Annotated in this window: 35 protein-coding genes and 1 pseudogene; 14 read left to right on the forward strand and 22 right to left on the reverse strand. The window is 68.4% G+C overall.

The window, feature by feature from the left end:
* Positions 1 to 204: 204 nt before the first annotated feature.
* Positions 205 to 345, reverse strand: coding sequence for a hypothetical protein (locus D4B81_RS18580; protein ID WP_202613732.1), 141 nt, complete (start codon positions 343 to 345; stop codon positions 205 to 207).
* 138 nt (positions 346 to 483) lie between these two features.
* Here D4B81_RS18580 and arr point away from each other — a divergent pair, with 138 nt between their 5' ends.
* Positions 484 to 918, forward strand: a complete 435-nt coding sequence (gene arr / locus D4B81_RS16245) for an NAD(+)--rifampin ADP-ribosyltransferase (protein WP_122263734.1) — start codon at positions 484 to 486, stop codon at positions 916 to 918.
* A 52-nt stretch (positions 919 to 970) separates the two neighbouring features.
* Positions 971 to 1501, forward strand: coding sequence for a P-loop nucleotide/nucleoside kinase family protein (locus D4B81_RS16250; protein ID WP_237566063.1), 531 nt, complete (start codon positions 971 to 973; stop codon positions 1499 to 1501).
* Between the two features lie 405 nt (positions 1502 to 1906).
* Here D4B81_RS16250 and D4B81_RS16255 read toward each other — a convergent pair whose 3' ends face one another.
* Complete coding sequence (locus tag D4B81_RS16255; protein WP_122263735.1) at positions 1907 to 2155, reverse strand: DUF6191 domain-containing protein; 249 nt, start codon at positions 2153 to 2155, stop codon at positions 1907 to 1909.
* A 687-nt stretch (positions 2156 to 2842) separates the two neighbouring features.
* Here D4B81_RS16255 and D4B81_RS16265 point away from each other — a divergent pair.
* A complete protein-coding gene (locus D4B81_RS16265; RefSeq protein WP_272914079.1) occupies positions 2843 to 3289 on the forward strand; it encodes a serine hydrolase in 447 nt (148 codons plus the stop codon).
* 125 nt (positions 3290 to 3414) lie between these two features.
* On the forward strand, positions 3415 to 3588 hold the full coding sequence (locus D4B81_RS16270) for a hypothetical protein (protein ID WP_161965226.1): 174 nt from the start codon (positions 3415 to 3417) through the stop codon (positions 3586 to 3588).
* Between the two features lie 183 nt (positions 3589 to 3771).
* Here D4B81_RS16270 and D4B81_RS16275 read toward each other — a convergent pair whose 3' ends face one another.
* Together D4B81_RS16275 and D4B81_RS19205 are read right to left on the reverse strand one after the other, a co-directional pair.
* Positions 3772 to 4716 carry a cold-shock protein gene (locus D4B81_RS16275; RefSeq protein WP_122263739.1) on the reverse strand — a complete coding sequence of 315 codons (945 nt, stop codon included), beginning with the start codon at positions 4714 to 4716 and terminating at the stop codon, positions 3772 to 3774.
* 190 nt (positions 4717 to 4906) lie between these two features.
* Positions 4907 to 6388, reverse strand: coding sequence for a PxKF domain-containing protein (locus D4B81_RS19205; protein WP_161965227.1), 1482 nt, complete (start codon positions 6386 to 6388; stop codon positions 4907 to 4909).
* 605 nt (positions 6389 to 6993) lie between these two features.
* On the opposite strand from D4B81_RS19205, the gene D4B81_RS16300 reads away from it, so the two are divergent.
* The 4 genes and pseudogenes from D4B81_RS16300 to D4B81_RS16310 all read left to right on the forward strand — a co-directional run bounded on the left by D4B81_RS16300 (position 6994) and on the right by D4B81_RS16310 (position 13047).
* The gene (locus tag D4B81_RS16300) at positions 6994 to 7809 is read left to right on the forward strand and encodes a UbiA family prenyltransferase (protein ID WP_122263743.1); all 816 of its coding nucleotides are present in this window, start codon (positions 6994 to 6996) and stop codon (positions 7807 to 7809) included.
* A 633-nt stretch (positions 7810 to 8442) separates the two neighbouring features.
* Positions 8443 to 8802, forward strand: a pseudogene (locus D4B81_RS19350) (IS110 family transposase); the annotation flags it as partial.
* A gap of 227 nt (positions 8803 to 9029) precedes the next feature.
* Positions 9030 to 9554, forward strand: a complete 525-nt coding sequence (locus D4B81_RS19005) for a transposase (protein WP_237566064.1) — start codon at positions 9030 to 9032, stop codon at positions 9552 to 9554.
* A 565-nt stretch (positions 9555 to 10119) separates the two neighbouring features.
* Positions 10120 to 13047 carry an NACHT domain-containing protein gene (locus D4B81_RS16310; protein ID WP_161965228.1) on the forward strand — a complete coding sequence of 976 codons (2928 nt, stop codon included), beginning with the start codon at positions 10120 to 10122 and terminating at the stop codon, positions 13045 to 13047.
* A 185-nt stretch (positions 13048 to 13232) separates the two neighbouring features.
* On the opposite strand, the gene D4B81_RS18275 is transcribed toward D4B81_RS16310, so the two are convergent.
* The 3 genes from D4B81_RS18275 to D4B81_RS16315 form a co-directional block, all read right to left on the reverse strand.
* Positions 13233 to 13676: a hypothetical protein gene (locus D4B81_RS18275; RefSeq protein WP_161965229.1), complete on the reverse strand. Its 444-nt coding sequence runs from the start codon at positions 13674 to 13676 to the stop codon at positions 13233 to 13235.
* Positions 13677 to 13901: 225 nt separating this feature from the next.
* Complete coding sequence (locus tag D4B81_RS18280; RefSeq protein ID WP_161965230.1) at positions 13902 to 14894, reverse strand: hypothetical protein; 993 nt, start codon at positions 14892 to 14894, stop codon at positions 13902 to 13904.
* Positions 14891 to 15385 carry an ImmA/IrrE family metallo-endopeptidase gene (locus tag D4B81_RS16315; RefSeq protein ID WP_122263745.1) on the reverse strand — a complete coding sequence of 165 codons (495 nt, stop codon included), beginning with the start codon at positions 15383 to 15385 and terminating at the stop codon, positions 14891 to 14893. The genes D4B81_RS18280 and D4B81_RS16315 overlap by 4 nt, the downstream gene beginning before the upstream one ends.
* 1151 nt (positions 15386 to 16536) lie before the next feature.
* Between D4B81_RS16315 and D4B81_RS16320 the strand changes: the two genes are divergently transcribed.
* Positions 16537 to 18141, forward strand: coding sequence for a phytoene desaturase family protein (locus D4B81_RS16320; RefSeq protein WP_122263746.1), 1605 nt, complete (start codon positions 16537 to 16539; stop codon positions 18139 to 18141).
* Positions 18142 to 18190: 49 nt separating this feature from the next.
* On the opposite strand, the gene D4B81_RS18585 is transcribed toward D4B81_RS16320, so the two are convergent.
* The 5 genes from D4B81_RS18585 to D4B81_RS16350 form a co-directional block, all read right to left on the reverse strand.
* A complete protein-coding gene (locus tag D4B81_RS18585; RefSeq protein WP_202613733.1) occupies positions 18191 to 19621 on the reverse strand; it encodes an SDR family NAD(P)-dependent oxidoreductase in 1431 nt (476 codons plus the stop codon).
* Between the two features lie 114 nt (positions 19622 to 19735).
* Positions 19736 to 20338: a DUF1990 family protein gene (locus D4B81_RS16335; protein ID WP_122263747.1), complete on the reverse strand. Its 603-nt coding sequence runs from the start codon at positions 20336 to 20338 to the stop codon at positions 19736 to 19738.
* A 164-nt stretch (positions 20339 to 20502) separates the two neighbouring features.
* Positions 20503 to 20868 carry a DUF732 domain-containing protein gene (locus tag D4B81_RS16340; protein WP_161965231.1) on the reverse strand — a complete coding sequence of 122 codons (366 nt, stop codon included), beginning with the start codon at positions 20866 to 20868 and terminating at the stop codon, positions 20503 to 20505.
* A gap of 538 nt (positions 20869 to 21406) precedes the next feature.
* A complete protein-coding gene (locus D4B81_RS16345) occupies positions 21407 to 24058 on the reverse strand; it encodes a helix-turn-helix transcriptional regulator (protein ID WP_161965232.1) in 2652 nt (883 codons plus the stop codon).
* A 10-nt stretch (positions 24059 to 24068) separates the two neighbouring features.
* The gene (locus D4B81_RS16350) at positions 24069 to 26054 is read right to left on the reverse strand and encodes an Hsp70 family protein (RefSeq protein WP_161965233.1); all 1986 of its coding nucleotides are present in this window, start codon (positions 26052 to 26054) and stop codon (positions 24069 to 24071) included.
* A 432-nt stretch (positions 26055 to 26486) separates the two neighbouring features.
* On the opposite strand from D4B81_RS16350, the gene D4B81_RS18285 reads away from it, so the two are divergent.
* The 3 genes from D4B81_RS18285 (at position 26487) to D4B81_RS16360 (ending at position 31376) form a co-directional block, all read left to right on the forward strand.
* Positions 26487 to 27857 carry an IniB N-terminal domain-containing protein gene (locus D4B81_RS18285; protein ID WP_161965234.1) on the forward strand — a complete coding sequence of 457 codons (1371 nt, stop codon included), beginning with the start codon at positions 26487 to 26489 and terminating at the stop codon, positions 27855 to 27857.
* Between the two features lie 130 nt (positions 27858 to 27987).
* On the forward strand, positions 27988 to 29829 hold the full coding sequence (locus D4B81_RS16355; protein WP_122263751.1) for a dynamin family protein: 1842 nt from the start codon (positions 27988 to 27990) through the stop codon (positions 29827 to 29829).
* Positions 29826 to 31376 (forward strand): dynamin family protein, encoded by a 1551-nt coding sequence (locus tag D4B81_RS16360; RefSeq protein ID WP_122263752.1) that lies wholly within the window; start codon positions 29826 to 29828, stop codon positions 31374 to 31376. Before D4B81_RS16355 ends, D4B81_RS16360 begins: the two co-directional genes overlap by 4 nt.
* Here D4B81_RS16360 and D4B81_RS18290 read toward each other — a convergent pair.
* Entirely contained in the window at positions 31294 to 32061 is a 768-nt protein-coding gene (locus tag D4B81_RS18290; protein WP_161965235.1) for a hypothetical protein, read from the reverse strand. The two genes, D4B81_RS16360 and D4B81_RS18290, sit on opposite strands and share 83 nt — an antisense overlap.
* A 749-nt stretch (positions 32062 to 32810) precedes the next feature.
* Positions 32811 to 33044 (reverse strand): TIGR02391 family protein, encoded by a 234-nt coding sequence (locus tag D4B81_RS19355; RefSeq protein ID WP_161965236.1) that lies wholly within the window; start codon positions 33042 to 33044, stop codon positions 32811 to 32813.
* An 841-nt stretch (positions 33045 to 33885) separates the two neighbouring features.
* Here D4B81_RS19355 and D4B81_RS16370 point away from each other — a divergent pair.
* Complete coding sequence (locus tag D4B81_RS16370) at positions 33886 to 34227, forward strand: histone-like nucleoid-structuring protein Lsr2 (protein WP_161965237.1); 342 nt, start codon at positions 33886 to 33888, stop codon at positions 34225 to 34227.
* 534 nt (positions 34228 to 34761) lie between these two features.
* Here the strand turns inward: D4B81_RS16370 and D4B81_RS16380 are convergent.
* The 8 genes from D4B81_RS16380 to D4B81_RS19360 all read right to left on the reverse strand — a co-directional run bounded on the left by D4B81_RS16380 (position 34762) and on the right by D4B81_RS19360 (position 40547).
* Positions 34762 to 35082, reverse strand: coding sequence for a WhiB family transcriptional regulator (locus D4B81_RS16380; protein ID WP_237566065.1), 321 nt, complete (start codon positions 35080 to 35082; stop codon positions 34762 to 34764).
* Positions 35083 to 35718: 636 nt separating this feature from the next.
* A complete protein-coding gene (locus tag D4B81_RS16385) occupies positions 35719 to 36483 on the reverse strand; it encodes a DUF2382 domain-containing protein (RefSeq protein WP_122263756.1) in 765 nt (254 codons plus the stop codon).
* A gap of 131 nt (positions 36484 to 36614) precedes the next feature.
* Complete coding sequence (locus D4B81_RS16390; protein ID WP_122263757.1) at positions 36615 to 36815, reverse strand: hypothetical protein; 201 nt, start codon at positions 36813 to 36815, stop codon at positions 36615 to 36617.
* A gap of 62 nt (positions 36816 to 36877) precedes the next feature.
* On the reverse strand, positions 36878 to 37609 hold the full coding sequence (locus tag D4B81_RS16395) for a hypothetical protein (RefSeq protein ID WP_122263758.1): 732 nt from the start codon (positions 37607 to 37609) through the stop codon (positions 36878 to 36880).
* A 582-nt stretch (positions 37610 to 38191) separates the two neighbouring features.
* A complete protein-coding gene (locus D4B81_RS16400) occupies positions 38192 to 38974 on the reverse strand; it encodes a ZIP family metal transporter (RefSeq protein WP_202613734.1) in 783 nt (260 codons plus the stop codon).
* A 316-nt stretch (positions 38975 to 39290) separates the two neighbouring features.
* Entirely contained in the window at positions 39291 to 39656 is a 366-nt protein-coding gene (locus D4B81_RS19010) for a mycothiol transferase (protein ID WP_237566066.1), read from the reverse strand.
* Positions 39657 to 39679: 23 nt separating this feature from the next.
* Positions 39680 to 39862 carry a hypothetical protein gene (locus tag D4B81_RS19015; protein WP_237566067.1) on the reverse strand — a complete coding sequence of 61 codons (183 nt, stop codon included), beginning with the start codon at positions 39860 to 39862 and terminating at the stop codon, positions 39680 to 39682.
* An 88-nt stretch (positions 39863 to 39950) separates the two neighbouring features.
* Positions 39951 to 40547 (reverse strand): P-loop nucleotide/nucleoside kinase family protein, encoded by a 597-nt coding sequence (locus D4B81_RS19360; RefSeq protein ID WP_202613735.1) that lies wholly within the window; start codon positions 40545 to 40547, stop codon positions 39951 to 39953.
* A 153-nt stretch (positions 40548 to 40700) separates the two neighbouring features.
* Between D4B81_RS19360 and D4B81_RS16415 the strand changes: the two genes are divergently transcribed.
* Positions 40701 to 41096: a VOC family protein gene (locus D4B81_RS16415; protein ID WP_202613736.1), complete on the forward strand. Its 396-nt coding sequence runs from the start codon at positions 40701 to 40703 to the stop codon at positions 41094 to 41096.
* The last annotated feature ends 24 nt before the right edge of the window (positions 41097 to 41120 follow it).

The following is a 41120-nucleotide window of genomic DNA, read 5'->3' on the forward strand; positions in this document are numbered from 1 at the left end:
CTCACCGCCATCTCCAGGGTCGCCTGGGTGCCGGTCTCGTTCTGCAAGGACCGCGCCACGGCCGACAGATCCTGGACGAACAGATCCGAGCTGTTCATCGCCGCATCGTCTCATCGCAGGCGCCGGGGACGGCGACCGGCTCACGCTCGAGCATCAGGAGCGTGCCCTACGGGGCGGAGACACCGGGATCTGGCGATGCACGGCCTACTGAGGGGTTCCGGGAGACCTGCGGTTCCGGGCCTTGGCGACGACGTCCTTGATCTTGCGCTGGTTCTCGGGCTTACGTGCCTCGTCGATCACTTTCTTGGCCAGGCCGACCTTGACCAGTCCGCTGAAGATTCCCATGCCCACTCCTCGTCGTCGATTGACGCAGTCGCCGACGGCGACGTGCTCAGTGGCCACCGTAGCTCCTCCGCCGTGACCCAGCCCCTCGGTGCGGATCACACCCCTGCACCCGACGCGTCGACAGCTACTGTCGTGCGCATGAGCGAGGCGACGGAGCCCGTACCCTTCGAGGTCTACGACACCGGTGTCTACCTGCACGGCACCAAGGCGGATCTTGCGGTCGGGGAGATGCTGGTCCCCGGCCGCGAGTCGAACTTCGAGCACGGCCGGGTGATGAACTACGTCTACTTCACCGAGACCCTCGACGCCGCTACCTGGGGGGCCGAGCTGTCGCAGGGTGAGGGCCGTGGCCGCATCTACGTCGTCGAGCCGACGGGCGAGTTCGAGGACGACCCCAACGTCACGGACAAGAGGTTCCCCGGCAACCCGACCCGGTCCTTCCGCACCCGGGAACCGCTGCGCGTGGTGGGCGAGCTTGTCAACTGGGTCGGTCACCCACCCGAGAGGTTGCGGGCGATGCGGCACGGGCTCGAGACCTTGAACCGGGAGGGCGGGGCGCAGATCGAGGACTGAGCGAGGCTTGACGTCGGCGATCATGAAGCATGGATGGGAGAGAATCAGAGTCGTGCCTACTCTCTTCCTCACCGTCGGGCTTCCGGGGACCGGAAAGACGACTGCGGCGCGGCGGATCGAGCAGGAGGAGCACGCTCTCCGCCTGACGAAGGATGAGTGGGTGAAAGCCCTGTACGGGACCGAGAACCCACCCGCAGCTCAGGCTGTCATCGAAGGACGGCTGATCGAGGTCGGCCTGCGCGGCCTCGAACTCGGGATCAACGTCGTGATCGACTTCGGCCTCTGGGGCCGGGACGAGCGCGCTGCCCTCCGGCAGGCGGCCGCCGACCGTGGAGCAGTGGTGGTGATGCACTACGTCGAGCTCGACCCGGCCGAGCAGCGCAGGCGGCTCGACCAACGCCAGGCAGAGTCGCCGCACACGAGCTGGCCCATGACCGAGGGCGAGCTGGTCGACTGGGCCGCCGCGATCGAGACACCGACACCCGGAGAGCTCGACGGCAGCGACCCGATCGGTGCGCCACCCGTCGGCCACGGCACCTGGGACGACTGGCGACGCCACCGCTGGCCGCCGACGGTCCCCTGAGGACCAGCGACGTGCAGGGATCCGTCCTGGAGCGCCCGACCGTCTGGACGGCCACGGCGTCTGGCAGGGTGTGAGCACCCGGATGTGGGTTCGACCGACCTGGTGGTGCGCCGGTCGGCGTTGGGCGGCCCTGACGCGGTCGTGGGTGTTGACCACACGTTCGCAGCGGAGATGGCGGCGCCATACTCTCGACCTGAGACGGTCCTGGATGCCTACGCCCGCCAGTTCGTCGAGGCCTGGATGAGCGAGGACCTGGTGACGATGACCCGCCTGTCCGACGCCGAGCTGGCCCACGATCGTTGCAGAGCTATCCGGCCGATCCCGCGCGTGCACCCGTCTGGGCCGGCTTCCAGGCGAGGAGCCGCACGGCGTCGTGGACACCAACGTCATGTCGACCCGATCTACTCAGGGGTCTGTGGCGGCGGCTCCCGGCCCGTCGTCACCGATCCTGCCCCCTGACGAGGGCTCGTCCTCCGGTGGCTCTTCAGCCCTGGGCAGGAAGATGATCCCGCGCTCGAGATCGACCGCGGCACCACGAGGGTCGTCCGCAGCCTCCGAACCGGGGAGCTGGGCCTCGATCCGCTTGCGATCCCGTTCTTCGGCCAGGTGCTTATGGCCAGGGTTGAACAACTCGATGAGGTCGTCCCAGCTCATGGCGCCTCCCTCCTGGTCCTGACCCTAGCGTCCGACGGACGAGAGGGGGCCGGCCTCGGCATGCACGCCGCCGCAACGGGTTCCGTCCCTCAGTGTGTCGCCGGACGCATCGGCTGGGGCGCTTGGACCACCACCACTGCTTCCATACCCAGACCGTTCCGCCCAGGGCGAGAGCAACCAGTACGGCCGCTGAGACATACGTCCATCCCACCGCTGCGATGCCGAGGACCGGGTCAGCGCCCGACGAGGAACAGGACGATGGTGACCGACGGGAGCCGGAACCATCCTTCAGCGGCGACGACGAATCGCTGGTGGCTCATGCCCTGGACCGTACCGAGAGGCAAGGGCCGTTGTGCCAGGGGGGGCAGTGGGAGCACCATGGGAGAGAGGACGGTAGCGGCGGACGGGGTCGTGATGAAAGCGTTGCAGAGCGCTGTGGTGGTCCTGGCCCTGCTGGTGACGGGCTGTACGGCCGCCGGCACTGGCGGGGCGGACGGGGGGACAACGACGTCGGCGCCGGCCCCGCAGCCCTCGGCGTGCGATACCCCGTGGGCGGAGCCTCCCGAGGGGGCGCGCACGCCGAGGCCGGATCGTTGCAGGGCCAGCTCGACCTGACCGTGGACCGTCTGGAGGGTGGGGTGGTGATTGCCCAGGGGCCACCGGGGGCGGTGCGCTACTGCGTCGCAGGTGCCGCCGACACCGCGGGCAGGCCGCTGGTCGTCGGCGACGTGTTGCGCATCTTCAGCATCACGAAGACCTTTGCCGCAGGGCAGCAGCGACGCCTACTCCTACCATGCGGTGGAGACGGCCAGCGGTGCCGCCGGCGCCGTGGTGTCCACCGCGCCAAACCTGGTGACGTTCCTCACCGCCCTGGAGGAGGGCCGCCTCCTGTCAGTGCGCAGCTGGGACCAGATGACCGACTTCACGACCTTCGCGGATCGGGAGCGTGTGGGTCTGGGCGTGTTCGAGTTCACCGTCGGCGAGCAGACACTCGTCGGGCACGGCGGTGACTTTCCCGGGTACCAGGCACTGGCTGCCTTTGAGCCGACATCCGGAGAGGTGCTCGTGGTGCTGACCAACGACGACAACACGCCGCTGGGACACCTGGTCGAGATCGTCGCAGCCACCTCCTGACCCAGAAGCCGTCCGACCACCGGCCCTGGTGACCTTCCTCTCCGCCTCGCCGCCGGTCAGCTCATCGCTGCACAGAGCTGGGCGGAGATGAGTTCCGTCCCAAGGGCGACGGTGTCGGGCTCCGGTTGTTCAAGGCCACGATCGCGGAGCGAGATGTGGTCGGTCACGATGGCGAGATCCACGGCTGCAGCTCGATCATCATGGTGGTGCCGGAGTCCGACGAAGTCGTGGTGGTGCTGTCCAACGACCAGGAAGTGCTGGCCGGTGAGGTGGCCGAGGACATCCTGTCCAGACTGTGAGCTCCAGGTGTTGTGGTCTGCCGCTGGCTCCAGCGCGATGGCGTCCCGGCGAAGCGCTCAGATCCCACTACCCACGGTCCCAAGAACCACCGGGAGCCAGTCGCAACTGACCCACCCGAGGCATACGCGTGGCAGGGATCGGGACCTGCTTCAGCACCAGCTCGACCCGGCCGTCCGTCCCGCTCACAGCCGTTCGACGCGGTCGGCCTGTGGTCCTCGATCGCTCTGTCGCACCTGGTACTGGACCCGATCGCCCTGATGCAGCGCGTCGACGCCTCGAAGAACCGACACGTGCACGAACAGGTCCGCGCCGCCCGTGTCTGGGGAGATGAAGCCGAACCCCCGCTCCGCGTCGTAGCGCACGACAACTCCCTCGCCGCCGCGCGCCGGGACGTCGGATGCCTCCCGTCGACCCGACCGAGCCCGGGTCGACGTCGCGGGCGCGCCCCGCTGCGTCAAGCTGCGCACCAGGCGCACGTCGCGAGCCTGCGGGCCCTTCTCGCCCACGGCGACGTCATACGACACCCGGTCCCCCTCCCCCAGCTCAGCAAGCCCGTCCGCCAGCGCCCGCACGTGGACGAAGACATCGGGACCGGCCGACTCGGGGGCGATGAACCCGAACCCCTTGTCCCCGTCGTACCAGGACACGGTGCCGTCCGCCCCGTCAGACGCCACGACCTCCTCCTGGGCGGCCTGGGCTCCCAGGGGGAGCAGATGGTCAGCCTGCGGCCCCTTCTCCCCGTCGACGACGAGGAACGCCACCCGCTGCCCCTCACGGACCACGCCGCCTCCGACGATGGCCGTACTGTGCAGGAAGATCTCGGCACCACCGCCGTCGGGGGTGACGAAGCCGTACCCCTTGGCAGGCTCGTACCAAGAGACGGTGCCGAGCAGGCCCAGCGGTATGCCGGCCGCCTGGTCGGCCGTGACCCGCACGTGGCGAGCCTGAGGGCCCCGGTCGCCCTGACCGATCTCGAACTCGACCACCTGCCCCTCCCGGAGCAGCTTCACCGGGTCGTCGCCGACGACCTCGGACGCATGCACGAACAGGTCCTCTCCCTCCTGCCCGAGGGCGATAAAACCGAACCCTCGGTCGGCATCGAACCAACGCACGGTTCCCTCGGTCACGGCTGACTCCTTCTCGAAGCGACGGTCGGTGTTCCCCCAGTGTCCCCGACGGGACTGCGAGTGATCTGAGCCTGGACGTCTGCGCAACCGCTGGACGCGAGGCCAGGAGCCGGGCCAGCCCTGTCGGGTTGGCCGGCACTTCCGTCAGTCTGTTTCGGTTCTGTCGTCGGTCTGGCCCTGAGACGTCGTCCTAATGGAACTGGAAGGTCGCGGTCCGGGTGACGCCGGCGCCGAGGTCGACGCCAAGAGTCCAGCACTGACCGGCCCAGCTCTTGGAGGTCTTGTAGTTGAACTGGTAGAGACCGCCACCAAGGTTCTGGAGCCCAGATCCGCCAGCAGCCACCTCCCCGATTGGCGCGGTCTGCTCCTCCGCGTCACAGGCGGAGCGGACTGCCACTGTCCTGACGCTGTCCAGGTCGGTGACCGGCTCGTCCTCCAGGCTGACGAAGAACGTGAACGGCACGGCGCGTCCGGCCTTCATCAGGTTGACGTCCTCGTTGGTGACGGGGTCGGCGAAGGGCCAGACAACTGGGCTGGGTGTCGTCAGGACCAGTGTGCCGTAAAGGTCGTCGTCGTCCCCGGTCTCCCCGCCGTCGTCCGAGGCGGCATTGCCGTCGAAGGTCACCGAGGTGCCCACCGCCGCCGCGCCCTCCGCGACGAAGATCGCACCGCCCTTGCCCTGACCGCTCTGGGCACGGAGGTCCAGACCCTTGCTCACCCCACCAGTCCCACCGGTGGCGGAGTTGTCCGCGAGGATGACCGTGTCGAGCGTGAGAGCCCCGGACTGCACGAAGATCGCCCCACCGAGGCCTGCTCCGCCTTCGCCACCACCGTCCGGAGCGATCCCTGTGCTCGGCGGCACATCAGTGCCAGCCCCCCCGAATGCTCCGCCGACGCCTCCGGCAGTGAGCGAGCCGCCTCCCCCGGTTGGGGCGCCGCCGCCCCCGCCGCCGCCGAACCCCCCGGCACCACCCGCGCCGCCGGGGCGGCCGATCCCCAGGGCGCCGCCACCACCACCGCTGGCGAACCCACCTGGCTGGCCCTCGGTTGAGCTTCCGCCGAGCAACGGGCCACCGGCACCCCCCAGCAGCCCTCCGCCGGCCCCGCCCGACCCACCAGTCGAAGTGCCCCCGCCGCCACCGGCGCCACCGATGACGTTGTTGCTCACGAGTTCCACGTCCTTCAGCGTGACTGATCCTGCCGCGAGTAACAGCGCGCCACCTAGCCCGGCGCCACCGCCCCCGCCGCCACCTCCACCGCCGCCGGAGACAGACCCGTCGCTGAGGGTGACACCGGAGAGGTGAAGGGTTCCACCGTCGACCGCGAGGATCCTGACCGCTCTGTTGCCGTTGATCTGAAGCAGGTCACCGCCCGGTCCGCTGATCGTCAGCCCGTCGGCGTCCGTGATCGTCGGCAGCTGGGAGCTCAGGGTGATGGTGCCGTTGAGGTCCAGCTGGATGACGTCCGGCCCGGGCGTCAGGTTGGCCGCGCTGATGGCGTCGCGCAGCGTGCCCGGCCCCGCGTCCGCGAGGCTGGTCACCACCAGCGTCTCCGCACTGGCCGGCGAGGCAAGCCCGAGCAGGGCGGTGACGGTGGCTGCGGAGACGGCCATCGCCGCCATCGGGAGCCCCCGTCGCGCGGGTGGCCGGCACGAGTCCTGGACGATGTTCATGGTGCGCTTCCTCGCACGGGTGAGCGGCGCACGAGCGTGGAGTCTCAGGGGGATGCGCTACTCGTGAAAGTGAGTATGGCGGCCAAGCGCGTGGTGCACATCGGGCAAATGCCCTATACGGGATCGGCTGCCGGGTCGCTGGCGGGCGACGCACCGTCGAGGGGTCCTGCGATTCTGCCGCTGGGGGTCAGCTCCGCAGGCGCTCCAGACCACGCCTCACGACGGAGGACCACTGAGGTCTCGAGTAGGCGCTGCACATCGAGGCGGTCGCGGTCCAGAGGCTGGCGACGGCCTGCATGCTCACGAGGGCCTCCACGATCTGCTGAGATGACCCTACGGCTGCCCGCGGGCCCTCACGACAAACCCCGGACTCCGCGTCGTTCTGCGGAACCAGGGCTGGCGTGCGACAACTCGCACAGCGTGAGACACCAAAGTGGAGGTGGCGGGAAACGCACCGCCACGGCCCTGACCTGCGACGACACCCCTGCCCTGCCGCGTGTGCCAGTTCTGTGACAGTTCCGATGGGCACTCTTGCTCACTTGTGCACGGTCCAGTCCCCCGGGGTCACCGGTGTCGGGTGGGACGCGCGTCCCTAGGCTGCAGGGATGGGCGGAGCCTCAGGTGGGACAGACCTGCTCCGGGCCAGCCATCCTGGGCCCACCGTGGCGGTCACCCTGCTGACCGCACTGCTGGCCGTCGCAGCCGGCACCGGCTGGGAGCGTGGGGTGCTGGTGACGACGGCGGTCCTGGCCGGGCAGCCCACCATCGGCTGGTCCAACGACCTGGTGGACGCCGATCGTGACCGTTCCGCGGGGCGCACGGACAAGCCCGTGGCGATGGGCTCCGTCTCGCGGGCGAGTGTCAACGTTGCCCTCCTGCTCTCCGTCGTCGCCGCGGTGGCGCTGTCAGCCATGACCGGGTGGCCCTCGGCGAGCGTCCACCTGGTGCTGGTCGTCGGGTCCGGGTGGGCCTACAACCTCGGCCTCAAGAGCACCGTCTGGTCGTGGGTGCCGTACGCGATGGCCTTCGGCTCCCTCCCCGCTGTGGTATGGCTCGCGGCGGACCCAGCCTCACTGTCCCTGCCGCCTGCCTGGATGATGCTCGTGGGCGCGGTTCTCGGGGTGGGCGCCCACCTCTTGAACGTCCTGCCCGACCTGGCCGACGACGAGCTCACCGGCGTCCGCGGTCTGCCGCACCGGCTCGGCGAACGCAGGGTACGCCTGCTCGCCCCGCTGCTGCTCCTCGCCGGTGCTGTCGTGGTCGTCCTCGCCCCCCGTGATGACATACCGGTATGGGCATGGGCGGCACTGGCGGTCTCCGCGGTGCTGGCCGCCCTGGCCTGGGCCACCCGCGGCTCCACGCCGTTCATAGCGGCGATGCTGCTGGCTCTGGTCAACGTGGCGGGACTGGTGCTGCGCTGAGGAGCACGGCGCAGCTCGGCGGTGGATGCCGGCGGCCCTCTTCAGCGCTCGACGGGTGTGACGACGTAGGGAGTCACGCTGTCTACGACCCGACTTCCCCAGCGCGCACAAAGTCAGGTCGACGCTACCTCTCTGTCGACGTGGTGCCGCTCCCCCAGAAGCGAGACGACAGCCCTCAGCATGGCTCCCGTCAGGATCGTGAACGCAGTGCGGGAAGAACAGAACGAGGACACAGGTCGCCGTGTGGCTCAGGGCGTGGAAGAGAGCGGCGAGCGCGATCGAGCCGCTTGGGCGGCACACCATGCATTGTCGCTAGGCCTCACGGAGCGCGGCTACTAGTTCTATTGACCTCAGGATCGGTGGCCGGCCAGGCTCGGTCCAGGTGGTCGGGGTGGTCGCTCGTTCGCGGCTGTCCATCCTGGTGGTGTGACTCTTTTTTTGCTTGCGCTGCCCCGGCCACCGACATGGTCGGGAGAGCCTCAAGAAGGGAATGCTCTGCTGGTAGTAGCGGTGCCCTCCTGACCGACCCAACATGTCGAGGTCGTCAGGAAGGAACAGCTCATGGGCGAGCAGGAACCGGGTCCGGTCGTGATCGGAATGGACCCGCACAAGCGCACGGTGACGATCGAGGTGATGACCCCGACCGAGCAGGTCGTCGGCCATGGCCGGTTCACGACGGATGAGGCGGGGTTACCGCGATGCTGGAGTACGCTCGGCGTTGGCCTCAGCGGACGTGGGCGATCGAGGGTTGCGAAGGGATCGGGCGGCACGTCGTGGCCCGGTTGCTGCCGCTGGCCGAGCCAGGTGGTGGACGTGCCGGCGAAGCTGTCCGCGCGGATGCGGATCTTCGCCACCGGGCAGGGCCGCAAGACCGATGACACCGACGCCCACTCCATCGCCCTGGTCGGTGTGCGGATGGCCGGGCTGCGCAGCGTCGTCCACGACGAGCAGCTGGAGGTGCTGCGCCTGCTGGTCGACCGGCGCCGCCGGATCGGTGAGGACCACACCCGGGTGGTGTGCCAGCTGCACGCCCTGCTGCTGGAGATCGTGCCTGGTGGGGCCAAGAAGGACCTGTCCGCGGCGCAGGCACGCAAGATCCTGGCTGGTGTCCGACCGCGTGACGTCGTGGGCAAGACCCGCAAACGCGTCGCGCTGGAGATGGGGGCCGATCTGGAGAAGACCTACCGCCGGAAGAGGCGAACAAGGAGCTCACCGAGCTCGTGGCCGCGACCGGCACCAGCCTGCTCGGACTTCATGGCATCGGTCCCTCAGGCGCTGCCCGGCTGCTGGTCGAGGTTGGTGACATCACCCGGTTCCCGACCAAGGGGCACTTCGCGTCCTGGGCCGGGACCGCGCCGGTGGACGCCTCCTCCGGCGACAACGTGCACCAACGACTCTTCCGCGGCGGGAACCGGCACATCAACCAGGTGCTGCACATCATGGCCACCGTGCAGCTGCGCACCCGGACCACCGAAGGACGGGCCTACTACGACCGGAAGGTCGCCGCCGGCAAGACGCCCAACGCGGCGATGCGCTGCCGGAAACGACGCCTGTCCGTCATCGTCTACCGGACCATGCTCAACCGACATCATCACCGCTGCTGGGACGGGCCAGGGAGGACACCGGGGCGCGTCACTGTCATCCAGCGCGGCCGGCTCACAGCCCCACACCGAGACACTTCGGATCAGTCACTTCCCGGACCCGTCACCCACCAACATAGAACCCCCCTCATGACCCCCGCTTGACACAGAAGGGAGCCATGAGCGTAAGTGGCCCGCTGGGGTCGCTGCGTGGAGGGCTAGGTGCCAGGAACCACGTTGCGCTCAAGGTCCCGAAGTATGACGCGAAGGGCCTTGTCGATACGTGAGCTGCTCTCGAGCGAGACATCTGTACATGCGAATCTGGGACGGCCCCTTGCCTGCCCGTCACCGGCGGTGAGGTTCAAGTGTCGTGTCGCAAAGCGACAGCAAGACTGGAAACAAGTGAATGTGCCGGGGCCAAGTAGGGGTTAGATTGGGCTCGATGCGATCGGCTGTCCCGCATCCCTGGTCCAGCAGGTGCTTCAGGAGGGGCGACGGGAGGGTCATGCGCCGAGAGTCTGTGAACACGCTTGATGCGTCCCAGTTCGAGTGGGTGTGTGCCGGCATAGCTGGAGACATCGCCTTCGACCGTGGGTTGACCCCGACTGGCCCGACCCAGGTCATGGCGCCGACAAGTGACGGTGGTATCGAGGCGAAGGTCCCCACTCGCTCAGGGGAACTGGCTGTTCAGTGCAAGGCCTACTCCGACTTTAGAAAAGAAGGGGCCAGTGTGAGGGACTCCTTCGCGACGTTCCTGGACCGGCCCGAGCAGCAGGCTGTCACCACCTACGTGTGGTGCTCTACCTCCCACCGGACGACCGGCTCCGGGGCGGCTCCCCATCGTCGGACGGGGAACGACACGAAGGCCCTGGAAATACTTGCTGAAATGAAAACAGCTGCCCAGCAGAAGGGTCGCGACATTGAGGTAGTGATCTACTTCGCAGGGGATCTCGATCGCGTTATCCGGGAGCATCGTCCGGAGTATTTCCGGGTCATGACGTCGCTGGCTCCGATTCGCCACAACGATGTCGAGCGCTACTCGCGTGAGCGCGTCTCCGACATCCTGCGTCGCCTGGGCGGAGACGATATCCCACAATTGGAATTCCCGGTCCACGAGACTTCGGCGTTCCTGGATCGGTTAGCCAAATCTTCCAGGCCTCCGTACCTTGTGCAAACTGCGGGTATCCAGGGGCTGCTGGGCGAGGTCGATCGCCGCACGCGAAAGACTTCCTCGGATCCGGTGATTGGCGGGGAGTGGCATGCTAACGCCCCTCGTATCCTGGAGATCGGAGCACGCCTCAGGGGGCGGTCGGAGGTCCCGGCCGGCGAGTTGGCGACGCTCTTGACCGAGTTGCGTGCCGAAGCCGAGGCCGGCTTCGAGGCAGTGACCACGGTCCTGGGCGCGCATCGTGGCCATGCCGTGGACGACTCAGCAATGGGCTTTCAGAACCGTTGGATGAAGGAGCTGATCCTTGGTTACTCGAAGTCGCTTCTGACGCTCATCGAGAGCGTGGATCTGTTGAGTTCCGAGGCCAATGCTGCCCTCACCCGACGGCTTCTTGTGACTGGACGGTGGGGGACCGGCAAGAGTTATCAGCTCGCGCATTACACAGGTCGTGCGTTGGACCTTGGCACTCCGGTGCTACTCCTTCGCGCGCGCGACTTTACCCGTGCGGATGCGGCGATTCTTGCGCAGCCTTGGCGAGAGAGTTTCGACAACGAGAATGCCGAGCCCAAGGTCTTCGCGGCAATGCTCGATGCAATCGGGCATCAGACACGAAAGTCGCCCAACGGCGGTGCGGCGCACCGGCAGCTGGTCCTCATCATCGACGGCTTGAACGAGGCGGCAATCACGGACGTACCCGCGGCGCTCGACCGCCTACAACAAACAATCAGTCCGTTCCCGAACATTCGGTTAGTGGTGTCCACGCGACGGGACCGGGGCCCTGTCGCGGACGACTCGATGCCCGAGCTCATGCACGAAGCGCCGGAGCGTGTGACGATGGCGCGCTCGGTAACGCGCGCCCTGAACGCGGCTCCGGGCACGTCGTGGCACGCTGCGGTGACCAACCCTCTTCTTGCGTCCATCGCCGTCAGGGTGCTCACAGCAAGCCCCGGTACAGCCGACCAATTACTGACCAGGGCAAGCCTCTTTGATGCGTGGAGGGACCTACTGATCGACGAGGCGGCAGCCGGGCTCGGACAACCGTCTGCCACGATCCAACGCGTGATCACGCAGATCACGACGATCACCGAGTCCGGGGGCGCCAGCACCGTGGCCGACATCGCGGCCGCCGCGCACCTATCGTCCGACGTCGTCGACCGCATCGTGCAGCGGCTCGCGGATGAAGGATTCCTCGAAACCAGTTCAACGTCCGACGACCTAGTCCGATTCCGCTGGGAAGCCATCAGCGACATGCAACGGGCCCGCCACGCGATCCGCACCGGTGCGACCAATGCGTTCATCAAGGACGCCCCCGAAGACCGCAAACTCGCACTCCTCGCCCTGATCGCTGAACTTCTGCCCACCGAAATCCCTCCACGAGAGCTTCCTGAGCTTCGACTGCCGTCTGTCACAGGGACGCAGCAGGCTAGGGCCTTCGCGCGGTCACTAAGCACACGAGCCAACGAAACTGTTCGAGCGACGACGCTGAAACTGGCAGCGGCGACACTCCGGGGCGAGGATACAACGGCAAGCCAGCTCGTCATCTGGTCGGTGCTTAGCATGCCACGTCGCACCAAACTCGGCTTCGCATGGCTCAATGAACAGTTGCGGTCCACCACAATCGGTGACCGGTCCCAGTTCTGGCCTTCGGGGTTGGAGCAACTTTGCGAGGGGTCCCAATCCGATCAGCAAGCCATGGAGCAGCTACTCAGCTGGTACGCCACCGACCTTTTTCCGTCGCTGACGGCGGAAGACGCGGGTTCGGCGATCGAGATGCTGGCCTGGATGGGTTGCTCCACCATGGCGACCGAACTACCGGCCTTCGCGATCCGCAGTCTGGTAGAGATCCTCTTGAGCTACCCGGAACAGTTCAAGACGGTCTTAGAGCGGCTTCGAGACGTGGACGATGACCACCCTCGTGACGCCCTCTTCACCGCGGCCTCGGGCCTGATCACGCGATGGCCCGCATCGGGGGCCGCACAGATCATACGAGATGCCTGTCGACATGTGCGGGACCATGGCTCCGGCCCCTTGTCGTTCCGCTCCCTCTCAGCCATGCGCGACGTTGTCAGCCCGGACGTGCCGTTGCATCGATTTTTGCGGGAATCACTTCCTGACCTTGGACCTACCCCCTGGCGCCGCGTGAGGCTCCTCATCCGCGACGAGGACCGCGCGGTCTTCGCCGACGGACGCGACCAGCGTCAGGCCGAACGATTCGAAACATGTATCCTCCGGACCTTCGGCATCGGAGCAAGGCATCGAGGGGTCGTGCTGGACGATAAGCCCCATTCCGGCGACTACAGCCACGGGCGGTCCTTGGTCTTCGGGCGCTGGCTTGCCAAACAGTACGCCGAGCATCCCGCAGGCCGCCGCATATCGGTGGGATGGGTTCCCGTAAAGGCAGGAACCCCGAAGAACCCGGAGGTCAACTTCTTGGACGACCCAGGGAACGCCTGGGACTGGTACGTGGACCAACCCAACCTTTGGCGCTGATGCTTCGAGGCTCAGACACCGTTCAGCCCATCACATGGTGGGCCGTTCAGCACCTCCCGGCCACAGATTCCGGCAGCGCACTGATGGTCACCGATCCAGACGGTGCGGAATGGGTCGTGATCCAGGGTGGGTTCCGGTTCCTCTCACCGCTTCCCGAGCCCACGGCGGAGGGGCCCTTACTGCGGCTAGGGCGCGGACTTTGGATAGGTGGCGGGAATGACGATGGACGGCCCGAACCGGGCAGTACGCGAGAGGAATTCGTCGCCGTTGATGATGCCACCTTGGTCACGCTGCCCGGTAAAGAGATCGGTGGTCAATGTGAGGAAGTCGGGCGACGCAGCCGATTCGCCGACAGCTTCTCTCACAAGATGAGAGATGGAAGGCTGATCGCGCACACGCTCACGGGCGGAATCGAGCCCGTTACAGCCAGCCTGCTGGAATGGCTCGGTGCGCGCTGGACCGGCTGGGGCCTGGACTGCATCGACGCGGAAGCCACGTTGGTCATCACGGATCCCGCGGTTGGAAAGGATGGCCCACACGCGGTGCTCGTGCGCAAGACACACCTTGAGGCAGCTCTGAAGTGCAGCGAGCGGCAGCTCACGGTGCAGATCACGGTCACCGATCTGCACGCTCCAATCCATCGCCGTTCAACACCAAGGACCGTGACCCTTGACGCTAAGACGGCATGGGGGAAGTTGAGTCCCGGGAATGGCACTCGGACGCTGGCTTAGCGGCTGCTATCACGCCAGGTGCCGCGGTTGAGTGGCACCCGTAGATGTCTCAGTCTCTCTGCTGAACGTCTTGCTGTTTGCCCGACCGGTAAGCACCTCATAGGAGCCGCCGCACCGATGGCATCAGCCCAACGGCGGGTCTTCCTTAAGTTGTTGAGCGCCGGGTGGCTCGGTGGCAAGAGTCTCCGCACCCTCGCTGGCGATAGAGGCGTTCGCCAGGTATTGCGCGAGGGGATCCGGCTGTACTTGTGAAAACAGTCCCGTCGTAGAGTCGGGTAGGTGCAGCTTGAACGGCCAGGCGACGTCTGAGTATAGCGCTTTGCATAAGTCGTGTATTGCCGCGGTGTCGTACTGCCAAGGCGAGAACTGGCGGAAGGCGGCAGCGATCGCGGAGTCCGCCTCAAGGTCAAGGGCAAACAATGGGTAGGTGCGCCCTCCCCATACTCCCTTTAGCCCTAGACTTTCGAGCAACATAAGATTCGAAACGTCTCTGCTCTCGCCTCTGGCGCCCTTGTCAAAGTGAAGAAGCGATATTGCATATGCGACTTCAAGAGACAGGGTCATGTACCGCTCTGTGCACTTACTGATCACCCGAAAGCCAGTATCGATACTGGGTCCGAAGTAGTCATAGAGATATCGCTGATGCGCGGGGGGAGCCTCGATGGCCTCCTGATTCAACACTACGACGTCACGGCCCGAGGTTTCAGAGGCAGGATCGCGAGGGATGGTGGACTGACTGTCTGGCCCTGGAAAAGTGGCTATGAAGGCACCGCCTTTCACGCCCAATTGGGTGTCGTCAAGATGGTTGTTCTTGTACGCGCTCATGGTCTCATGCCAGATCGTCACTGCGTCATAGATGTCCGCCTCGCTTCGTACGTCGCAGGTAAATATCAGCTCGTCTCCGACCGGCTTCCACAGTTTGAACTCTATATGCTCAGCCCCCATCGCTTTCTGCTCTAAGTAGAGCTGCTGCGGAAACTCCCGATAGAACTGAAGGAAGACCTTCTGCCACGGCGTCTCAGAACCAGGGTTTGGGCGTTGCTTGAACGCAGTTGAACCCGTCAGGTCGCATGAGAGAAAGAGTTTGCTATGGCACCCGCTTGTCTCCGTTGTCACTGAAGACCAAGTACCTGCGCCCGAACGTTAGCGGCAGCCGGACTTACGCCGAAATGGTTCGCCACTTCCCATTCGTCACTTTCCAGGCGTTGCCAGACGCGCTTGAAATCGTCCGCGGGCATGAGTAGTGCCGACGCAAAAACGTTCGCTTCCGTCTCGGCTCGGTTGCGACTACCTCGGTTGAAGATCTTGGCGCCCGTTGACTGAGAGTACAGGTAGTGCAGGAAATAGTGCCCCAATTCATGCGCCATCGTGAACCTATCGCGGCTGCGAGAAGTGAAGTGCGGCAGAAATATGGTGAATTTTCCGGGCTCGTATACAATCGTTGATTCTGGCCCGTCACCATAATCCCACTGGCCACCTAGTTCACCTATTAGGCGCTCGAGGTCAGCACGGCCGCCGGAATAGATGGCATGGTGCTCGCCGATGCGCTGCGCGTAATCAGCGATGGCGGCATTAGTCAAGTTCGCTGGCTCAGTTGTGACACTCACTTCTTGGCTCCTCCTGCGCAGCCTCGAGGCAGCGCCTGCTGGTCGCTCCCTCACGCCTACAGGATGGCATACGGTGGGGACAGACCCGCCTGGGCTCGCGGCGAGGACTCCTCCCGTAGATGCGAGGCCGACTCCTGCCCCAGCGCTGGGCCGAGGCGAGGCGGGTGGATGTGGGCCGGTTCCACCTAGGCTCGGCGTGATGGCGGCATTTGTCCTTGGCAGTAGGCTCCAAGTTAGCGCTGCGATGGGCGACCCGTACGGCGTATCGCGTCCGAGCCTCCGCCAGCGTCCTGTATTCGGCGTGTCAGCGATGTACCGACCCTCCACGCGCGCGGGTCACAGGCAGATCCCTGATGACCGTGCGCTCATCGCGGGGTCGTGATGTCACGACCGCCGGGCGGCACTCGTTGGTTATCCGACCCGTGGCGGCGTGACGACGGTCACGACATCGCCACCGGGGAGACGGCCAGGAGGTTGGTAGTCCGACTCGTTATGGCCCCGCGGGTCTTACATGCAGCGGGCGGCGTCCGCCCCTCGTGCTGGCGCCACTCCCCCATCGCCAAGATCCGCCGCCTTCTTCAGTCCGCCCCTGGTGTCGTAGGTACGCGCGCGCGCCCTCGCTAGGACTCAATCCACGAGCAGCGCCCGCGCTGGCCCATCCGGGTTCTCTGCCGCGCGAGTTGCCCACCACCCCGGGAGGCACCATCTTGTGACCTCCATGGCCAGAACGTTCGATGGAACCATGCACTTCGGTTACTTCGTCCGCAGCCATCATGACCCCATCGCATGCCTGCGAGTCGCGCCGTTGCAAAACTTCGGCGATAAGGCCTGACAATGCACAGCGTGAGTCGAGGCGGCGGGGAATACACCCTCACAGTCCTGACCTGCGACGATGAGCCTTGCGGCGTATGCCAGTCCGTTGACAGGCCCGATGGGCACTCTGGCTCACTTGTGCACGGTCCACCTCCCGCGGTCACCGGCGGCGGGGTAGCGTCCAGAGGGTAGTCCGCGCCGAACTTGATCGTGACCCCGTCGCCCTCTGCGGCGTCCGACAGGTCCTCGGCCGGGGGTGGCAGCATGAGACCTGAGCGAGCAGTCGCATCCCGCTAAGGGGTTCGCGTAAGGCGAGAAGATCTGGAGGGCTGGCGTCGATGACCTCAGTGGACGTGGTGGATGCGGTGGTCGTCGGCGCGGGACCCAATGGTCTGGTCGCAGCCAACGCGTTGGTGGATGCCGGGTGGGACGTGGTGCTGGTCGAGGCCAACGACCAGGTCGGTGGCGCCGTCCGCAGTGCGCAGGTGACGGCACCGGGGTTCGTCAACGACCTGTTCAGCGCGTTCTACCCGTTGGCCGCAGCCAGCCCGATCATGCGTGATCTGCACCTGGAGCAGCACGGTCTGGTCTGGCGCAAGGCGCCACGGGTGCTGGCGCACGCCCTGGACGACGGGTACGCAGCCCTCCTTCACGACCGCGCCGAGGACACGGCCGCTGAGTTCGACAACGACGCCGCCGGAGACGGTGAGGCGTGGCTGGAGCTGGTGTCCGGTTGGGACCGTGTCCGGGACCCCCTGCTTGATGCACTGTTCACCCCCTTCCCGCCGGTCGTCTCCGCCGCCCGCATGCTTCGCCGCCTCGGCGCTGGCGACACCCTCGACTTTGCCCGTCTTGCGGTGCTGCCGGTGCGGCGCCTCGGTCAGGAACATTTTGCCGGTCAAGGGCCTGGGTTGCTCCTCACCGGCAACGCCATGCACAGCGACGTTCCTCCGGACTCGGCTGGCAGCGGCATGCTCGGGTGGCTGCTCACCATGCTGGGGCAGGACGTGGGGTTCCCGGTGCCGCAGGGTGGTGCGGGGGAACTTGCGAACGCCCTGAGGCGACGGGCTGAGAGCAAGGGAGCCCTGATCCGGACAGGCACCGTGGTGAGCGCGGTGATCGTGGACAACGGGCGGGCGTCGGGCGTGCGGTGCGCGGACGGGACGGTGATCCGATCCCGACGCGGCGTCCTGGCCGACGTGCCGGCGCCATCGCTCTACCGCGACCTGCTGGCCGGCCACATCCTGCCCTCGCGCCTCCATCGCGACCTTGACCGTTTCCAATGGGACAACCCGACGATCAAGGTGAACTGGGCGCTGGACCGGCCGGTCCCGTGGCGCCATGAAGGCACTCGTGGTGCTGGCACCGTGCACCTGGGGGTCGACTCCGACGGCTTCGTCGACTTCGCCGCTGACCTGTCGGTCGGTCGCACGCCGCAACGACCGTTCGTCCTGTTCGGCCAGATGACGACCTCCGACCCGACACGTTCTCCGGCGGGCACGGAGTCGGCGTGGGCCTACACGCACGTCCCGCACGGGATCGACTGGACCGGTGCTCGGCTCGCTGAGCACGTGTCGCGGATCGAGGGATCCGTCGAGCGGGTCGCACCAGGCTTCCAGGACACCCGTTTGTCCCGCCACGTGCAGTCCCCCGCGGACCTGGAGCGCGCGGACGCGAACCTGGTGTCAGGTGCGGTCAACGCCGGCACCTCAAGTCTTCACCAGCAACTCATCTTCCGACCTACCCCAGGACTTGGTCGTCCGGAGACGCCCGTGCCCGGCCTCTACCTCGCAAGCGCGTCCGCGCACCCCGGTGGTGGTGTCCACGGCGCGCCGGGATGGAATGCCGCACGCGCTGCACTCCGGGCTAACGGCCGACTCACGGGCGGGGTGCGGCGTGCGCTCACGCGCACCGCATGGGACCGGCTCCTGCCCCGCGGGTGAGGGGGCGGGCGCATTCCCGATGGGAGTGCGGCGACCTGGGACCAATGTGTCAGGCGCTCGTCTCGCCGCTGCGGAACCGCCCCTCGGCCAGGAGGGCCAGCCGCCTCAGCGCCTCGACGTTGCGCGGGCCGATCCCGAGCTGACGGACCGGCCGGGCGATCATCCTCCCCGGACCCTTGGTGGCGTCCTCCTCGATCCTGATCGTGCAGGCGTCCTCTCCGCGGGGGGTGATCGAGATGACGACCCGAGCCTCGCCGACGGGCCAGCCACGCGCCGTCATCACCAGGCTGGAGGGCTCGGTGGAGGCCTCCACCCTCGTCGTGTCGTTGAGCAGTGCCGGCCACAGGCCGAAGGAGTGATGGATGCATGCGCCCTCCGCGGGCCAGGCCACGTCGACGTCACGTACGCGGGCCGCGCCCACCACCCAGGTCGCATAGGACCACCCGTCGGACAGCACGTCCCAGACCGCCTGTCTGGGCGCCTGCACCTCCCGCGTCACAGTCACGACTCCATCGCTGCTGTCCGTCATGGCCTGGACAGGTGGTGTGCCGACGGTGACGGCCTCCGGCCCGGCCCCGGCGCGCCCGTTACCGCGCGTAAGGGGTCGACCCCACTTCCCATGGACCGCCTCCCCTCCAGGCAGCGGCCCCAGGACGTTGCCGGGTGAGTTCTCCACCTGCCCTCGGCCAAGCCCGCCCACACGCATGAGCGGTGTCACCACGAGGTCGAAGACCGCAGGCGCCAGCCGGAACCCCGCGACCGTGAGGTGGTTGGCCAGTCCGACGGACGCCTCTCGACGCGGCACCCTGAGTGCTCGGACAACGGCGCGGGCCACCTTCTCCGGGGGGTCGACCGGGGGTGGTGGGCGACCGTGACGGTGCAGGTACGTCCCTGCCTGCAGGTAGACGGGGGTGTTCACGCTCCCGGGCGAGACCAGACTCACCCTCACGCCCGCCGTGCTGCGGGCCTCGATCTGCAGGGTCCGCACCAGGCCATGGACTCCCCACTTCGGTGCGACGTAGGAGCTCATGTACGGCGTACTGATCTTGCCCAGCAGCGAACCGACGACGACCAGGCTCCCACCGCCCGTCGCCGCGAACTCCCGCAGGGTGCGCCGGGCGACGTTCGCGGTGCCGGTCAGTGTCGTCTCCACGCACCTGTTGAAAACCTCGGCCGGCACGTCCTCGAACCGTCCATACGCCAGGACCGCAGCAGAGTGCACCACACCATCGAGCGCGCCGAAGACCCGGCGAGCCGCGTCGAACGCAGCATCCAGCGCCTCCTCGTCCCGCACGTCCGTCACGCTGACCAGAGCCCTTGCCCCGCGATCCTCGCACTCCTTCCGCACGGTCTGCAGGACGTCCCCCGACCGTGAGAGAAGAACCACGTTGACACCCTCCTCGGCGAGCTGCAGGGCCGTGGCACGTCCGATGCCGCTGGATGCACCGGTGACGAGCACTGTCCTGACGGTGTGGGTCATGCTCCACAGTCTGGAGGTTCGCCCGGTCGGGTGCCCCTCCATCCAGCACCGTGCACGGCTGCCGCGCTACGACCCGACGGACCAGCCCACGCTGCCCATCATCATCGCTGCTGCTCAGCCGTAGTCCATGGCTCTCAGGTAGCGGCGGGTAATCAGTGACTGCGCGACCCGCCCCAGCGGTCCGGCCAGCCGTGCCGTCGTCGTGGCGGGCCTGGAGCACGCGGTGATCGTGAGGATCAGGCGACCATCACGGCGCTGCTCGAGGAGGAACCGTTCCTCGCCGGCCTCCGGGTGGCCGGGCAGGGTGCCGTAGCTGAAACCTTTGCGGTGCGGCTCGTCGATGACGTCCACCACCCGGCAAGGGATCCGCAAGGACAGGACACCCCAACCCAACCGCAGCAGGACCACTGACCCGACCTGCAACGGGTCGTCTGACAGTTGCACCGTCAGGCCGGCCGCGCTGTGCATCCGGCCGCCCAGCAGTGCCTGGGCGGTCACGGCAAAGTCCCGGCGACCCAAGACGGTCGACCGCTCGAAGCGTCGGAAGCCACGCGGTGGCGCACCAGCCACGACACCGACCGGAGCGTAGGAGAACGGAACCGCCCGCAGGGCAGCCGCCTCCGCCTCATCCAGGCGAGATACCGACACCGGAACATTATGCTGGTCTAACTGACCCCCCACGCCCCCAGCGGCCGCCTGGGTCGACACGGCACCCATATCCGCACCCGCCGAAGAGCGCACACCGCTCCTCGGCCCGGCTTCCGTGACAGGCGCCCGGCCGAGGGTCCCAACGCCGACGCGCGCAGCCGGACGATCCGGCACGCGCGTGGGCCACCGTCCTCGCCTCCGGGACAGGGCGTCGTCCACCGCCCAGCCGGGGGTCAGTTGGTCTGCTCCGCCGCCTGCTCCTCGGTGAACTCGGCCAGCGCGGGGAGCTGCTCCGGGCAGAGCGTGTAGATCGCCACCACGATCTGGGAGGCCGCCAGCTCCTGCTCGTCCGTCCCCTCAACCGTCTGGGCGCGCAGCGCCAACTCGCCGATCGTGGTGCCCTCGTCGAGCTTGGTGCAGACGTCGTTACCGATGAAGAGCAGCTGCTCGTCGGGCTTGCCCTCCGCCGCGGCCATCCGGCGAACGCTCGCCAGGTAGCGCTCCTCCGGGGAGCCGGCGACAGTAGTCACCGCGGCGTCGTCGGCGGGCAGGGGTGCCGCGGACGATTCGGCGACCTGGTCGACTGCAGCCTGGTTCACGGTGGTCGCCTCGACGACGTCTCCCCGACCGCCGGCACATGCGCCCAGCAGGAGGGCGCAGGCGGTCAGTGCCGGAATGATGGAGATCCCCCGAGTCATGGGTCCATGCCTATCAGATGCGCGGGTGCAGGTCGCAAGCCGCATGGGGCGCCTGAATCCACCGGGTGCGCCACGTTGCGCGCTCGTACACCCCCCAGGTGTGGTGCCCTTCTCGGAGCGGGCGCGCGCAGTGCAAAGCCCACCTCCTCGACCCAGGACGAGGTCGTTGCGCAGCGGGAGGACTTCTCCCAACAGAGCGACCCGGACCACACGGCCCTCGTCGGCGACGGACCCCTGGGCGTCGAGCCGGGCAAGGGAGTACCCCAGCGGGCGGAAGGTCTCGACCGAGCCAGTCGACCACCTTCTCGACGGTGAGCCCGCGGCAGGTCTCGGGCCAGACGCGCACGTGCAGCGAGGCGAAGCCCTCGACGTCCTCGGGGCGCGGCTCTGGGGGGAGGTATGCCGCGGCACCCAGGTGGCCGGTGCCGCACCGGACCGGTCACGAGGGTTCCGCCGGCTCCCCGGTGGAGCGCTGCCCCACCACGGACTCGAGGAGGCCGAAGAGCTCGGTGCGTGAGGACGCACCGCTGCGTCTTCGGATGCGCGCTACGTGGTGCTCGACCGTCTTTGGTGACAGGTAAAGGATGTCCCCCACCTGCTTGTACGTGCGTCCGGCAACGAGCAGCTCTGCCACTTGCCGCTCCCTCTCAGTCAGCTGCAGCGCCACGCGCTGTTCGTCATGCGGGCGTCCACCGCGCACCCCGTCACGCGCACGTGCCGCGCCGGCGTCTGCCGGGGCCGCGAGCTGAGGCCGCAGTTCTCGCGCACATTCGAGCAGTCGGGCGCTGTCACGCCGCACGGTGGCAGCAGCCGCCCCGTGGGACGCTAGCCGCGCCGCCTCCCACGGCTGGCCGATCTGCGACAGTGATCGGGCGGCCTGCTCGATCTCGTCCACGCGCACGTTGCGGGCGCGGACCTGGACCCACGCTCGGCCCGCGGAGGACACGACCGCGGCGACCTTCCACTCCTGCGCTGCCCGCACGAGAGCGGCAGCATGAGGTGCCGCGGCGGACGGCTCGTCCCGCTGCAGCGCGATCTGCACGCCGTACCAGTGGAAGGGCGTGGACCACAGCACCGGCTCGCGGAGACCGGCCAGCAGGCGGGCAGCCTGCTGCCACTGTGGCCGAACAAGGTCGAACTCGCGCAGACGAGCCGCGGCCAGCCCGAGCTCGGCGAGAGGCAGCAGCTGCCAGAGGCTGACCGGGTGCCCAAGCGTCGTCTCGCGCGCGGCCGTCCAGGCCCGGCGCAGACGCGCCGGGTCGTCGGCACGCCGGGCGATACCGACCTGGAGCGCACTCACCCACAGCTCCTCCCGGGGGGCCAGGTGTGACAGGTCGTCGAGCGCCTCGGCCGCCTCGACCAGCCGACCGCCTTGCATCAGGGCAAAGGCCTGGAGGACCCGGAGTCTCGTCCGGACCAGCGGTCCGAGGCCACCGTCCCGCAGCGCAGCATCGGCGACCGACTCGACCAGGTGCAGATCACCGGCGTGCAGGCCCCACAACGCGACCATCGCTGCCGGGCTGTCTGCGAGTGCAGGCGGGGCCCCTGTGCTCCGGGCGGCAGCGACAGCGAGCATGAACTCCGGAAGGGCCGCCTCTGGGTCGTGGTGCAAGCTGGTGCGCACACCCCGCGCCAGGAGCATCGTCGCGGACGCCGTGGGGTCGGCAACCTCGGCGGCTCGCTCCACCGAAGCATCCCCAGCGCGGAGGTCGCCTGCGGCATACCGGCTCAGCGCGACGCCGGGATGGTCCGCCGCCGCCGGCTCGCGATGCTGGACCCACCTGATCAGGCCGGCCGCCCGGTGCGGCAGGTCCACGGCCTGGATGACCTCGAGGCCGAGCGCGAGGATGCCCTCCGGGGCCAGCGGACCGCCCGCGGCGAGCAGGAGGTCGAGCTCCCGCGCGGCCCTGGTCGGGTCACCGTCGCACAGCGCCAGACGGCACAGCTCGAGGCGCACTGCATCGTCCTGACCGCCAGCACCGAGCACGGCGCGCAACAACCGGGCAGCCTCCCGAAGCTCCTCGCGACCGCCCTCCGCAAGGCCGGGCGCCCGCAACCCGTCGTTGATAGGTCCGTCCGCCAGCGTGATCGCAGTGAGTGCCTTCACCTGGTCGACGAACGCATCGACCACCCTCGGGTCGCGTACCCCCTGGCGGACCAGGTCCCTGGCCCACGCCCCCAGTTCCTGGTCCGAACGGATCAGGTCCTCGACCAGCTGCTCGCGCCAGCGCTGCACCCGGTGGGCAGGCGCGTGGTTCAGCAAACAGTCGCGCAGGAGCGGGGGCAACGTCCCGTCAGAGCCCAGGAATCCGGCCGCCTCCACCGAGCGGATCAGTCGGTCCTGGGCTGGTGCGTCGTCGGCAGCCGCACCCGGGAGAGCTGGCCGGCCGCCAGCGGGGTAGCCCACGGCGAGCGCGAGAGCGGCATCGGCCACCGAGGAGCTGCAGCCGTCGAGCAGCCCGAGCACCGACACCCCGATGCCGCCTGATGAGGGCCCGTCGGCGTCGGCCCTTTCCTCTGGCGAGCCGTCCTCGGGGCGTGATCCGACGTATTGCAGCAACCACGGCAGCCCCCCGGTCAGCGTCGTTACCTCCGCAGCATCTCGCGTGCGCAGACCTCTTGCCTCGAGAGCTTGGCTCACCTGGTGCACGCTCCAGGGACGGAGTACGAACGTGTACCCGCCGTGAGTGCGGACGACATCCTGCACCGGGTCCCACTCGGGCCCCGTCCGGGCGACGAGCAGCACCTGAGCGCCGGTGGCAGATGCAGCGCCGACCGCCCGCTCGACGAACTCCACATGGTGGTGGTGGCGTACGTCGACCGCCAGGACGTCACCCGGCGACAGCTCCGGCCACCGTGCCTCGTCCCCAGTGTCAGCGACGTGCGCGGGCAGGACATGCACCCGGTGGCCCCGTGCGCGGAGCTGTGCGACGCAACATCCGAGCGCCGTGCTGAGACCGGAGCCCCGGGCACCGCTGAGCACGGCGTGGCCGTGTCGGCGGTCGAGGTGCTCCACGAGGCGCGCCACCACCTCCAGGGGCACCACGTCGCTGGTTGCGGTGTCCCGCAACCGGGCGTATGACGTCCTCACGACGACCTCGTCACGGGACCGTTCCCGGGTCCGTCCCCCCACCGCCGTCTTGGGGGTCGGTCGGCGTAGGTTCACCAGGCTCTTGGTCCCCGCCGGTGCTGCCGGCCCCGGGGTCCGGAGGAGCCGGGTCGCCCGGGTCGGGACCGGACGGCCCCGGGTCCTGGTTGTCGGGGTTCGTCGGTGCCGGGTCGGGGGTGGTGGGGTCGGGCACCGGGTCGGGCGTGGTGGGGTCGGGCACCGGTTCGGGGGTGGTGGGGTCGGGTACCGGCTCGACGACGGGGTTAGTCGGCGCAGGGTCGCCGGGGGCCGGGGTCGAAGGCCCGGGCTGCGGCGGGGTCACCGACGGGGCGGTCGACGGCGGGGTGGAGGGCGGGCGCCCTGAGGACGTCGGCTGGGTGGAAGACGTGTCGGGCGTTGAGGGATCCCCCGCAGCCGTGGCACCGGACGCCTTCTGCGTGCCGTCGGCCGACCGAGCACGGGCGGGCGACGGATCGGCGATCTGGCCACCCGCCACCCCCGAGTCGACCGACACCCCAGCCAGGGTGTCCGGAGCCACACCGGGGTGCGCAACCGGGGCACCGGGCAGCACACGTACAGGCGCAGGCATCGGGCCTGATTCGGACTGCACGCTATCGGCTGCAGGACGTGTCCCCGCGCCGGGTGCCCAAGGCACCAGTAGGGCCTGACCGGCGCCGGCGCCCCCCAGCGTGACGGTCTCGGTCGTCGTCTGCGTGACGATGCGGGACGGCCCGGCATTGGCGTCCATGTCGGGGAGGAGTGCCATGGCAGCTCCGGAGACGCCGGTGAGCGCAACCACAAGGGCCGCGCCGACCAGAGCCGGATGAGCTCGACGGTGCGGGCCAGAACCGACCAAGTGCTCGCCCCCGCCGCCGGCCGACATCCACGCCGGCGACCCGGCGTGCTCGTGCTCGTCAATCACGACATCGGCGGGGTTCGCCGCCGGGCTGGCACCATGCCCGGTCCGGCGGCTACCGACGGCGGCCGCCGCCAGGGTGGAGACTCCGACGGCCGTGCTGCCAGCGGCCGCGACCGCGTGGTGGGGCTGGCGGTCAACGGACTCGGCCTCGCGCACCCACGCGTCCGTGACCACGTCGAGGGCGCCGAGCAGTGCGTAGCATTCCGGGTCCTCCGGCCGGTCGACGGGGCTGGACCAGCGTGCAGAGGCAAGCTGCACGAGCCGCGGGGTGCGGGAGCACCCACCGATGAGGAGGACGCGTCCGACCGAGCCCCCACCGGACTCCACCGCCCGCTGGCCCGCATCGAGAATGCGACGGAGGTCGTCGTCCAGCAACGCCTCCAGCTCGGACCGGACGAGACGGATGTCACCGCCCGCACCAACCAGGTGCACCGGCACCGTCGTCTCGGTCTCGCTCGACAGCGCGTGACGGGCGCGGCTGCACTCTGCGCGGATACGGGCCAGCTCCACCCGCGCCTCGTCGGAGCCGCTCGCGGCACGCAGGGCCGGGGGCACCTGCGTGAGCACGTGCCGGAGCACGCGATCGTCCAGGAGGTCCCCACCGAACCCGGCAGCGATGGCCGGGCGTCGGCCGGCACGACTGCCGCCCGCACCGTTCCGCCCCGGCGAACCCTCTCCGCTCACGGCGCCCGGAGGCGTCGCGACACCGAGCAGCTGGGCACGGACGGCGCGGACGCCGACGTCGATCACCAGGACCGGTGCAGCTCCCGGCGCGCCCAGCCTGCGCTGCAGTCCCTCGCCGTGCCGCACGAGATCCACAGCGACCTCATCATGCTCCGGGCGCAGGGCCTCCTGGATCGAGGCGCGCACGCGCCGTGCCCTGGCTGCTGGCCATTCGTCGGGCGTCAGCACACCCAGCCGGTCGAGGCGGCCGCCGAGCTCCTCGACGACCTCCGACAGCGGTGCGAGCAGCACGCTGCGCAGCAGCTGGGGCAAGGTCAACCTGCCCCCCGCCGTGTGGAAAGGCACCTCGTCACCGAGCCGGTCGACCCACCCCACGACCCTGTGCTCAGGAGCCTCAAGGGCAGCCACCTCAGCCTGGGCTCCACCCCGCAGGTTCTCGTGCCCGGGCCCGACCCAGACACCGCTGGACGCGACGCGCCGGACCTCTGCCCCGGTGTCAGCATCCCTTCCGCACACCTTGACGCGCGCGTTCCCGATGTCAATGACGACGATCCCCATGTGATACCCCAAGCCGATCAGCTAGACATGCCTGTCCAAGAACCGTAGCAGTGCTCATCAGCTCGCTCAGGGTGAACGACCGACTTGCCCTGCGATCCCCGCCCCCCCCCTATGGGCGGCCTGGCCAATCCCCCACTCCCCCCGGACAACGTAGGGGAGTTCTCCCCGTCGTGGGGGACCGGCCGAGTGTCTAACGTCGTCGTCAGGCGTTCCCGCCTCTCACACTACCGTCAGACGGAAGGCACTTCGATGCTCGCTACCTCGCTGCTCGACTTCATCCTCAACCTGTTGCGTGACCCGGAGGCCAGGGCCGCCTTCGAGGCGGACCCGGAGGCGGCGCTCACCGATGCCGGCCTCGAGGACATCAGCGCCGAGGACCTCGACGCCATCCTGCCGCTCCTCCTTGACTTCTCCTCGGTGAGCTTCACCGGCGGTGACTTCGCCCGTGAGTACAACACCGGTGGCAACTGGGCTTCCTACGGCGACAACAACACCTCTGTCGGCGGGGCCACCCTCGACGACGCTGACACCGCCTACGCGGAGTCTGGCGCCGGGGCGCACGGCGGGTATGCCGGCGGTGGCCACGGCGGCGGCGGCCACGGCGGCGGCCACGGCGACTGCGACGACGACAGGGGCGGCCACGGCGGCGGCGGCCACGGCGGCGGCGGTCACGGCGGCGGCCACGGCGGCGGCCACGGCGGCGGCGGCCACTACGCTCCTGCTGCACCGGCGGCAGCTGCAGAGGCCACCTCGAAGGCCAAGGTCGAGGTGCACGACGAGTCGTCCAACGTGGTCGAGCAGATCACCAAGATCGTCAACAACTACTCGTACACGACCAACATCGACGACCGCGACACCATCGTGGACCAGTCTGTGAACCAGAACATCTGGGCCGGCGGCGACGTGACGCAGATGTTCGACAACGAGTCCGTGGTGGCCTCCGGCGACGGCGCCCACGCCGCCGGCGACGACCTTGAGGTCGACAACTCGGTCGACAACTCGGTGGACAACTCCGACAACTCGGACAACTCGACCACGATCGTGGACTCCTACAACGAGGACAACGACACCGACGTCGAGATCGACGTCGAGATCGAGGACGCGTTCAACGACAACTCGGACAACTCCTGGACGGACAACTCCGTCAACGACTCGTTCAACGACAACTCCACCAACGACAACTCCACCAACACGGACGTGGACGTCGAGATCGAGGACTCGTTCAACACCGACAACTCCACCAACCTGGACGTCGAGGTCGAGGACTCGTTCAACGACAACTCGGACAACTCCGTCAACACGGACGTGGACGTCGAGATCGAGGACTCCTTCAACACGGACAACTCGGTCGAGGTCGAGGACTCTTTCAACACCGACAACTCGATCGACGTCGAGGTCGAGGACTCCTTCAACACCGACAACTCGATCGACGTCGAGGTCGAGGACTCCTTCAACACCGACAACTCGGTCGAGGACTCGTTCAACACGGACGTGGAGGTGGACGTCGAGGTCGAGGACTCCTTCAACACCGACGCGTCGGTGGACAACTCCATCGACCTCGAGGTCGAGGAGTCGTTCAACGACAACGAGCTCACCGTAGAGCTCCCGCTCCTCGGCTGATCCGCCCGGCGGAGCCCGTTCCGCAAACACGGCACGGAACGGCCCCGGCGTCCTCAGGACGTCGGGGCCGTTCCGTGTCGGGCCCGTGTGGAACACTCGGGGACAACAGTCGTCGCGGGGAAGGTGCTTCATGGACGACCCGGTCGAGGTCATCGAGCGGTGTGCGGAGCTGTGCCGCCGACGCGAGCGGACCGACCTCGTGATGCGCCTGGAGGCGGCCACGGGGCGCTGGCAGTCCTCCGACGTCCGGGTGCTGGTGGTCGGTGAGTTCAAGCAGGGCAAGAGCCAGCTCGTCAACGCGCTGGTCGGTGCTCCGGTGTGCCCGGTGCACGACGACATCGCCACGAGCGTCCCACTTACGGTCAGCTACGCCGAGCAGCCGACGGCTGCCGTGCTGTGGGCCGCACCGGGCGCGATCACCGAGGAGGAGCCTCGCCGCGAGGTGGTGGACGTCGCGATGCTGGCGGCCCGCATCTCGCTCCCTGGGCAGGACCGGGTCATCGAGGACAAGGACGGGTCCCGCCTGGTCGCCGCCGAGGCCGGCCTGCCGCGCCAGCTGCTCCGCGACGGGTTGACCCTCGTCGACACCCCCGGGCTGGGCGGGCCCGGCTCAGCGCACAGCGCGGCCACCCGGGCGGTGCTGCCCTCGGCGCACGCCGTGCTCGTCGTCACCGACGCATCCCAGGAGCTGACCGGGCCCGAGGTGGAGGTCATCAGGCAGGCGCTGGCCGCCTGCCCGCATGTCGCGCTGGTGCTGACCAAGACCGACCTGCACGGGCAGTGGCGTCGCGTCCAGCAGCTCAACGCCGCCCGGCTGCGCGACGCCGGGCTGAAGCTCTCGCAGCTGGCGGTCTCCTCCCAGCTGCGACTACTGGCCGCCCGCAGCAAGGACGCGGACCTCAACGCCGAGTCGGGTTTTCCCGAGCTGGTCGGCTTTCTGCGGCGCTCCGTCGTGACCCGCCGCGAGGAGCTCGCGCGCCGCTCGGTGCGCCACGACCTCAACGCGGTTCTTGCCGCGCTGTCCTCGAGCCTCGACTCCGAGCACCGGGTCCTGTCCTCCCCCGAGCACCTGCCTGCCGTCGTCGCTGAGCTAGCGCTGGCACGGACCCGTGCAGAGGAGCTGAAGAAGCGCAGCGCCAAGTGGCAGCAGACGCTCAACGACGGGGTGGCCGATCTCAACGCCGACCTGGACCACGACCTGCGCGAGCGCATCCGAGTCGTGCAGGCGGAGGCCGAGCGGATCATCGACGAGGGCGACCCCGGGCACGCCTGGTCGGAGTTCGTCGCCTGGCTGGAGGAGTCCACCGCGTCCGCCCTGGCCGACACCTTCACCTGGGCCGAGCAGAACGCCGAGTGGCTCCTGACACGGGTGGCCGAGCACTTCGAGGAGGCGAGCGCCGAGACGCTCCCCCAGCTCCGGCTAGCCGACACGACCAGCCTGGGTGATCGGATACGCCCCATGGGGGACCTCGACCTCAACGAGACCACCCTTGGCGGCAAGGTCATCATCGGCATGAAGGGGTCCTACGGCGGCGTGCTCATGTTCGGCATCCTCACGTCGCTGGCCGGGCTGGCGCTCATCAACCCCATCTCGATCGGCGCCGGGATCCTGCTCGGCGCACGGGCATTCCGCGAAGACAAGGAGAACCGCCTCGCCCGCAGGCAGGCCGAGGCCCGCACCCTCGTGCGCAAGCAGCTGGACGAGGTGGTGTTCCAGAGCTCCAAGGTGCTGCGGGACAGGCTCCGGCACACGCAACGCCAGGTCCGCGACCACTACGCCGCGACCGCCGAGGACCTGTTACGGAGCATCGGTGAGTCGGTCGCCAGCGCGCAGGGTGCGGCCAAGGCGGACGAGAAGCAGCGCATCACGCGCCTGGCCGCCATCGCCACCGACCGCACCACCGTGATCCGGCTCCGCCGCGAGGTGGACACACTCGGTGCTCCCACCGCCGCAGCACAGGCTGCTTCGTGACCACCACCTCCGCACCGCCCCTCCCCCCGCAGGACGGAACGGTGTCCGTGAGGGTCGACGAGACCACCGCCGGCACCCGCGGGACGACCGCCGAGGACCTGCTGCGGGAGGCCGCCCACCTGTATGCGGATGACCCAGCAGCTAGCGAGGCGGTGGAGCGGTTGCGCCGTCGGCTGCAGGAGCCCCTGCGCGTCGCGCTGGCCGGCCGCATCAAGGCCGGCAAGTCCACGCTTCTTAACGCCATCGTTGGTGAGGAGCTGGCGCCCACGGACACCGGTGAGTGCACCAGGATCGTGACCTGGTACCGCCACGGGGAGGTGCCCGACGTGACGGTCCGCCTCCGGGACGGCACTGCCGCGCGCCAGCCGGTGCGCCGGGTTCGTGGCAGGCTCCAGCTCGACACCGGCGGCCACGACCTGCGGGAGGTCGCCCGGATCGAGGTGACCTGGCCCAGCCCGGCGCTGACCCGCATGACCGTCATCGACACCCCGGGTCTCGCGTCGTTGTCCACCGAGGTAAGTGAACGCACCACCGAGGCGCTGACGCCGGAGCTGGGAGCGCCCGAGGTCGACGCGGTCGTGTACCTCATGCGTCACCTGCACACCAGCGACGCCGAGCTCCTCGAGGCGTTCCGGGAGGCGACCGTCGGCGACGCCAGTGCGGTGGGCACGCTCGCCGTGCTCTCCCGCGCCGACGAGATCGGCGGTGGTCGCATCGACGCGATGGTCTCCGCCTCCGACGTCGCCCGGCGCTACGCGCACGACCCGAGGGTGCGGGCGATGGCCCTGGACGTGCTGCCGGTCGCCGGCCTGCTGGCAGAGGGCGCGCACGCCCTCCGGCAGGTCGACTTCGACGCGCTGCGCGAGATCGCGATGCTGCCGCCGGCCAGGCGGGAGAGCCTGCTGGCCTCCGCAGACCGGTTCGGCACCCAGTCCGTGGACGAGCTGGAGGTGGCCTCTCCCGCGCTGCGCGCCGAGCTGCTCGCGCGCCTCGGCTTCTACGGGGTGCGGCTGGCCTCGGCCCTGCTCCGGGGTCCGGGGCTCGACGCGACAGCGCTGGCCAAGGAGCTCAGCCGCCGCAGCGGCCTCGGGCCGTTGACGTCCGCCCTGACGACCCAGCTGGGTCAGCGGGCCGGAGCGCTCAAGACGCGGTCGGCCCTCGCCGGGCTCGAGCAGGTCCTTGCCGAGCACCCCCGGGACGAGGCAGCAGACCTGGCCGAGCGCGCCGACGCTCTGCGCGCAGGTGACCATGCGATCACCGAGCTCGAGTGGGCCGCCCGGCTCCGTCGTGGTGCGGCGGGCGCGCTGGAGGACGTGCTGCGGACGGAGGCGGAGCGCCTCCTCGGGATGCACGGCTCGGCTCCCTCCGAGCGACTCGGCCTGGCCCCCTCGGCGTCTCGCGAGAAGCAGCTCGACGCGGCTATGGCAGCCTCGGAACGGTGGCGGTGGGTCGCGGCCGACCCGCTCAGCGACCGCGAGTCGGTGGGGTTGGCTCTGTCTGCAGTCCGGTCGCTGGATGCGTTGCTCCTCCAGCTCGGTGGGTCCTGACCCAGCGCAACGTCCCGGGGAATAGGCCCAGCAGGGTCGCGGCGGTGCCGGTGGCCCCGGCAATACCGAGCAGGACACGTGCCGCCAGTGCCAACCCGTCACCGCTGGTGAGCGCCATCGCGGTCACCCCCAGCACCACGAGCAGGACGAGGAGCAGCAGCAGGCCAAGCATCCTCGGGGCGAGGGACGGCCGGCGCATCCTGGCACCGACGACCAGGGCCAGCACCGCCAGGAGCCCCCACGTGAGCACCCCGCCGAAGAGCACGATGTTCGTCGCCAGGTTGACGTCGTCCGGGGGCAGGCCGTCGGCCCGTTCGACGACGAGCGCATGCAGCCGGGCCTTGCGAGCGGGGAGGTCGAAGAACGACAGCCCCACAGCCAGACCGAGCGCCACGGCCGTCAGCCGCCAGGTCCTGGCGGACGCTCTCAGGGCCCACGGCGGGTCCGGTGGCCTCAGCCGTGGTGGCGTGCGGCCGGGCTCGACCGGCGGCCGGGCCGGACGGGCCACGGTCACCGGTCCGGCGGCATCCTCGTACTCGCTGCGGGGAGTCGCCGGGTCGTCGCCCCCAGCCTCGCCGACCGACCTCGCCAGGTCCTCGACGTCGCCGTCATACTCAGCTCGCTCGGGCGGGGCAGCGCTTGCCCGGGCATCGTGCTCGGGTCCGCGGGGTGCGGGTGTCGTCATGTGTCCCCCTCTGGTCGGACCACGGCAGCGTAGCGCCGATCCGGCACGCCTCTGGCAGGATGACGGGTGGGCCTCACCATCCGCACCCCCCCGCACCGCGACCTGGTCAACAGGTGCCCCGCGAGGGCTGCGACGACGGGCCGGATCGTTCGTCGTCGCGATGACGGTCGGTTGTCGCAAATTGAGAAGGCACCCAATCCCGTACCCGAGCGCTCTGCGTCCTGGGCACTTCGGCCCCGCCAACTCAAGGCGCACGATCGTTACGTCGCTGTCACGTCCGATGTCCGGACGTGGTGAAGGCGTCCCTGGGCGCCACAACGGCGCCCAGCGGTCGTTGGCCGCGCGGAATCTGGTGTGTCCTAGCCAGTCGCACGGCCGCCGCACTGCCAAGATGCGCACCACTGGCCGCGCGCACCAGCGCACGGCCAAGGTCGTCACCGCGACAATTGGGACTGCTGCACACGGCGGGCCAAGGCACGCGACTCTACGTCATGCCGGGGCAGCACGCGCACGCCGACGGCATCATCTCCCACACGTTCTGGTGAAAGGGCTTGAGTACGACAACGTGATTATTGCCCACGCAAGTAACCACGCTGAGGTCAACGACCTTTATGTCGCGCTCACCGGCGCACGCACGTCCATCATCATTTTCCCACGCCAGCTCGCTGACCCTGTCGCATCGCCCAGGGGCCGAAAGCCCGCAACTATCCCAAAACTGAAGACCAAAAGCTCTCGCGGACTTTCGCGCGTCAGTCCGCCGCGTCCTGGCTACGGTCTGGGTGCACCCGCGCCGACTCGTCAGCCCAGCGGGCGACCGTGGAGAGAATCGCCGGGTACTCCAGGGCCTCCCACTCGGACCACCGCGGGTCCACCGCATGAGCCACGACGTTCCTGATGCCGGCGAGGGCTCCGATAGCCAGGTGGCGCAGCCCATCCTGTCTGGATCGCCAGGTGTCTGCCCCCCGGTTGCCTGGAAGCCACAACCGCGACCTGCTCAGGTGAGGTTTCGACGAAAGACATCCGCTGCGAGTTCACGGTCCGCGAGCTTCGAACCGGACTTCTGTTGAATGTGGGCGATGAGCGACTTCGCTCCGTACTCGACGGCCGCGGCAGGCTGTCTGGCCTCCCAGAACTAGCTCGCTGCGCGCCAAAGTCCATGGGTGCAGCCTGTCAGCATCAGCACCGGTGCCTCGGGCCGGTCCGTCTCGAGTCGAACCTCCCATTCCTCTCGGTCACGAAGGATGCCCAGTCCCTGACGCACGAGTCGCGCAGTCGGACATGAGGAGTACTCCGGCGGAAGGAGCGGCTCTTTCGGCGGGGCCCCAAGGGCCTCGAGGATCCGGGTCACAGTGGGCAGCAGCTCAATGGCCTCTTCGTTAAAACGCGCTGGCCCGTTCATTCCAGTACTCGCCTGCTGGGACGGCATCGTTGCACGCACTGGCGAGCTCTAGATACTTCACCAGCCTGTCGCGAGAGACCACTCGATGTCCACGTCGGAAAGGTATCCCAAGCAGCTCGAGGATGCGGCATAGCTCGGGCGCGCGGCGCCGATGAGGCGCCTCAGCCAGTACCTGCACGAGTTGCCATTACGTCTCAACCCTGACGTGGTCGGCGATCTTCGAGGTCGTGCGACGATCAACAACCTGGCGAGACGTGTCACCGCTGGGACAGACTGACCCACGCGGCGGATCAGTCCTGCGTCGCCAGGGCGAGATAGCCCACTGCGGATGCGTTCGAAGCAGGCTGATATCTCACCATCCTGCTCGGGTCGTCAATCCCGCGTAGAATGCAGCGACTCATTGATCCAGACGTGTAGGAGCCATAGTGGCGCAGAAGGTGCAGACCATCCTTGTCTCGGACCTGTCCGGGAAAGAACTCGGCGAGGACGGTCAGACCGTCACGTTCGGCTTCCTCGGCAGTGTCTTCGAGATCGACCTCTCCCAGAAGGAGGCCGACGACTTCGCAAACACCATCCAAAAGTACGTCGACGCCGGCCGTCGCGTCGGCGGACGTCGCCAGTCCGGACCCGGCAGCACCACCCGTCGTGACCCCTCCCAGACCAGGAATATCAAGTCGTGGCTGGACGCGCAGGGTATCGAGTACCCCAAGCGCGGCAGGCTCCCCCAGAACCTGATCGAGCAGTGGGACGCCGCCCACAAGTCCTGAGCACCCAACAGCAACGCCGGGTAGCCACCGCTGCTGGGGATTGCCGGTCTCCAGCAGCAGCCAGAGGTTCACCCTTAATGGCGTGCTCGGGTGCAGCGGGAGCCCAGACCGTCTGGCTGCCCTCCCCCGCGTTCCGGCGAAAGGCGTTCGCCGTACGTGGAACGCTGTTTGCAGATCGCAGCCAGGACCAGCAACCCGGAACGAGCGTTGGCGAACATCTTGGAGCGCGACCAGCTGTTCACCGAACAGCTGAGGATCGAGGCCGACTCGATGGGACTGCCGGCCGTCGAGGTGGATGACGACCTGACTGCCGCGGAGCACATGACTCGGGTGCGTCATCCCTGGGGTGATCACATGCGACCAACCGTCGCACCCGCCACTGGCGGCAGGCGGCCCGCCCAGAGCGCGGCAAATCAGGATCGGTCGCCGTTCGCTCGGGCTGGAGGTAGGGCCGAGGAAGTCCAACAGATCACCACGCTCTCACACCGGGCGATTGTCAGCCGGTGCGTCGTTGGCGAACCGGTCAGGGTGGCGTCAGGCGGGCAGGTCGTCGCGCGCCAGCGCCTCAGCTGAGTCATGTGTTGCCTCGGACTCGAGCTGCAGGAGGGCCTCGCGGTCGTCCTCGGTGAGACCGCCCCAGACCCCGTAGGGCTCACGCACCCGAAGTGCGTGCTCGCGGCACTCTGCGAGGACGGGGCACGCCTGGCAAACGGCGATGGCGCGCTGGTCCCTCCACCGGCGGGATGGACCTCGTTCGCCCTCTGGATGGAAGAACACCTCCGGGTTCATCGTGCGGCACAGACCCTGCTGCTGCCACTCCCACAGTCTGGCGATCGGTACTGGTACAGCACTCACCGCAGCTCCTTAGTTGGTCCTGTGAACACGCCCGCCCGCGGGTCTCTCCCCGAGCGGTGATGGGCCCCGGGTCGATGACGACACGCTCGTGGGTGTCCTGCCGTACCGCACGTCGATCCACTCCCGGCGAGCCCCTGCTGGCCAGAAGTGTGCCCACAGCGGCCAGTGACCCTCACGCCGTTCGTGGCGACAGTCTGGTCTGCCATAGCCAGGCTCAACCTAAGAGGCCTCCTCGGCCACCACCGGGCGGCTTGCTCAGCAGGTTCGTGGGTTTGACGCCGAGCTTGGCTAGCAGGCCCGAGTCCTGCTGGGTGTCGACCTGGTCGGACAGGTCCGACTGCGCCCGGGCCGCCTTGTCCTGCTCCCCTTCGTATTCCAGGAGGTCGATGATTTGTGCCCTGTCGGTCTTCGATGGTGTTCCTCAGCGGTTGTGGTGGTTGGTGCGGAGGCAGCGCAGTCCGGCTTAGGTCACCTTGCGGTGGAGGCGGTGACCGGTCTCCATAAGGAGTGTGCGACCGGTTGGTGCCGAGCTGGTGCGTGTGCCCTTCGAATGGCCTGGGCAGAACCGTCGGCCCGCCCCCGGGGCGGGGAGCGGGCCGACGGTCCGGACGGGCGCAGATCCTGCGCCGGCCAAGCTCAGCGACGTCCGGGCGTGCGGTCGTCGACGACGTCGACCTCCTCGTGGGACACGTCGGTGGTGACGGCGCGCTCCTGGGTGACGGTCCTCTTGTCGACTCCGACCTGCTCGGTAGCGACGACGCGCTTGCTGACCACCGGCCGCTCCTCGTGCACGGCGACCTCGATCTCGTCATCGCCCATCTGTGAGCGGTCGGACGTGCCGGAGCCGGTCACGGGCTCACGGACGATCTCGTACTCCTCTCGCTCAACGGGTACGGTGACGTCCCTCTGCTCGGTGACGACGTGCTTGCGGAGTCGCACACCCCCGGTCTGGGCACGCTCGGTGCCGACGTTGACGCGCTCCTCGTGCAGGGTCATCCGTGCCTCTGCGTCACCGCGGTCGCGGTCGAAACCTGCATGGTCACGACCGTCAGCCCCGTGGTCCGCCCCCACGTAGGCAGGGCCGGAACCCTGCAGGCCGTAGTAGCGGTACAGCTCCTCCTGCTCGGACTCGCTGAGATGGTGGTCGGCGCGCATATTGGGGGCGCCCTTGATGTGGCTGCCGTCGAAAGGGACGCGCACGCGGTCGGTCTCCACGTCCGCACCCTCCAGCGGCACGAAGGTCTCGTTGCCGCCGAAGAAGCCGGTGTTGACGGTGATCCAGGCGGGGACGCCGCTCTGGTCGTCAAGGTAGACCTGGGCGACCTTGCCCACGGTGTCGCCGTCCTGGTCGAGGACCTGGGCCGTGGAGAGCTGGTCGATGTGCTCGCGGGTGATCTTCATGGTGCTCCTCTGGATGGGGTTGATGAGACGGGTAGCGGTGCGAAGCAGGAGTGGCCTTCGACCAGGTGGCCGGTGTGGTGCTGCGGCGTCACGTCCGACCGCTGATGTGCTGACGCGCCATCGGACGGCGGCTACCGGGCGTGGCGGGCAAGCAGCTCCTCCACCGTGTCCAGGTCCGCCTGGTCGATGTCCCAGGTGCCGGCGGTGGCGTGGTAGTCCTTCGCGGCCGCGGTGACGTTGAACTCGCCGGCGTCACGAGGCGGGGACGAGGTGTGCAGCACCTGAATCAGGTGGTTCTCGGCATCGGCCAGGGCGTGCGGGTCGTAATCCATGATGAGGAGTCCTTTCGATGCAGTTGTCCGGAGGTGAAAACTCGGACGGTTTGGTCGCAGCGTCAGCCGCGCGCGGGCCTACGGTGCTCGACCACGACGTCACCGTCACGGTTCATGACGCTCCTGGCGCCGGCTGCGCCGGCGAAGGAAGCGATGAGCGCGCCGATAAGCGCACCGGCGAAGGCCCACCAAGCACCCGCGGCGATGTCGTCGGTGGCCTGCTCGACCTCCTGCTGCGCCTGGTCGAGGTCTTCCTGCGAGACGGCGTCCTCGGCGTCGCCGGTTGCCTCCTCGACGTCCTGGCCGGACACCGTGCCGCTCTGCGCCACGGTCTGTGCGGCCGTGCCGGCGATGCTGCCCACGGCGCCGAGCAGGCTGGAGCCCAGCCACCCGGCGAGCACGAGGATCGCCAGCATCGAGGTCGCCCAGGCGAGGAAGCCGTGCAGCAGGCCGGCGCGGGTGGCCAGGGCCCCGGCGACGTAACCGGCCGCGGCCAGCGCGAGGGCCAGCGAGATGACGCCCCACATGCCGGCGGCGAAGCCGGAAGCTCCCTGCAGCCCCATGGCAGCCGTCGCGATGTTCAGCAGGAGGGTCAGGGCAAGGAAGGTCACGACGCCGGCGAAGATCGCGCCCCAGGAGACGTTCGAGACAGACCGGCCCCGCTCGGTGCCGATGAAGGCCTCCTGCGTGCTGTGGTCCTCGTGCGCCGAGCGTGACTCGACGGCGGTGGCCCCTTCGTCCTCCAGGCCCGCGCCCAGGCGCGGACGGTCGTCGGAAGTGGTCGTGCGGTCCATAGGGATGTCCTTCTGGTGAGGTGCGTCAGGTACGAGCTGGAAAATGTTTGCCCAAGGCTTGTTGCGTCTTTGTTAAACCCTAGCCGAACCTAGTGGGCGTGCATTTCCGGATGCCACACCCTTTCGGGTGTGACCGAATCGAGTACGCACAGTGATGCGGACTGCGACCACGACGGCTGTTCGATGTCGCGCCGGTGAGCCCGTCCCGGACGTCAGGTTTTCGTCCGAGGGGCCCTTCCTGCGCCGCGCTCCCGCTAGGACGGGGACCCCATCCGTGACAGTGAACCGAACCGCGGTCGCACGCATGGGTGTTGCCCTCGGCCTCGACAGATCGCCGATGTCGACAGCGGCCGGCGTTGGAATACCGTGCGAGCGCCAAGGTCCCCCCGCATCAGCCGCTCACTGCCGGCTCCACCCAGACCACGGTTGACCGATCCCACCTTGTCGAGACCGTGACCAGTGACCAGTACACGACCGTCGCAGCGCCGGGGCCATCACCCACGGGGATCCAGGTGCGCGCCACGCACCAAGCGAGGCAGCAGCCGCACCCACGTGCTCACCGGCCCGGGCAGGCAACGAGTCTCAGAGCGTGGCGAGCAGGTAGGACAGGACGAAGCCCGCTGCGGTGGCGAGCGCCACCGTGGGCCCGCCCTCCTCGTACGCCTCGGGCATGAGGGTGTCCGCCAGGGAGGCGAGCACCGCACCGGCCGCGAACGCTAGCGGCAGCGAGAGGGTCTCAGGCTCGGCGCTGGCCAGAGGGCCCGCGCCGACAACCACCGCCACAGTCAGGAGTACCGCGCACGACGTCCAGGTCAACAGGACGAACCCCTGAGAGCGGCCCTGCGCCCGCATCGAGGCGCTGCCCACCAGGGCCTCGGGAAAGTTGGACACGAAGATCGCGCCGAGAAGCGCGACACCTCCGGTCCCCCCTCCAAGGGACACCCCGAGCGCGACGTTCTCCGGCACCCCGTCCAGCGTCACGGCGGCCAGCAGCGCCAGACCGGCCGCACCCTTCACCGACGACGCTGCAGCCGGCTCTCCCTCGGTCGCGGCCTCCTTGTCCAGCTTCTCGCTCCCATCCCCTGCTCCGTCACCCCCGCCGGGAGCCGCGGCCCGGTCCAGCCAGGCGCTGATGAACGTGAAGACGACCGCACCGACCATGAGACCCAGCCCCGCACGCCACAGCCCGCCCTGCTCGTGAGCATCCTCGAAAAGCTCGAAGGCCAGAGCGGTGATCAGCGCCCCCGCGGCGAACGCCAGCATCGCAGCCAGTACCTTCTTGGGGATCTGGAAGCGTCCTCCGACCAGCGCCCCCAACACCAGGGCACTCGAACCCAGCAGTCCGAACAGCACGGCCTGCGTCACTTCGCCACCTCCGATCCTCACCCGGCCGGCGCACCCTGCAACGTCACGCGGTGCACCCCCGCCATCCTCCACGCCATCGCGCCGTGCCCGCACCTTCAACGCGACCCGCGCCCGGACTACCTCGATCACCGGGGCCGAAGGCCGCTCAGTTTGGCGGCCTTGCTGACACCGCACGCGGCGAACCCGATGCTTCAGTTCCTGTGGCGAGACCGGGACGGGTGGGCATCGATCCCACGCTGTAAGTACGGAGGATCGCCAGACCTCATCCTTCCGGAAGTTCGGGACGTGCAGCCCGCCGACATCGAGCCGTCTGGGCTCAGGGCACGGGGAAGTCCTGCGGAGGGCCCTCACCGATGACCCCGTCGACGTGCTCGCGGAGCAGGTCGGCGTGACCCGTGTGGCGGGCGTACTCCTCGATCAGGTCCGCCAGCAACCGGCGCAAGCTCATTTCGCTGACGGTTGTCTGCTCCAGTCCACCGCTGGACAGCGCCTCGGTCAGGGCGTCACGGGAGCGGTGCACGCTGTCAGCCCAGAGCGTGCGCAGCGCATCGGGCGTGTCGCCGGCCGCCGTGCTCCAGGGCCAGTCTTCCCAGTCCTTCTCGGGGTTCAGCTGGTCGAACGGCGCCATGGACTGGCGACCGGCGAGCCGGTCCTGGAAGTAGAGCTCCTCGACCCAGGCCAAGTGTTTGAGCAGGCCCCCCAGCGTCACCGGCGACGCACCGAGCCGTAGCGCAGGCCTTCGGCACCCACGTCAGCGCACTTCCACCCGAACGTGCGCCGGTTCCGTTCCAGCGTGATCACGGCCGTGTCGATCTCATCGCCGTGCATGAAGCGGTCGATGTCCCACTCCGGTGGCTGGCCGGGCGTGAAGCCGAACGTTCTCGCCATGTAGCCACCATAGGACTCCCCACTCAGAGAGGTTCGGATACCGGTAATGGTTCGGGTCGTCCGGATGTGATCCCTACTCGGCGGCCGGTCAGTGGCGCGACAGGGCTGCGCCCCACCTCCGGGCGGCGGGATCGTGCATACCTTCGTGGACCAGCGTCAATGCAGTGCTGAGTGCTGCAGAGTCGTCTGCGGTGTCGATCAGGGTCCGAGCACCGTCGCGCTGAACGTCCCAGGGCACCCATCCGTCGTGCTGGACGTCCTGCCACGTAGGGACACGCTGGCCCGGGATGTCGGGCGTTCGGTTCTCCACCCTCCGTCGGTGTTCACCCTCATCCGTCAACGACGTCTCGATGACGATGAGTCTCGCCCCGGCCACGTCTGCGGTGGACCTCCAACCGGCGCGGGCTTCGGGTACCGGGTTCACTGCGTCGACAATCACATTGGTTCCGAGCATGAGATTAGAAGCAGCGAGCTCGTGGATGACGACGTACCCATCCGCCCCGACGTCGTTGCGAAGGCGGCCCAGGGCGGTCTCGACCGCGTCGACGCGTAAGTAGCACGCGCGCGTAGTGGAGGCAAGACCCTTGGCCAGAGTGGTCTTCCCCGTTCCAGGACGGCCAGCGATCACGAGCAACCACGGACGACCCGCGGGCTCCACCGCTCCAGTCTCAACCTCTCCCGACACGGTCCCATCCAAGCAGCCGTCGGTGAAGCTCGGGTCGAGCCAGCAAGGGTTACCGGCGACGGGCCGGACCGTTCATCGTCGCGATGATGGGACGATCGGTCTGCCTGGTGGCGTTCCGAACCTGGGTACCCGCACCCGCACTACCGTGAACCTGTGGACCCCGCCCAGCACGCCCGGATGATCGCCCTGCTGCCGTGCGCCGACATTGACGAGATGGCGGCGTTCTGGACCACGCTCGGGCTGGAGGTAACCTACCGACAGCTACGGCCCAACCCCTACGTCGCGCTGCACCGGGGCGGGATCGACCTGCACTACTACGGGATGCCGGGCGTGGAACCGGATGCCAGCTACTCCACCTGCGTGATCCTCGTGCCCGATACGGGCGAGCTGTACCGCCTCTTCACCGACGGCCTCCGGGCCCGACAAGGCCAGGTCCCACTGTCCGGCTACCCGCGCATCACCCGCCCTCGGAAGCGGGCCAACAACGCCGGGCTCAGCGGGTTGAATCGCCCCGGGTCTGATGGAGGCTCTGAATCCTGGAAAGGATGATGAGCACCATGCCAGCACCGAGGA

Origin of the sequence: Ornithinimicrobium cerasi (assembly GCF_003702705.1) — a bacterium.
Taxonomy (GTDB): domain Bacteria; phylum Actinomycetota; class Actinomycetes; order Actinomycetales; family Dermatophilaceae; genus Ornithinicoccus; species Ornithinicoccus cerasi.

Excerpts from the sequence above, each read along its gene's own strand:
- D4B81_RS16390 (WP_122263757.1), bottom strand. The coding sequence starts at position 36,815 with ATGGATTACGACCCGCACGCCCTGGCCGATGCCGAGAACCACCTGATT.
- D4B81_RS16320 (WP_122263746.1), top strand. The coding sequence starts at position 16,537 with ATGACCTCAGTGGACGTGGTGGATGCGGTGGTCGTCGGCGCGGGACCC.
- D4B81_RS16385 (WP_122263756.1), bottom strand. The coding sequence starts at position 36,483 with ATGAAGATCACCCGCGAGCACATCGACCAGCTCTCCACGGCCCAGGTC.
- D4B81_RS16300 (WP_122263743.1), top strand. The coding sequence starts at position 6,994 with ATGGGCGGAGCCTCAGGTGGGACAGACCTGCTCCGGGCCAGCCATCCT.
- D4B81_RS18285 (WP_161965234.1), top strand. The coding sequence starts at position 26,487 with ATGCTCGCTACCTCGCTGCTCGACTTCATCCTCAACCTGTTGCGTGAC.
- D4B81_RS16255 (WP_122263735.1), bottom strand. The coding sequence starts at position 2,155 with ATGAGCTGGGACGACCTCATCGAGTTGTTCAACCCTGGCCATAAGCAC.
- D4B81_RS16355 (WP_122263751.1), top strand. The coding sequence starts at position 27,988 with ATGGACGACCCGGTCGAGGTCATCGAGCGGTGTGCGGAGCTGTGCCGC.
- D4B81_RS18585 (WP_202613733.1), bottom strand. The coding sequence starts at position 19,621 with ATGACCCACACCGTCAGGACAGTGCTCGTCACCGGTGCATCCAGCGGC.
- D4B81_RS18580 (WP_202613732.1), bottom strand. The coding sequence starts at position 345 with ATGGGAATCTTCAGCGGACTGGTCAAGGTCGGCCTGGCCAAGAAAGTG.
- D4B81_RS19015 (WP_237566067.1), bottom strand. The coding sequence starts at position 39,862 with ATGGCGAGAACGTTCGGCTTCACGCCCGGCCAGCCACCGGAGTGGGAC.
- D4B81_RS19205 (WP_161965227.1), bottom strand. The coding sequence starts at position 6,388 with ATGAACATCGTCCAGGACTCGTGCCGGCCACCCGCGCGACGGGGGCTC.
- D4B81_RS16395 (WP_122263758.1), bottom strand. The coding sequence starts at position 37,609 with ATGGACCGCACGACCACTTCCGACGACCGTCCGCGCCTGGGCGCGGGC.
- arr (WP_122263734.1), top strand. The coding sequence starts at position 484 with ATGAGCGAGGCGACGGAGCCCGTACCCTTCGAGGTCTACGACACCGGT.
- D4B81_RS18290 (WP_161965235.1), bottom strand. The coding sequence starts at position 32,061 with ATGACGACACCCGCACCCCGCGGACCCGAGCACGATGCCCGGGCAAGC.
- D4B81_RS16335 (WP_122263747.1), bottom strand. The coding sequence starts at position 20,338 with ATGGGTGCCGTGTCGACCCAGGCGGCCGCTGGGGGCGTGGGGGGTCAG.